Below are 48,699 nucleotides of genomic sequence, written 5' to 3'. Positions count from 1 at the left end.
CAGGCGATGAACACCGGTCACGACGGCTCGATGGGCACCGTCCACGCCAACAATCCGCGCGAATGCCTGAGCCGCATGGAATCGATGATCGCCATGGGCGGCTACACGCTGCCCGCCAAGACGGTGCGCGAAATCATCGCCAGTTCCGTCGATGTCATCATCCAGGCGGCCCGCCTGCGCGACGGCTCGCGCCGCATCACCCATATTTCCGAAGTGATCGGCATGGAAGGCGACGTGATCGTCACCCAGGATCTGATGCGCTACGAATTGGAGGGCGAGGACGCCAATGGCCGCATCATCGGCCGCCACAAGTCCACCGGCATCGGCAAGCCGCATTTCTGGGATCGCGCCCGCTACTACAACGAGGAGCGCCGCCTGGCAGGCGCCCTCGACGCGCTGGAAGAAAAGTCGAGATGAGCGTTTCCCGCAAATGTGCGGCACGCGGTTTTCCGTCCGGAAATGTGCCGCGAACAGAGAGCGGGAGCGGAAACGCTCCCGCAGTGGGGCAAGGGCCATGAACCTGATCGTCATCCTCATCGTCGTCCTGGTCGCGGTCGCCGCCGGCGGCATCGCCTATGGGCTGCTGTTCAGCTCGATCGAAACGCAGAAGAAGGTCGAGGGCCGCGTCAACCGCGTCGTCACCGCCGAGAACGATCGCGGCAAGGCCAAGGCGGCGCGCGAGCGTGTCCAGGACGCCGCCAAGCGTCGAAAGTCGATGCAGGATTCCATCAAGGAGATGGAAAAGCGCAGCGAGCAGAAGAATCGTAGTCTCTCGATCCGCGAAAAGCTCGCCCAGACCGGCCTGCCCTTGACGATGAAGCATTTTTACATCGGCAGCACCGGGCTCGGCATCGTGACATTCGCCATTGCCTTCCTGCTCAGCGGCTCGCTGCCGATCGCCGCTGGCCTCGCCTTCGCCGCCTCGATGGGCCTGCCGCGCTGGGTCGTCGCCTACCTGATCTCGCGCCGCAAGAAGAAATTCCTGGAGGAATTTCCCAACTCGCTCGATGTCATGGTCCGTTCCATCCGGTCCGGCCTGCCGCTCAACGACGCCATGCGCATGATCGCCTCGGACGGGCAGGAGCCGGTGCGCAGCGAATTCCTCCGGGTGGTCGAGGCGCAGCAGATGGGTTTTTCCATTCCCGAGGCCTGCAGCCGCATGACCCAGACCATGCCGCTTCAGGAGCTTTCCTTCTTCGCCATCGTCATTGCCATCCAGAGCCAGGCGGGCGGCAATCTCTCCGAAGCGCTCGGCAATCTTGCCCGCGTGCTGCGCGAGCGCAAGAAGATGAAGGCCAAGGTCGCGGCCCTTTCGATGGAAGCCAAGGCCTCCGCCGCCATCATCGGCGCGCTGCCGTTCATCGTCGCCCTGCTCGTCTACATCACGTCGCCCCATTACATCATGATTCTGTTCACCGATCCGCGCGGTCACCTCATCCTCGGCATTTCCGGGATCTGGATGTCGATCGGCATCTTCGTGATGAAGAACATGGTCAGTTTCGATATCTGACCGGAAGGAATCCCCGCCATGGAGCTTGCCGCCAAACTGACCGACCCGACCTTGATCATCGCGGTGCTTGTCGCCATCGCGGTGTTTGCCTCGTTCTATACGCTGGCCATGCCCTATCTGGAGCGCGGCGATCTCGGCAAGCGCATGAAGACGGTGGCGCTGGAGCGCGACATGATCCGCGCCCGCGAGCGCGCGGCGCTGAATGTCAATGTCGGCAAGGGTTCGCTGCGCCAGCAGAAGAGCCAGCAGGTTCACCAGTTCGTCGAGCGCTTCAACCTGCGCAAGGCGCTGGTCGACGAACAGACGGTCAACAATCTGCGTGCCGCGGGCCTGCGCTCGCAGAACGCGCTGAACGTTTTCCTGCTCTGCCGTTTCCTGCTGCCCTTCCTGTTCCTCGGGCTGGCGATCGTCTGGATCTTCGTGCTCGGCAATCTCGGGCAAAAGCCGATGGGAACCCGCATCCTGGCGACCACCGTCATCGCCTATATCGGCTTCTATGCGCCCAATCTCTATGTGCGCAACCGCAAGCAGAAGCGCCAGCATTCGATCAAGCGCGCCTGGCCGGATGCGCTGGACCTTATCCTGATCTGCGTCGAATCCGGTATCTCCATGGAGGCGGCGATGCGCCGTGTCTCGGAGGAAATGGCCGAACAATCGCCGCCGCTGGCCGAGGAAATGGTGCTGACCATGGCGGAACTGTCCTTCCTGCCCGATCGCCGCCAAGCGCTGGAAAACCTCGCCAACCGCACCCAGCTCGATCAGGTCAAGAATGTGACCCAGGCCCTGATCCAGGCCGACCGCTACGGCACGCCCGTCGCCCAGGCGCTGCGCGTTCTCGCCCAGGAAAGCCGCGACGAGCGTATGAACGAAGCCGAAAAGAAGGCCGCGGCCCTGCCGCCGAAGCTGACCGTGCCGATGATCCTGTTCTTCCTGCCGGTCCTCATCGCCGTCATTCTCGGTCCGGCCGGCATTCAGGTCGCCGACAGTTTCTGAGGCCGGCACCGGAAATGCTCTAGGAACCTGTATCGCAGGGCTCTCACTTTATGCGCGAGTTTTGCTGCGGGATGCTATAACCTCGCTCTCAACTCAAAGAGGGAGTGGATGAGTGCCAACGGCTGATATCCTGCTTGCATTCGTGGTGACGACCGCCGTTTTTGCCTTCATTCCAGGCCCGGCGATGCTCTATGCGGCAGCCCAGACGATGGTGGGAGGGCGCAAGGCCGGGTTGATGGCCGTCCTCGGTATTCATATCGGTGCCTATGGCCACATCGTCGCGGCTGCGGCGGGATTGTCCGTCCTCTTCCATGCCATCCCCGTGGCCTACATGTTGGTCAAGCTGGCAGGTGCCGTTTATCTGATCTGGCTCGGCGTTTCGCTTTTCAGGACGCGGCATACGCGTGTGGACGGGTTGGCCGCCGGAGCGGGCAAGTCGCCGCGCAAAGCATTCCTCGAAAGCATCGCGGTCGAAGTATTGAACCCGAAAACCGCGATCTTTTTCATGGCCTTCCTGCCTCAGTTCGTCGATGGCGCCGCCGGCTTTCCCCTCTGGATCCAGTTCGCCGTCCTCGGGACGATGGTAAATGCCGTCTTCACCTTCGCCGACATTGTCAGCGTCCTGCTTGCGGGGCTGGTCGTCGAGAGGCTGAAGCAATCCAGCATGGCGCAGAGACTGGTGCAGCGGGCCGGCGGCACTATCCTTGTCGGGCTGGGAGCGCATCTCGCCCTGCAGAGAAACTGACTCTGCGAATTGTACGCCCTGGATGAAGGGATCAGTTGGTGCCGTTGTCCAACGCCTTGCCGTCCTTGGCGGCGAGCTTGGCCCAGGCGTTCTGCTGGGAAAGCATGCCGCGCAGATAGGCGACGTTGGCATCGGCCTGCTGTGGCGAAAGTTCGCGACGCGCGATCTGTTCGGCCTCGTCGAAACGGCCCTGCAGGCCGACGACGAGGGCGAGGTTCTGGCGCACGCGGCTGTCGGCGCCCGGCTGCTGCGAGGCCTGGCGCAGATAGGTTTCGGCGGTGCGCAGGTCGCCGGTCAGCACATAGGACATGCCGAGATTGGACAGCACCGAGGGTTCGTTCGGCTGGGTGTCGAGCGCATCGCGGTAGCGGGCGCGCGCCTCGTTGGAGCGGCCGAGCTGGTCGAGGATCGCGCCTTCGGCCGATTTCAGCCGCCAGTCGGGGCGATCAGGCGTTTGCGCCCGCCCGATGGTGCCGAGCGCTTGTTCGAGCTGGCCGGCGGCAGCCTGCGCCTTGCCGTAGGCGGCCAGCACCTCGCGGTCGGTCGGATTGGCGATCGCCACCTGCTGCATCACCGACAGCGCCTGGCCGTTCTTGCCGCTCATGCGCAGGATGTTGGCATAGGTCATGCCGACGGCCTTGTCCTTCGGATTCTTGTCGTATCGCTGGCCGACGCTCTCGGCGGCGCGGGTGAGCTCCGGCGCGCTCATCTGTTCGACCGGCTTGCCGGCGATCGGAACCGAACCCGTGGTCAGCCGGTCCCTGGGCGTGGAATTGCATGCCGTCAGCGCAAACGCCATCAGCGCGGCCGTCGTGGAGCGAAAAAGGATGGTGCGGGTCTTGCCGCCGGTCAAGAAGGGGAGTTCCATGCCGCTTTATCCTGCTGATTTCGCGCCGTCCGGGCGAATCCGGTGACGCAACCTTCGTTCCAGCAATAATCTGTTAACCCTAACAGAGTGTTAATGGACCGATTCCAGCGACTGCCCCGAAGGTGACCATGGCTCCCTATCAATATACCGAAAGACCCTCTCCGTTCGCGGCCAAGGCGGGCAAGACCCTGCCGATCTTCGCGGTCACGCCGGCCCATATCGAGACCGGGACCATCGATCCCGTGGCGCTCGATTGGGCCCACAAGTCTGGCTACAAGGCGGATGCCGGCTCGTTGCTGCTCATTCCCACCAGCGACGGCCATCTCGGCGGCGCGCTGTTCGGACTCGGCAGGAACCCCTCCGAATCACCCTTTCTCACCGGCAAGCTGGCGCGCAGCCTGCCGGCCGGAGAATGGCACATCGAAACCGCGCCGCTGACCGCCAACCGCCTGTCGCTTGGTTTCGGCCTCGGCAGCTATCGCTTCGACCGCTACAAGGCCGAGAAGCCGGCCGGGCCGACCTTGCTGATCCCGCAGGATGCCGACGCCACCGACATCAAGCGGCAGCTCGCCGGCGTCTTCCTCGCCCGCGACCTGATCAATACGCCCACCAACGACATGGGCCCGGCCCAGCTCGAAGCCGCCTTCCGGGCGCTCGCCGCCCATTACGGCGCCGAGACCAGCGTCATCACCGGCGCCGAACTGCTGGAGCGCAATTTCCCGCTGGTGCATACCGTCGGCCGCGCCAGCGCGGATGCGCCGCGCCTCCTAGAGCTGCGCTGGGGCAAGAAGGGCCACAAGCGCATCACGCTGGTCGGCAAGGGCGTCTGCTTCGATACCGGCGGCCTCGACATCAAGCCTGCAGCCTCCATGCTCTTGATGAAGAAGGACATGGGTGGGGCCGCCAACGTCATGGGCCTGGCGTTGATGATCATGGACGCCAAGCTGAAGGTCGATCTGCGCGTCATCATCCCCGTGGTCGAAAACTCGATCTCGGCCAATGCCTTCCGCCCGGGCGACATCTATCGCAGCCGCAAGGGCCTGACGGTGCAGATCGATAATACCGATGCCGAGGGACGCCTCATTCTCGCCGATGCGCTGGCCTATGCCGACGAGGAGGAAAACGATCTGCTGGTCGACATGGCGACATTGACCGGCGCGGCGCGCGTGGCGCTCGGCCCCGACCTGCCGCCCTTCTTCACCGACGACGATCCCCTGGCCGAGGATCTGCACGAGGCAAGCCTGGAGACCGACGATCCGATGTGGCGCATGCCGCTCTACATGGGGTATGACAAGGACGTCTCCGCCCGCATTGCAGATCTGACCAATGCGCCGGCCGGCGGCATGGCGGGATCGATCACGGCGGCGCTGTTCCTCAAGCGTTTCGTGACCCGTACAAAGAGCTGGGTGCATTTCGACATCTTCGGCTGGGCGCAGGCGGAACGGCCGCATTCGCCGGTCGGCGGCGAGGCACAGGCGATCCGCGCGCTCTACCACCACATCCGCCGCAGCCTGCGCTAACAGACGGACGAAGACCATGCTGGACAGACGCCTCTTCGCCTATCGCAACGATCTCGCCGAAGCGGCGCTGGAGGGCCGGGTCGAGGCCGGGCGTTTTACGCTGGGCGAGCCGGCGCGGATTGCCGCGCCAACCGTCCCGCTGCGCCCCCGCCCCGAGGAAAGCGCCGGCATCGATACCGAGCTGTTGTTGGGGGAGGCCGTTAGCGTCTTCGACCGCAAGGAAGGCTGGGCCTGGGTCAAGGCGGCGGCTGATGGTTATGTCGGCTATCTGCCGGAGGCGGTGCTGTCCGCGCCGCTTACCCCCACGCATCACGTCGTGGCCGCCAGGACCTTCATCTATCCCGGCCCCGACCTGCGCCTGCCCGGCGGACGGGCGATTTCGATGGGGAGCCGGCTCACCATCTCCGGCGAGGCGGAAACGCGCGGTACGCGCTATGTTCTGCTCGCCGAAGGCGGCGCCGTTATAGCTTCTCATTGCCTGCCCATAGGACAGTTTCCGTCCAACGATCCGCTGGAGATCGCCGTGCGTTTCCTGGAAACGCCCTATCTCTGGGGCGGCCGTTCCGGCTTCGGCATCGATTGCTCCGGCCTGGTGCAGATGGCCATGGCGATGACCGGCCGGGCGATCCCGCGCGATTCCGACATGCAGCACGCCTTTTTCACGCAGGAAATCGAACGGGCGGCGCTGCGGCGCGGCGATCTCGTCTTCTGGAAGGGCCATGTCGGGCTGATGGAGGATGCGGAAACGCTGCTGCATGCCAACGGCCACACCATGACGGTTGCGCGCGAAAACTTCGACGCAGCCGTCGAGCGTATCGGCTGGCTCTATGCCCAGCCGACCGCCTATCGCCGTCCGCAGCTGTAACCACATGATCACGCGACTGTGCGTTTTGGGTCGCCGGCCGGCATCCTATATACAGGCGACAGACATGATTCCGGACGATGCCCCATGAACCGCCTTGCTTTCCTCGCGCCCCTGATGCTGATGGTCGCTTTCCCGGCGGCGGCGACGGATTTCAGCGCCGGCGCCATCGAGCAGGCCAGCCCCTACCGCGACCTGCCGGGCGTCCACCAGCCCAAGACGACGCTGAAAAGCCCTGGGGACGGTTATGATTGCAGCAGCGAGATCGATGAGCGGCTGATGTGGCGGCGGGATTTTTACGACCGCCGCGCCGGCTCGGCGATCATCTACAGCTGCTCGCGCGACGGCTGGACGGTGGAAAGCGACCGTGCCCCGCGCCGCGGCTGGATTCCCGGCCAGCCGCAATACGGCTGGCCCTGGGGCGAGTGACGTTCAAGCCGTCAGATCGGCCAGAAAACTGCGGCACCAATGCGAGACGTCGTTGGTCAGCATCACGTCCATCATCTGCCGCCAACGGTCGCGGCGCTCCTCGCGTGACATTGTCAGCGCCCGCGCCAGCGCATGCGCCGTGCCGTCCACATCATAAGGGTTGACCAGCAGCGCCCCGTTCAACTCCCGGGCCGCGCCGGCAAAACGCGACAGCACCAGCACGCCCGGATCCTCGCCGTCCTGCGCCGCCACATATTCCTTGGCGACCAGGTTCATGCCGTCGCGAAGCGGCGTGACCAGCCCGACACGGGCGATGCGATAGAGCCCGGCCAGCACCGGCCTGGCGATGGAGCGGTTGATATAGCGGATCGGCACCCAGTCGACCGTGCCGATCGCGCCGTTGACGCGGCCCGCCTGCTCGGCCACCTGCCGCTGCATTGCCTCGTATTCCGGCACCTCCGAGCGGCTTTTCGGAGTGATCTGCAGGAAGGTGACGCGGTTTTGGGCCTGCGGGTTCATCGCCAGGAAACGCTCGAAGGCATCGATGCGCTGGGTCAGGCCCTTGGAATAGTCGAGCCGGTCGACGCCGATGATCAGGTCGCGGTTCTCGACGCTGCGGCGGGTCTTCTGCACCGTCGGGTTGGCCTCGGCATTGCGAGCGAATTCGGCAAACGCCGCTGTCTCGATGCCGATGCCATAGGCCCCGCCGCGAAACGAGCGTCCCTGCGCATGGAATTGAAAACCGTCCGTCGTGTCGCCAAGTCCCATGCGTCGCAGGCAGCCGGCGAAATTCTCCAGGTCGTGATCGGTCTGGAAGCCGAGGAGATCGTATTGCGCAAGCCCGCGCATGATCTGGTCATAGACCGGCATGGTGAAGAGGACGTCGGCAGGCGGCCAGGGGATATGCAGGAAAAATCCGATGCGGTTGGTCAGGCCCATATGCCGCAATTCCGTCGCCAGCGGGATCAGGTGATAGTCATGGATCCAGATGATGTCGTCCGGCCGGACCAGCGGCGCCAGGCGCTCGGCGAAGAAGCGGTTGACGCGGAAATAGCCGGCCATCTCCTTGCGGCCGTATTCGGCGAGATCGAGCCGGTAATGGCAGATCGGCCAGAGCACCCGGTTGGCAAAGCCGAAGTAATATTCATCGACGTCGTTGGCGGTGAGATCCGTCAGCGCATAGGTGACCGGACCGGCGTCGATCACCGTGAGGTCGGACGTCTCGGCTTCCTCGTTCGTCTTGCCGGACCAGCCGAGCCAAAGGCCGCCGCGTTCTTCCAGCGCCGCCTGCAGCGCCACCGCCAGCCCGCCGGCCGGCGCCGCACCGGTGCCGTCGGGCACGGGAACGCGATTGGAAACGACGATCAGTCGGCTCATCAAGAATTCCTTTCAGTCTGAAGCATTTCCAGGAAAAGTGGAAACCGGTTTTCCCTCCGGAGATGCGTAGAAACAAAGAGATATCGTCTTTCGCACGACAGCGGATAGGCCGGCGGGAGCCGGCAGGCATGCGCGAAACGCTAGGGCAGGGCGGCCGGCAAGGGGCCGCCGCCATATGGCTGGGGAACAGGCCATATGGGACAAGATGGGGGAGGCGGCGGCGAAGGCAAGGGCACGGCCGCCGCTTTTCCGCCCGCGTGAAATTAAAGCTAAAGTGTGGGCACGCGATAAAGGGTGACACGGGCGAGCGTGCCGCCGGCATCGGTCAGCAGTTTTCCGACGAATCGCGCCTCGCGCAGGAAGGCATAGGGGCCGTCCGCCACCTCGAATTGCGGCGCCGTCTGGCCCTCGAAATCGCCATGCGCATTGGCGCGGCAGGTGCCGGCATTGATGATCGAGATCAGCACGCCGTCATCGGTGCGCAACGTGTAGCGCGCCCAGACCTCGCTAACGCCGTCCGGCCGCGTCAGGCACCAGTCGGCGCCGCCGGGCAGCACCTCGCCGTTGAGCAAGGGCCCGCGCATCGTGCCGCCGATGATTGGAATGATTTCGCGTATGCCGCCGCCGATCTCCCCGATGACAAGCGGCTCGGCGATGGTCACGGCGATCTCGGTGGCGAATTCGAGGGCGGGGGACTTTTCGTGCATGACGTGTCTTTTCCGTTCGTGTTCACGCTCTGTCATCGAGCGACATGAAAGAGTGAACGCATAAAGCTGGCTTCGCTGCCATGATTTTGTCATTCATGAAACGCAGTTAATCAAGCATTGACCAAATCGGTCAAAACTGACGAGGGGCAATTCGCGCAATCGCCGATGGCGGTCTGGGTGTCGGATTGTGCCGGAACAGGCAAGTCGCCGTATCGATCGGAGTGATTCATGTGCCGTTGGGCCGCCTATCGGGGAGACCCCATCTATCTTGAGGAACTGGTCTCCTCACCTGCGCATTCGCTGATCGAGCAATCACACTGCGCCACGCGCGCCAAGACGGCGACCAATGGCGATGGCTTCGGAGTCGCCTGGTATGGCGACCGGCCCGATCCCGGTCGTTATCGCGATATCCTGCCGGCCTGGTCGGATTGCAATCTGAAAAGCATCGCGCGGCAGATTCGCTCGCCGCTGTTCCTCGCCCATGTCCGTGCCGCCACCAATGGCGGCACGCGCCGCGACAACTGCCATCCCTTCATCCATGAAAACTGGTGCTTCATGCATAACGGCCAGATCGCGGATTTCGACCGCCTGCGCCGGCCAATGGAGACCATGCTCAGCGACGAACTGTTCAATGCCCGCTTCGGCTCGACCGATTCGGAACTGATCTTCCTGCTTGCCATGCAGTTCGGCCTGCGCGACAATCCGCTCGGCGCCATCTCGGAAACGCTGGCTTTCGTCGAGCGCCTGTCGCGCCACCTCACCGGCGATGCGCTGGTGCGCTTCACCGCTGCTTTCTCTGACGGAAAATCGCTCTATGCCGTGCGCTACGCCACGGATTTCAAGGCCCCGACGCTCTATGCCGCGCCAATCGGCCAGGGTGGCGGCTATTGCCTGGTGTCGGAGCCGTTGAACGACGAGGCCGACACCTGGGTCGAGATTCCCGACGGCAGCGCCGTGATCGTCAGCGAAAACGGGCTGGAAACCGCGCTGTTCAAACCCGCCGACCAGATCGAGGCTTCGACGGCGTCCTCGGGTTGATTTAACTGAGCGGCACGATGCCCAGTTCCGTCCGCAGCTTTTTCGTCAGCCCTTCGGCAACGAGATCGTAGGAGCGGTGCAGATAATGCAGCACATCGTCCTCGCCGAGCGGCGAAGCCTTGTCGATGGTCACCCATTTGCGCTTGGCGAAATAGGGCGCCTGGTCGATGCCCGCCATCGCCGTCAGGATCTCGAAGCTTTCCTCGCTGACCTTGACGACGAGGCGCTCGTCCGGCCGCAGCACGGCAAACACCTTTTCGCCGACCTTGGCGACATGCGATTCCCACTGCTCGACGAAGGTGACGCCGGGGATGGGTGCCAGCGTCAAATCAAGGCCTGATTGCGAAAACAGGCTCATGCCTTGCCTCCCGTCGCCTTGAGCTTTTCGGCGATCAGCAACGCCAGCTTTTCCGCCACCTCGTCCTTGCCCATGTCGGGCCAGTCGGACACGCCGTCGCGGGCGATGATCTTCACCCGGTTGCGGGTGCCGCCCATGATGCCGGTTTCCGGCGAGACGTCGTTGGCGACGATCATGTCGGCGCCCTTGCGCGTGAGCTTCGCCCGGCCGTTTTCCTCGACGCTCTGCGTCTCCGCCGCAAAGCCGACGACGAGGCGCGGGCGCTGCCCGTGATGGCCGACGGTTTTCAGGATATCCGGGTTTTCGGTCAGCATCAGCGGCGGCGGCGCTTCGCCGGGCTGCTTCTTGATCTTCTGGCCGGAGGCCGCGGCCACCCGCCAGTCGGCGACGGCGGCGACCATCACGGCGATATCGGCGGGCAGGCGCGAGATCACCGCATCGCGCATCTCCTCAGCCCGCTCCACATGAATGGTGGTGACGCCGGCCGGATCGGGAATGGTCACCGGGCCGGACACGAGAGTGACATCGGCGCCGAGGGCTGCAAGGGCTGCGGCAATCGCATGGCCCTGGCGGCCGGAAGAGCGGTTGGCGATGTAGCGCACCGGGTCGATCGGCTCGTGCGTCGGACCCGAGGTGACGATGGCGGTGCGGCCCGCCAGCGGCTTTGGCCCATTGTCCAGCAGACGTTCCACGGATGCGACGATATCCAGCGGCTCGGCCATTCGACCCACCCCCGCCTCGCCGCTTTCGGCCATCTCGCCGGCAGCAGGGCCGATGAAGCGGATGCCGTCCGCCTTCAGCTGCTCGACATTGCGCCGCGTCGCTGCGGCCGACCACATGACCGGGTTCATGGCAGGTGCCACGAGAACCGGCCGGTCGGTTGCGAGCAGCACCGTGGAGGCGAGGTCGTCGGCCAGCCCGTTGGCCATCTTCGCCATCAGGTCGGCGGTGGCTGGCGCGACGAGCACCAGGTCGCAATCGCGCGCCAGCCTGATATGGCCGACATCCTGCTCATCCTCGCGCGAGAAAATCTCGGTAAACACATGATCGGCCGCCAGCGCCCCGACCGCCAGCGGCGTCACGAACTGCTGCGCCCCCGCCGTCATCACCGGCCGCACGGCCGCACCCCGTTCGCGCAGGCGGCGGATGAGGTCGAGGCTCTTATAGGCGGCTATGCCGCCCGAAATGATCAGCAGGATGCGTTTGCCGGATAGCATGATCTTTCCTCCTCGATAGTACCGGTCGCGAAACTAGGCATTTCAACGTCTTGATGCAATCGTTCGCAAGATGCTTGAACTTTAAAATAACCTGTGATCGGATGGGGCAAACGACAGGGGAGCAATCCAGAATGCGCGACTTTCCCGTTCATGAGATCCGGAAAATGTTTCCGGCGCTGCAAAAGGCCGGCGATTTCATCTTTCTCGACAATGCCGGCGGCGCGCAGGTGCCGCAGGCGGTGGTGGATGCGGTGGCGAACCACCTCGTCGACTACAATGTCCAGCGCATGGCCCATTATGCCCATAGCCAGGGCGTCGACCGCAATCTGGCGGCGGCGCGCGAAACCGTCGCCATGCTGGTCAACGCCTATCGGCCAGAGGAAATCTCCTTCGGGCTGAACGCCACCTCCTTCATCCGCCTCGTCAGCCTCGGCATTGCCAAGATGCTCGGCGAGCGCAACGAGATCGTCATCACCGACATGGATCACGACGCCAACATCGCCACCTGGACGGCGCTGGAGGCGGACGGCGCGAAAATCGTCTGGTGGCGGATGCGCGAGGACGGCACGCTGAATCCTGAGGATCTGAAGCCGCTCGTCAACGATCGCACCCGCCTCGTCGCCTGCACGGTCACCGCCCATTCGATCGGCACCATCGTCGATGTGGCGAGCGTCGGGCGCATTGCGCATGCGGCGGGCGCGGAAGTGTTTCTCGATTGCGTGCATTACGGTCCACATGGGCTGATCGACGTGCAGGCTTGGGATTGCGACTATCTCGTCTGCTCCGGCTACAAGAATTTCTCGCCGCATATGGGTTTTCTCTGGGGGCGCTATGAGGCGCTGGTCAGGCTGCCGACCTTCAAGGAGGATTTCATTCCCGATGTGCCGCCCTACAAGATCGAGGTCGGCACCTTCACCTATGAAAACGTCGCCGGCATGAATGCCGCCGTCAACTACCTCGAAGCGCTCGGCCGGCGTTTCTTGCCCGAAGCCAATTCCCGCCGCGCTGTTCTTGCCGCCGCGATGGGCGCCATTCGCGCATACGAAATGGAATTGTCCAAGGCCCTGCTTTCGGAACTCAGGGCCAACGGCGCCGTGATCTACGGCATTTCCGAGGATGAAAAGGTTTCCGGCCGGGTGCCGACTATCTGTTTTTCTATTCCCGGCCATTCGCCGCAGGTCATTGCCCGCAAGATGGGCGAGGCCGGCATCGGCCTGCGCGACGGCCACATGTTCGCGCCGCGCCTGATGAAGCGGCTCGGCCTGACCATGGAGGAGGGCGCGCTGCGCATCTCCATGGTGCATTACAACACGCCGGAAGAGGCGAAACGCTTCGGGGTGGTTCTCCGCGAGATCATCGCCGGCAAACGCTGAGACTTGCGCTGAGGCTGGCATCCGGCTAGATTTTATCCCGGCCGGATGCAGCCTGCTGTCCCGCGACGTTTCGGCGTCATGGTGAATGCATCCAGATTTTTGCGCCCTGTCATCCTCGCCTTTCGGCCAACGATGGTAAGCGGGTCAGCAATGCGGGCACTGATCGGTTCCGTTTACCGCCAGCGAAGGATGAACCATGCGCGATTTTCGCGATGCCAAACTCATGGCTAGGGTGTTGCGGCAGGCTTTTGCCGCCCGCGACGTGGCGATCAGCCATTCCGAAGCCCTTGAGATCGTCGCCGACCAGTTCGGCTGCGAACAGTGGAATATTCTCTCCGCCCGCATCGATGCGGCGCAAGTGGCCGCGCCGCAGGACGCGGTGACGATCACCCCGCCCATCCCGATCTTCCGCATCTTCTCAGTCGAGAAGGCCATGGAATTCTACCGCGATTTTTTGGGGTTCAGCGTCGATTGGGAACATCGTTTCGGCGATAATTTCCCGCTCTATTGCCAGGTGTCGCGCAGCGGCATGATCCTGCACCTTTCGGAACATGCGGGCGATGCCTCGCCCGGCGCCAAGGCCTTCGTCTGGATGACCGGAGTACGCGCCTTCCGCGAAGAGTTGATCGGCAAAGATTACCGCTACATGAAGCCCGGCGTCGAGGAGGCCCCCTGGGGGCTGGAGATGACGGTGACCGATCCGTTCAACAACCGCATCGCCTTCTGCGAGAAAGTCTGAACTTTTCGCGGGTGTTGCGGCGCTTGCCGCGCGCCCGCGAATCGGCCCATCCTCCGGCAGGAGGAGCCCGCATGATCCGTATCGACCATCTCGACCATCTGGTGCTGACCGTGGCCAGCATCGAGGCGACCTGCGATTTCTATAACGAAGTGCTGGGCATGACGGTGGATGTCTTCGCGCAGGGGCGCAAGGCGCTGAAATTCGGCAACCAGAAGATCAACCTGCATGAGCGCGGCCGCGAATTCGAGCCGAAAGCCCGCCTTGCCACGCCGGGCTCTGCCGACCTTTGCTTCCTCGCGGCAACGCCGCTCTCCGACGTCATCGCCCATCTCGCCCGCATGGGTGTGCCCATCGTCGAAGGTCCCGCGCCACGCACCGGCGCGACGGGAGCGATCCGCTCGGTCTATATCCGCGATCCCGACGGCAATCTCATCGAGATCTCCAACCGGATCGTCGCGTCGAACCAGTAAGCAGACGCTTTCCCGGCCTTGCGGTTGCTCACCCTCATCTGTCCTTGAGCGGAGAAGATGGTTTGGCGCAACGCCGCTTCTTCTCTTCGCCGGAAGAGAATGTAACTGGACAAGCTGCTCCTCTCCCTTATCTCCTCGGGGAGACGATGGCCGACAGACCGGATGAGGGGCTTCGCAAGCATCAGCTTAACGGATGTAGGGAATATCCTTCTTCTCCACCTCGTCCAGTGCCTCCTCATAACCCGCATCGGCATAGCGCATGACGCCGAGCGCGGTGTCGTTGGTCAGCGCATGGTCGAGCCGTTCGTCCGCCGCATCCGTCCCATCGGCGACGACGGTGACGCCGCAGCTGGTCATGAAGCCGGCATAGCCGCCGCCGCCGGAATGGACGACGACGAGATCGGCCATCGACGAGCACAGCATCATCGCATCGATCAGCGGCCAGTCGGCGATGGCGTCGGAGCCGTCCTTCATGCCCTCGGTCATGATGTTGGGATGCGCCATGGCGCCGGCGTCGAGATGGTCGCGGGAAAAGGCGATGGGGCCTTTCAGCGCGCCCTCACCCACCAGCCGGTTGACGGCGCGGGCCAGCGCCGTGCGCTCCCCATGCCCCAGCCAGGCGATGCGCGCCGGCAGGCCCTCGAAGGGGATGTGCTGGCGGGCGAGATGGATCCAGTTGGTGACGATGCGGTTGTCCGGGAACATGTCCAGCAGCAGGTCGTCGATACGGGCGATGTCGCTTTCCTCGCCCGACAGCGCCATCCAGCGGAACGGGCCGATGGCGCGGCAGAACAGCGGGCGCAGATAGGCTTCGGTGAAGATCGGGATGTCGAAGGCATTGGCGACGCCGCCTTCGCGCGCCTGGGTGCGGATCAGGTTGCCGTTGTCGAAGACTTCCGCGCCGCGTTTCTGGAAATCCAGCATCGCCTGCACATGCTCGACGATCGAGGCGCGGCTGGCGGCCATCAGCTGGCCCTGCCCGTCCTCGCGCAGCGAGCGCACTTCGGCAAGGCCCATGCCCTTCGGCACATAGCCATAGACGAGGTCATGCGCCGAAGTCTGGTCGGTGACGATATCCGGCACGATGCCGCGCCGGGCGATCTCGGGATAGATTTCGGCGGCATTGCCGACAAGGCCGACCGAAAGCGCCCGCTTTTCCTGCACTGCCTTGTCGATCATCGCCAGCGCTGCATCGAGATCGGGGGCGATCTCTTCGAGATAGCCGATCTTCTTGCGCGCCTCGGCGCGGGCCGGATCGATATCGACGCAGAGGATCGCCGCGCCCGCCATGCGGCCGGCCAGCGGCTGCGCCCCGCCCATGCCGCCGAGGCCGGCGGTGAGGATGAAGCGCCCGGCAAGCTCGCCGCCGAAGCGTTTTTCGGCGATGCGCATGAAGATCTCGTAGGTGCCCTGGATGACACCCTGGCTGCCGATATATTGCCACGCCCCGGCCGTCAGCCCGCCCCAGCAGATCAGACCCTTGCGCTGCAGCTCATAAAAATATTCGGCCTTCGCCCATTGGCCGACGATATTGCAATTGGCCATGATGACCAGCGGCGCCTTGGCATGGGTCTTGACGAGGCCGATGGGCTTGCCGGACTGGACGATCAGCGTCTGGTCCTCATCCATCTCGATCAGCGCCTTGACGATGCCGCGATGCGCCGGCCAGTTGCGCGCCGCCTTGCCGAGCGCCGCATAGACGACGAGATTGTCCGGGTCTTCGCCGACGCAGAGCACGTTTTCGAGAAGGCGCAGCAGCGCCTCCTGCCGCCACCCCTTGGCCCGCAAGGCCGGCCCGCCGGGAATGGGGAAATTCGGATGACGCGGATTGGGCTTGGGCATGGTGGTGTCCTCTTGGGGGTTGGTGCGTCAGCGATTGCCCCTCATCCGCCTGCCGGCACCTTCTCCCCGTTTTGACGGGGAGGAGGGATCTGCCGCACCGCCCCCGCCCGCGCGCGCGTTGGGTGGGGCAGCTTCATTCTCCCCGCTTGCGGGGAGAATGTCAGGGTGAGGGGCAGAGCCGCGATGCGACGTCAGCGTCTCTTCGTCGGCGATTACGCGCCGAATACGTATTTCGCGATCTCGATGCCCATGGCCTTTTCGACCGCCGGATAGACGCTCGGATCGAGCACGCTGGCCGAGAGCGGGATGATCTCCTTGGGCACATGCAGCACATGCACCTGCATGCCCTCATGCAACTGCCCGACCGACAGCGGCTCGCCTTCGGCCGACAGCGTGGTGATCACGGAGGGGAAGGTGGCGATGCGGGCGCCGCCGGCATCCTCGACCGCCATGTATTCGTTCATCACATGCAGCACGGCGGCCTTGTCGCCGCTGCCGATGGTGACGGTGCCGATATCGAAGGCTTCCTTGGTATAGACCACATCCTTTTTGGTGATCGTGCCTTCGGCGAGGATGACGCCGCCGGTCGTCTTGCAGATGGCGTCGATGATCGCGCTCGCGCCCTTGCTTTCGGCAGCGATGATCGCTTCGCCGAGCGTCAGCGCCATGGAGATGCCGCCAAGCGCGGCATGGGTGCGCACATAGGAGGCTCGCAGCGGATTGCGGCAGGAGGCGATGAAGCCGCCGGACTGGTCGGAAGCGGCGCGCAGCACCGGCGAGACTTTTGCCGTCGCGCCCTTGACCACCAGCTCGATATAGCGGTTCTCGTCGCGGTTTCCGCCGACGGCCGTCTGGATCATCGGATCGGGCGAACCCGCCATGCCGATGGAACCCATGTCGCCGGTCGGATGGGCGCGGATATCGCCCACCGCATCCACCACCTTGGTGCCGAGGATCGCCGAGGGCAGCCAGGCATTGAGGGTAGAGGAACGGCCGTTCTGGCCGATGATCAGGCCGGCGAGCTTTTCGCCCAGCGCCTCCTGCAGAAGCTGCACCGCCTTGACGTAATCGACGCCGCGCATTTCCCAAGGGGTGGTCGAGGCCGGCGCGCCGATGGCAGCGGCGGTGGCGATCCAGTCACTGTCGTCGAGTTCGTCGATGGAGACGAGTTCCGGCTTGCCGATGGCAACGGCGGCATAGCCCAGCATGCGGCCATGATCGGCCCAGCCGCCGCCGCCGGCGGCATAGACGGACCCGCCCTTGACGGCCGCCTCGACATCCTTCTCAACCAGTATGCGTCCCATCGGTCTGTCTCCCTGATCCGTTTCAATCTGCCGTCAGCGGCAGTGCTTCATCCATGGCGAGCGTGGCGTGCAGCAGGACGCCGGCGCCGAGCGCGATATCGTCGTTTTCGGCCCATTCGTCGGCGGAGTGGCTGCGGCCTTGCCTGCAGGGCACGAAGATCATCGCCGCCGGCGCGACCTTGGCGATCCAGGCCGTGTCATGGCCGGCGCCCGAGGCCATGCGCCGATGCGTGGCCCCGACCGCCTCCGCCGCCTTGTCGAGAATGTCGAGCAGGCCGGCATGGCCGGGTGTCGGCATATTGTCGGAAATCGTCACGGGTGCTGCGATGGTCACGCCCTGCGCGCCCGCCAGCTTTTCGGCGGTAGCGGCCAGCCAGCTCTGGAAGGCCAGCATGTCCTGACGCAGTTCGGCGCGGGCATCGATCAGCAGCCGCACCCGTGAGGGCACGACATTGGCGGCATTCGGCTCGATGGAGAATTCGCCGACCGTGGCCGTGAAATGGCCTTTGCTTTGCGCTGACAACTCGCTTGCCGCATGGCGAATGTCGAGCACCAGCTGCGAGGCGGCGACCAGCGCATCGGCGCGGGCACCCATCGGCGTGGTGCCGGCATGGTCGGCGCGGCCTTCGACGATCACCTCGATGCGGGTGATGCCGGCAATGGCGGTGACGACGCCGATATCGCGGCGTTCGTTTTCTAGGATCGGCCCCTGTTCGATATGCAATTCGAGGAAGCCGGCGAGATCGGGACGCGATTGCTGCGCCAGCACGTTGGCATCGCCGCCCATGTCGATAATCGCCTGATGCAGCGTGCGGCCGTCCTGCTGGCGTGCCAGCCAGGCGTCGGGCAATTGCCCGGTCATGCCGCGGCTGCCGATGCAGGAGACGCCGAAGATCGAGACTTCCTCGGCAAGGAAATCGGCGATTTCCAGATCGTGTTCGAGCGTTATTCCCTGATCCGCAAGCGAACGCGCCACTTCCAGCGCTGCGATGACGCCAGCGATTCCGTCGAAACGGCCGCCATCCGGCACGGTGTCGGAATGCGAGCCGAGCATGATCGTGCCGCGCGCCGGGTTTTTACCGGGGCGCCGGCCGATCAGGTTGCCGCCGGCATCGATGCGGGTCTCAAGTCCCGCCGCCTTCATCCGCGCTTCGATGTAAGCGCGACCCTTCAGAAACAACGGCGAAAAGGCGCGGCGTGTATAGGGTCGGCCGGGCTCGGTGATCTCGGCCAGTGCTTCGATATCGGCAGCGATGCGGGCGGCATCGACCGGCAGGTTGCGCGCGGTCATGCCGACAGCACCCGCATCAGCGGCGGGCGCACGAAGGCGCCGGTGCCGGGCTCGGCGACAACGTTCTTGCCGTCGAAGACCGGTTGGCCGCGCAGATAGGTGGCGGCGACGCGCCAGGGCAGGCGGATGCCGTTATAGGGGCTCCAGCCGACGATGTTGTGGCCGCTGGCACTGGCGTCGTAGACCGTTTCCTCCGGGGTCAGCACGGTGATGTCGGCGTCGCGGCCGGGGGTGAGCGCGCCCTTCACATGGTCGAGGCGGAAATGTCTGGCCGGGTTCTCGGCCATCAGCTTCGCCGCCCAGGTCAGCGGCACGCCGCGTTCCAGCGCGCCCTTGACGAACAGCGGCACCATCACTTCCAGCCCCGGCACGCCGGAGGAATTGGCGAGCATGTCCTCCTTGGTCTTGCGCTCCTCGGACCAGCTCACATGGTCGGTGGAAACCAGCCAGACCTTGCCTTCGGTGATCTTGCGCCACAGGCTTTCCACCTCGGCGCGCGGGCGGATCGGCGGGTTGATCTTGGCCTTGCCGCCGAGACGGCGCACGTCATTTTCCTCGTCCAGCGTCAAATAGTGGATGCAGCATTCCACCGTCGCTTCGAAACCGTCGCGGCGATAGGCGGCGGCGATGTCGTAGCCGCGCCCCAGCGAGCAATGCACCACATGCGAGGGGCAACCCGTATCGGCGCCGGTCTCGAAGATGGTGTGCATGGCCAGCAGCTCGGTGATCGGCGGTCGCGACAGGCCATGGGCGCGCCAATCGGAAATGCCGGATGCCTTCACCGCCGCCATGTAGCTCTGCACCGCCTCGTCGTCCTCGTTATGGACGCCGGCCGTCAGCCCGGTCGGGGCAATCGCCGCGAAGCAGGCCTGCAGCAGGGCGGGCGGAATGCGCGGAAAGCGTTTCGGATCGGTGCCGAAGGTCGAGAACTTGAAGGCGGCGACGCCGGCTTCGACCATTTCGGCGATGCGCGCAGGGCCTTCCTCGGGGTCGACAGTGCCGTAAAGGGCGAAATCGACGCGGGCCTGGGCCCTGGCATGGGCGACCTTGCGGGCGACGGCCTCAGCCGAGCAGACGAGATTGCCCTCGTCATAGGGCATGTCGACGATGGTGGTGACGCCGCCGGCCGCCGCCGAGCGCGTCGACCAGATGAAATCTTCCTGGTTCTTCTGCGACAGCGAATGCACCTGCGCATCGATGGCGCCGGGCAGGATCAAGGCTTTTCCCAGATCGTGGCGCTCCTTCGCGGCGGGGGCGGCACCTTGCCCGATCTGCACGACCTTGCCGTCGCGCACCGCCACATGGCCGGCCTCGATCACGCGCTGCGGCGTGACCACGGTTCCCTTGAGCACCAGATCGAAATCAGCCATGGTTTCTGCTTCCCGCTTGTCGGTTGGAATGGATGGCCTCCAGCGCCTGGCCGCTTTGCAGCCGGGCGCGCGGGCCGAAGGCGAAGAAATCGTCGATGGAGGCGATCGGCACCTGCGCGGCGATCTCGCCGATGACGGCCTCGGAGGACAGTTCCTCCTCGATCGCCTCGACCTCGGCCGAAAGCGGCCGGTCGACGGTGTAGAAGGCGGCGTGCTTGCGCACGATGTCGTAGAGCATTTTCGGCACGCCGCCGGGCTCGTCGCCAAGGATGTCGATGGCTTGCGCGGCCAGCAGCGCTTCAAGCGCCGCCAGACGCTTGACCGCTTCCATCTGCCGGTCGAAACGCTCGATGACCAGCGGGAGGAAGGCCGCCTCGTCCTCCATGCCGCCAGCAACCACCAGCGACTGCGCCGAGACCGGATTGGACATCGACAAAACGCGCGAAAAGATTTCGCCGGCAAGCTTGATGATCGGGCCGAAGCCGGTGGCGATGCGCCCTTCCGGCACCAGATTGACCGGCAGGCCGCGCCGCTGGCCGTTACCGAGCAGGACGCAGCGGTTGAAGGAGTTGCGCGCCGCATGCGCCATGCAGATCGCCGCCGCTTCGAGCAGGATGGTGACGTCGAGCGGCAGCGAGCCGCCGGAGGTCAAAACGCGTCCGTCGACCACGACCGGATTGTCGTCCGAGCGGCCGGTGGCGGCGAGGATCTTGTGGCCGGTGGTGAGCAGGCTTTCGAACACCGCGCCAAAAACCTGCGCGATCATGCGCAGGCTCAGGGGATCCTGGATATGGGTGGCAACCGGCCAGTTCCAGTCCTCCGCGGCGCGGCAGAGCCAGGCGCCGATCAACGCTTCGCGCGGCGTGCCGACATGCACGACCGCCGACCAGGGATCGCGCGAGGCGCCGAGCGCGCCGCCGGTCATCAGCGCCGTCGCCAGCATCAGCCTGATGGCGCCGGCGGCGTTGCGGGTCGCTTCGGCTGCGGCGGCGAAGCTGACGGAATTGACGCTGAGCGAGGCAAGGCTGTCACGTGGTGCCATGCGCATCGGGGCAAGGCCTGCGCGGGCGAAGGCTTGCTCCGCCGACATGCGCTCGCCCCTGTAGCGGGCCTCGCCGACGCCGGTCAGCACCGCGCCGATCTGGCCCATCAGCCCGATATCGGCGCATCCGATCGAGCCGGTGCGGCGCACCACGGGAATGACATCGGCGTTGAGAAGGTCGAGATAAGCCTGCACCAGTTCCGGCGTGCAGCCGACATAACCGGTCAGCGCCGTGTTGACGCGGATCGCCATGGCATTGCGCACAACGGAGCAGGGGAAGGGCGAGCCGGTGCCGAAATGATGGGCGCGGACCAGACCGAGATTGAAGGCGTCGAGCTCGTCGGGCGACCAGGCGACATCCTTCATCGCGCCAACGCCGGTCGTCGCGCCATAGACGGGCACGCCTCGGCCGATGGCATCCTCCAGCACACCGCGCGCCAGCTCCACCCGTGCCATGCCGGCAGGGCTGGCGACCGGCTGCAACCGACCTGCGCCGATTTCGGCCAGTTCGGCGAAGCCGAGCGGCTGTCCTGTCAGTTCGAGCGAGGCGCGGGGACCGGTCATGACGCATTCTCCTTAGGTGCCAAGACTATTGGACCATCGCGGATTATGGGATATCCCAATTCATGTACAGACGATGTTTTCGAACGGCGAGGCCATGGATACCGCGACGCTGATCCTCTCGGATGCGGTGCTGCGGCTCGGCAGCATCCGCGCCGCCGCGCGCGCGCTGGAGCGCCCGGCCGCCACGGTCGCCGCAGCCGTCGCGCGGTTGGAGGCGGCGCTGGCGGTGGAACTCGTACGCCGCACCGGCTCGTCGCTGATGCTGACGCTGGAGGGCGCGCGCCTGCTGCCGCGCATCGAGGCGCTCTGTGGCCTGTCGCTTGGCCTTTACCGAGGTGGAGAGCAGCGGTTGTCACCGGCTGCGGTCAGTCTCGAAGCCCTGTCGCGGCTGAACCAAGTGGCCCGCAGCGGCAGCATTCGCGCGGCAGCCCGCGAAATGGGCCTCGGCCAGCCGCAACTGACCCGCCAGATCGCCCATGTCGAGGGAGTGCTCGGCTACGCCATTTTCGAGCGCGGCCGCGATGGCGCCCGGCTGACGCCGGCGGGCGTCGCAGCGGTGGAGCGCATCCGCCAGATCGAAACCCTGTGGCGCGAGATCGCCGATGCCGCCTCGGATCGTTTCCGGCGCACCGAAACGGTGGTGCGTATCGGCTCGGTCGTGCCGCTGGGCCCGGAAAGCCGTATCGCCGACCTGCTGGCGGACCTCGCCGCCAATTGGCGAAGCCGCCATCCGCGCCAGCCGATCTTCATCGGCTCCATGATCGCCGAAGAATTGCTGACCAGCCTCAAGCGCGGCCTGTTCGACGTCGTCTTCCTCGATGTCGAGCGCCTGCCGGAGGATCTGGAGGGGCATCTGATCTCTGTCTCGCCGCTGACGCTGGTCGGGCCTGCAGATCAGTTGAAAGACCTTTCCGGCGACGACCGCGCCGGTCTGGCGACATTGCTGGCGACGCATCCCATCGCGCTGCCGAGCCCGCGCAGCGGCTTGCGCCAGAAGATCGATCCGCTGCTGGAAGCGCTTTTCGGGAGGGATGGGCGGCGTGCGCCCGAAATCGTCGAGGTCGATTCCATCCCGGTGATCCTGAAACTCGTCACCCGTCACCGTTTCGTCTCGGTCCTGCCCGGGGCGTCGCTGGCCGCGCTCGATCCGGCCGTCGCCCGGCTGGAACTGGGGTCTGATTTTTCCCTGCCGCTATGGATCGCCTGGCCGCGTGGCCGCGCCGGCGACAGTATCCAGCGCCAGGTGCTGGCCTTGTTGCGTAAGTAATATCCTACGTTAAATGTATATGGCGATGTAGATCAGCGCCGCCGCGATGACCCAGAGCGCGACGCGTCCGGAACGGCCATGGCGTGCCTCGGACTTGCCGATGGCCTCGGCGGTCGCCGCGTCGAACCGCAGGCCGTTCTCGCTCATCGCAGTGATTTCGCGGGAAAATTTCTCAGTCTTGGCAACGATCTCGGGGGCGGCCTCGGCCAGCTTGAAGGCGGCCTTCAGCCCGTCGCGGACATCGACGAGGATGCGTTGCGGCCCGAGATTGGTGCGGATCCACTCACCGACCACCGGCTCCGACGCCTTCCACATGTTGAAGCGCGGGTTGAGGATGCGCGCGACGCCTTCGACCACCACCATGGTTTTCTGCAGCATGACCAGTTCAGGCCGTGTCTGCATGTCGAAGAGTTCGGTGACTTCGAACAGCAGCGTCAGCAGCTTGCCCATGGAAATGGTTTCGGCCGGCTGGCCGTGGATCGGCTCGCCGATGGCGCGGATCGCCTGGGCGAAGCTCGCCACATCATGATGGGCCGGCACATAGCCCGCCTCGAAATGCACCTCCGCCACCCGCATGTAATCGCGGGTGATGAAACCATAGAGGATCTCGGCCAGGAACCGCCGTTCCTTCTTGCCGAGCCGGCCGACGATGCCCATGTCGACCGCGACGATATCGCCTGCCGCATCGACGAAGAGATTGCCGGGATGCATGTCGGCATGGAAAAAGCCGTCGCGCAAGGTATGGCGCAGGAAGGACTGGATCAGCCGGTCGGCCAGCAGGTTCAGATCGTGGCCGGCAGCACTCAGCGCCTCGACATGCGACATCTTGATGCCGTCGATCCATTCCATGGTGATGACGTCGCGGCCGGTTCTTTCCCAATCCACCTTCGGCACCCGGAAGCCGGGGTCGTCCTTGGTATTTTCCGCGATTTCGGAGAGCGCGGCCGCTTCCAGCCTGAGATCCATCTCCACCTTTGTGGTCTGCTCCAGCGTGCGCGTCACCTCCACGGGGCGGAGGCGTCGCGCGGAAGGCATAAGCCGCTCCTGGAGATGCGCGACGAGATACATCGCCTGCAGGTCATGGGCGAAGCGCTGGCGCACGCCAGGACGCACCACTTTGATCGCCACCTTCCGCGGCCCCGACGGCGTCATCACCTCGCCCGGATGCACCTGGGCGATCGAGGCGGCGGCGATCGGATCGTCGAAACGGCTGTAGAGTTCCTCGATGGGACGACCGAGCGAACCCTGCACCGAGGCTTTCGCGGACGAGACGGGGAAGAAATCCATCCGGTCCTGCAACTGCGCCAGGTCGTCTGCGAATTCCGTGCCGACGACGTCAGGCCGGGTGGCGAGGAACTGCCCCATCTTGACATAGGACGGGCCGAGCCGCGCCACGGCGCGCGCCAGCCGGTCGGAGCGATCGTCCGAGGCGCGCCTGCGGGCGAACAGCCCGAGCAGCGACTTGGCCATGGCCGCCCCCGGCGGCAGGCCTTCGGAGGGCAGGGCTTCGACGACGCCCTCGCGCACCAGGACCCAGCCGACGCGGGCAAGCTGGAAATAAGCTCCAAGCGTGCTCATGCCTGTCAGAGCTTCCAGCCGGAATGCAGCGCGGCGATGCCGCCGGTATAATTGGTGAAGGTGACGCGCGAAAAGCCGGCATCGCGGATCATCGCGGCGAAATCCGACTGGTTGGGGAATTTGCGGATCGATTCGACCAGATATTGATAGGGCTCGGCATCGCCGGTGATCATCTTGCCGAATTGCGGGATCGCCTTGAACGACCATTCGTCATAGATGCGGTCCAGAAGGGGCATGTCGACTTCGGAGAATTCCAGCACCAGGAGACGCCCGCCGCGCTTCAGCACGCGGTAGGCCTCCTTCAGCGCCACGTCGATGTGCGGCACGTTGCGGATGCCGAAGGCGATGGTATAGGCATCGAAGGTGCCGGGCTCGAACGGCAGTTCCTCGGCATTGGCCTCGACGAAGGTCAGGTTGTCGGAAAGCTTGCGCTTGGCGGCGCGCTCGGCGCCGACTGATAGCATCGAGCCGTTGATGTCGAGCACGGTGGCATGGGCTTGCCGGCCCGAGGCCTCGATGATGCGGAAGGCGATGTCGCCGGTGCCGCCGGCGACGTCCAGAACCTTGTAATCGGGATCCTTGCGCGGATTGAGCGCCGCGATCATCGCATCCTTCCAGGCGCGGTGCAGCCCGGCCGACATCACGTCGTTCATGATGTCGTAGCGCTTGGCGACCTTGTGGAAGACCTCGTTGACCATGCCCTGCTTTTCGCCTTCCGCGACCTCGCGGAAACCATAGGAGGTCGACATGCCTCCTTCGGCGGTGGTGCGGCTATCGGCCATGGGGTCACTCCATCGACTGCGGACAGGAAATCCTTGGAAAACCGCCGTTTCCGACCTATCTGCGACAGGAACGGGAGGACGGCGATCCGGCGCCGGTCTATATCGCACATTCCCGGCGCTTGAAACAGGAAGTTGGACACCTATGCCCGAATTGCCAGAGGTGGAGACAGTTCGTCGCGGGCTATCGCCTGTCATGGAAGGCGCGCGCATCGCAAGACTGGAACTGCGTCGCCCGGATCTGCGCTTTCCCTTCCCCGAAGATTTTGCGGCTAAAGTCGAGGGCCGGACGATCTCGTCCTTGTCGCGCCGGGCCAAATATCTGCTGATCGAACTGGATGACGGCGCCGTCATCGTCGCCCATCTCGGCATGTCCGGCTCCTTCCGCATCGAGGAGGGGGCGGGCGAGGCGCAGACGCCGGGCGATTTCCACCATCCGCGCGGCAAGGATGAAAAGCACGACCATGCCGTCTTCCATCTCGACGGCGCCGCTGGCCGTGTGCGCGTCGTCTATAACGACCCACGCCGCTTCGGTTTCCTGCAACTGACGGCGCGCGCCGATCTCGACCGCTATCCCGGCATTGCCGGCCTTGGGCCGGAGCCGACCGGCAACAGCCTCGACGCGGCCCATCTTGCCGGACGTTTCGCGAAAAAGAGCCAGCCGCTGAAAAGCGCGCTTCTCGACCAGCGCAACATTGCCGGACTCGGCAATATCTATGTCTGCGAAGCCCTTTGGCGCGCCCATCTCGATCCGCGTCGCGCCGCCGGCAGCATCGTGCTTGGCGACGGCAAACCGTCCGCCGAGTTGGTTTTGCTGAACGAGGCGATCCGGGCGGTGATATCGGATGCGATCGCCGCAGGCGGCTCGTCCTTGCGCGACCATATTCAGACGGATGGTTCTCTTGGCTATTTCCAGCATTCCTTCTCGGTCTACGACCGTGAGGGGAGCGCCTGCGCCACGCCCGGCTGCGCCGGTCACGTCGAGCGCATCGTGCAGGCGGGGCGGTCCACCTTCTTCTGCGCTGCCTGCCAGCATTAAGCGGGAAGGCCGAGCGATTGAAAAGGAATCGGAATCCGGGAAAATGCGCGTTGACGCCGCCCGGCATTCGCGTTATATGCCCGGCCACAGTTCGGAAAGCTTATGACGGTTTTCCAAAAATGCTCCCGCATGGCTGAAACGATAGGTCGCAACGACCGGGCGGCAATGGCGGAGTTTGGTTCGAATTCGAAGAGAGGCATCTATGGCCAATACAACTTCGGCGAAGAAGGCGACCCGCAAGATCGCTCGCCGCACCGAGATCAACAAGTCGCGCCGCTCGCGGGTCCGCAACTTCATCCGCAAGGTCGAGGAAGCCATCGCTTCCGGCGACGCCGCCCAGGCCCAGGCCGCTCTCCAGGCCGCCCAGCCGGAACTGCAGCGCGCCGCGACCAAGGGCGTGTTGCACCGCAACACCGCATCGCGCAAGGTCTCGCGTCTGGCGAACCGCGTGAAGGCTCTGAACGCCTGATAAAAGCCGAAATTTGACGGTTATGAGAAGCCCGGCCTATGGCCGGGCTTTTCGGATTCTGGATATTCGTCCAGACACCCTCAAGCGAGCGCACGGCATCAAGATGTCAGTGGGGTGACAGGATGGTGACAGAAAAATTTGTTTAATTTCAAATGGTTACACGAGGTCTTTGCGCCTTTGTGAGACTCTTGCCGCGCCGCCCGGCCCCCTTGACGAGTCAAGAACTTTTTTATTTTTTTTGTTTTTCGGCCACCGGCAAAAACGGCTTTTTTGAATCCCCTTGATTCAAAAGCGATTCTTTATGACGGGCTTTGTGACGGTCAAAATGCGCCTCCGGAGTCAATGGCCCCGTCTTCTTTTCGTGCAAAATTCATCATTGATCTTGCCATTTGATCCTGACTAAATGCCTTTCAACAGGGGGCGCGGACACCACCTTTCCAGTATGGCGACATTGCAACGCCCGACCGGCGAGAGGATGGTATTGTCTCCTGCTGCGGATCGGTTCCGTTCCGTATTTTCAAAGATCGGCAGACAGGCCCATGCGGAAAAATCCTGATTTCGCAGATGGCTTTCTGCGCGCTCTGGTTGTTGGGCGGCGCGTGGCTGCGGCGCCCGGCATCGGGTGACAAGGAGACGGCAGGAGAGGGAAAGAGGTTCGATCGCCAGGAACGAGGATGGGGATCGGATGACGCGGCTTCGGCCGCAGGCGAAGTCGGATGAACCGACTTCGTGGAGACGCGGTTCGCTTTCTTGCGGCCCGGCGCTCCGAAGCCTGAGCTGTCCCGGCCACCTTGCGCCGGGGCATGACAGAACAAGAATAGTGACCGGGCGATGATCGCAATCGCCCGATGGGACTCTGGAAGGCGGCGAAATGCAAATGAATATGATGGCGACCGGTGCTTTGGAAAACGGGGACAAGGCATCGGAGGCGTTCGGGGCTGCCTGCGATACTGCGAATGAAAGGCGGGACATGAAGCCGGACGCATTGTTTGAACGATTCAGCGCACGTTTGAAGGCCCAGGTGGGGCAGGACGTCTATGCGAGCTGGTTTGCTCGCCTCAAGCTCCATTCGGTATCGAAAAGCGTGGTGCGGCTGACGGTGCCGACGACGTTCCTCAAATCCTGGATCAACAACCGCTATATCGACCTGATCACCGGCATCTTCCAGGCGGAAGACGCCGAGATCCTCAAGGTGGAAATTCTGGTCCGCACCGCGACCCGCAGCGTCCGCCCGGCCGCCGCCGAGGAAGCAACGCCGGCCGGCGATCCGCCCGCGCCGCAGGCTGTGACGCCCTTGCGCCGCAGCGCGCCGCAATCGGTCGGCCAGGCCGTTTCGGCCAGCGTGCCGCAGCGCCCGCAGCCGCCGGTCAGCAGCAACAGTCCGCTGTTTGGCTCGCCGCTCGATTCCCGCTACACCTTCGCGACCTTCGTCGAGGGCTCGTCGAACCGCGTGGCGCTCGCCGCCGCCAAGACGATTGCGGAAGCCGGCCCGGGCGCGGTGCGCTTCAATCCGCTGTTCATCCATTCGACGGTGGGACTGGGCAAGACGCACCTGCTGCAGGCCGTCGCCAATGCGGCGATCCAGAGCCAGCGCACGCCGCGCGTCGTCTATCTGACGGCCGAATATTTCATGTGGCGTTTCGCCACCGCCATCCGCGACAACGACGCGCTGACGCTGAAGGATTCGCTGCGCAACATCGACCTTCTGATCATCGACGACATGCAGTTCCTGCAGGGCAAGATGATCCAGCACGAATTCTGCCATCTTCTCAACATGTTGCTCGATAGCGCCAAGCAGGTGGTGGTGGCCGCCGACCGCGCGCCGTGGGAACTGGAATCGCTCGATCCGCGGGTGCGTTCGCGCCTGCAGGGCGGCGTCGCCATCGAACTCGACGCGCCGGACTTCGATATGCGCCTGGAAATGCTGCGCCAGCGCCTCACCGTGCTGCGCCAGGACGACCCGTCCGTCGATATCTCCGAGGAGATCATGACGCATGTGGCGCGCACCGTCACCGCCAGCGGCCGCGAGCTGGAAGGCGCCTTCAACCAGCTGATCTTCCGCCGCTCCTTCGAGCCGAACCTGTCCATGGAGCGGGTGGACGAGCTTTTGGCGCATCTGGTCGGCTCCGAGCCGAAGCGCGTGCGCATCGAGGATATCCAGCGCGTCGTCGCTCGCCACTACAACGTCTCGCGCCAGGAGCTGGTCTCCAACCGTCGCACCCGCGTCATCGTCAAGCCGCGCCAGATCGCCATGTATCTGTCGAAGACGCTGACGCCGCGCTCCTTCCCGGAAATCGGCCGTCGTTTTGGCGGGCGCGATCATACGACCGTGCTGCATGCCGTGCGCAAGATCGAGGATCTCATTTCCGGCGACACAAAACTCAGCCATGAGATCGAACTGCTCAAGCGGCTGATCAACGAGTAAGCGGACAAACGCGAAAAAGCCCGCCTTTCCGAGAGGGGAGGCGGGCTTTTTGCGTTTGTTTTCAGGACGATTTCGTAAGCGGCAAGAAACTCAGCAGGCGAGATCGGCAACGACGGCGTCGAGGATCAGCATGCCCTGGGGCGTGCAGCGCAGCCGCGAATTGCCGAGCCGCTCGATGAAGCCGTGCTCCAGCAAGGCCTGTTCGCGGTCGGGATCGGGATCGCGCCCGGACAATTGCTGCCAGCGGGCGAGATCGACGCCCTCGCGCAATCTCAGCCCCATCAGCAGCAACTCGTCGGCCTGCTCGTCGCGGCTCAGGCGTTCCTCGTCGACAATGCCGTGGCCGTGCTTTTCCACGAGATCCAGCCAGCCTTCCGGCCGGCGCATGGTGGCGGTCGCCAGCTTTTCCGATCCGCGCGTCAGCCGTCCATGCGCGCCGGGCCCGATGCCGGCATAATCGCCGTAGCGCCAATAGGTGAGGTTGTGGCGGCTTTCGGCGCCCGGCTTCGCATGGTTCGAGACCTCATAGGCCGGCAGTCCCTCCGAGGCGGTGATCTCCTGCGTCGCCTCGTAGAGCAGGGCGGACTGGTCGCCATCCGGCACGATGAACTTGCCGGCCTTGTGCAGGTTGAAGAAGGGCGTCTCTTCCTCGATGGTCAACTGGTAGAGCGATAGGTGGTCGACGGCGTAGGAAATTGCCTGCCGCAATTCCTTCTCCCATGCCTCCACCGTCTGGTGCGGCCTTGCATAAATCAGGTCGAAGGACATGCGCGGAAAGATGTCGCGCGCCAGCCCGATGGCCTTCAGCGCATCGGCGACGTCATGCAGCCGACCGAGGAATTTGAGATCCGTATCGTTGAGCGCCTGCACCCCGAGCGAAACGCGGTTGACGCCGGCAGCCCGGTAACCGCGAAACCGCGTCGCCTCGACGCTGGAGGGATTGGCCTCCATGGTGATCTCGATGCCGTCGGGCACATGCCACTGCCGTGCGATACCGTTGAGAATGGTCTCGACCGTCGCCGGCTCCATCAGCGACGGCGTGCCGCCGCCGAGGAAGATGCTGGTGACCGTCTTCGGGCCGCTGAGGCGGCGCATCCATTCCGTTTCCTTGAGGAAAGCGGCGGCAAAGCGTTCCTGGTCGACCGGCTGGTGGCGGACATGGCTGTTGAAATCGCAATAGGGGCATTTGGCCGCGCAGAACGGCCAATGCACGTAAACGCCAAAACCCGGCTCGCCGGTATCCGGCAGCAGCGGGCTTTGGCCGATATTGGGAAGATCAGGCGTCAAGGCAGGTCTCGACAAACAGCTTGAAGGCACGAGCCCGGTGCGACAGGGCCTGCGCATCGCCCGGCTTCCAGCCATGCTTCTGCTCGGCGCTCATCTCGCCGAAGGTTTCGGCATAGCCTTCCGGCTGGAAGACCGGATCGTAGCCGAAGCCTTGCGTGCCACGCGGCGGCCAGACCACATGGCCCTCGACCTCGCCGCGAAACAGCTCGGTATGCCCGTCCGGCCAGGCAAGGCAGAGCACGCTGACGAAGCGGGCGCTGCGCTGTTCACGCGCTGCGGCACCTTTCTCCTCCAGCGCCTTCTCGACCTTTTCCATGGCCCAGGCAAAATCGCGGCTGCCGTCCTCGCGCTCGGCCCAGTTGGCGGTGTAGACGCCGGGGGCTCCATCCAGCGCATCGATGACCAGCCCGGAATCGTCCGACAGCGCCGGCAGGCCGGAGGCCTTGGCCGAGGCCAGCGCCTTGATCGCGGCGTTTTCCTCGAAGGTCGTGCCGGTTTCGTCCGGCTCCTCGAAGTTCAGGTCGGCCGCCGATTTCGCCGAAAAGCCGAAGGGGCCGATCAGATCGGCGATCTCGCGGATCTTGCCGGCATTGTGGCTGGCGACGACGATGGTGCGGGTATCGAGCTTGCGCATGTCCAAAAGTCCTATTCGATGCCCCAGATGCGGGGCTCGGCACATTCGAGGCTGTTGCCGGCCGGATCGCGGAAATAGATCGAGCGGCCGCCCATCGGCCATTCGAAATCGGCTTCGATGGCGATGCCGGCTGCGGTCAGCCGCGTGATCACGCCGTCGAATTTTTCCCGCGCCAGGCGAAAGCAGGCATGGCCGGCGCCGGTCGTTCCGTGGGCAGGCACCGGCAGCGCGCCGGGCGCGGCCGGTTTCACCGTCTCATCCGGATTGAAGACCAGCAGCACGCCAGCCCCGCAGCGGAAGAAGACGTGCCGGTCCTTGGCGCGGGTGATGATGTCGAGGCCGAGGATATCATGATAGAAGCGCTCGGCCGCGTCGAGGTCGCGCGCATAAAGCGCGGTTTCCAGAATGCCCTCGACGGCGGCGGCGCTCATCGTGTCACGTCCTCAGGCGATGGCCTGCTTCTGCAGCGTCACCAGCTCGCCGATGCCGGCGCGGGCAAGCTGCATCAGGCTTGCGAATTCCTGTTCGGAGAAAGGCTTGCCTTCGGCCGTGCCCTGGATCTCGACGATGCCGCCGGTGCCGGTCATGACGAAATTGGCGTCGGTCTCGGCGGCGCTGTCTTCGAGATAATCGAGATCGATCACCGGCTGGTTGGCGAAGATGCCGCAGGAGATCGCCGCGATGTGATCCTTGAGCACGCGCTCGACCTTGACCATGTTGCGGCTTTCCATCCACTTCAGGCAATCGTGAAGTGCCACCCAGCCGCCGGTGATCGAGGCGGTGCGGGTGCCGCCGTCGGCCTGCAGAACGTCGCAGTCAATGGTGATCTGGCGTTCGCCGAGCGCCTCGAGGTCGACGACGGCGCGCAGCGAGCGGCCGATCAGGCGCTGGATTTCCTGCGTGCGGCCGCCCTGCTTGCCGGTGGCGGCCTCGCGGCGGGTGCGCTCGCCAGTGGCGCGCGGCAGCATGCCGTATTCGGCGGTCACCCAGCCCTTGCCGCTGTTGCGCAGCCATGGCGGCGTCTTGTCCTCAAGGCTGGCGGTCACCAGCACATGTGTATCGCCGAACTTGACGAGGCAGGAACCCTCGGCATGTTTGGAAAAGCCGCGCTCGAAGGAAACCTTGCGCATCTGGTCTGTTTTTCTGCCTGAGGGCCGCATTCGAAACTCCTGCCGTTACATGACGCCTTCTAAGGCCGGCGGCCATGATTTGCAAAGGAAAAGGCGGTGGGACGCAAGACGCTTTCCCGCATATTCCCTTTTGATATCGGCCGCGACATGACTATATTTGCAGGGAACGCAACAATCGGGTGACCGCAGACCACGATGCCATTACGCAAGCCGCCTGGACAGGACGCGATTGCAGCGCTGGACGAGCGCTCCAGGGAAGTCTTTCGGCGGATCGTCGAGGGCTATATCGACAATGGCGAGCCGCTCGGCTCGCGCAACCTGTCGCGGCTGCTGCCGATGTCGCTGTCGCCAGCCTCGGTGCGCAACGTCATGGGCGATCTGGAAGAGCTCGGCCTTATCTATTCGCCGCATGTCAGCGCCGGCCGCCTGCCGACGCAGATGGGGCTGCGCTTTTTCGTCGATGCCTTCATGCAGGTCGGCGACCTCTCGGCCGAGGAGCGTCAGACGATGGAGCGCCAGATCGGGCTTCCGCAGCGCGACAAGCCGGTTGAAAGCCTGATGACCGAGGCGAGCCGGGTGCTGTCCGGCATGTCGCGCGGCGCCGGCCTGGTCATCACCGCGAAATCCGATCCGCTGCTCAAGCATGTCGAGTTTATCCGCTTGGAGCTGACCAAGGCGCTGGTCGTGCTGGTCGGCGAGCACGACCAGGTGGAAAACCGCATCATCGACCTGCCGGCCGGCATCACCTCGTCGCAGCTGACGGAGGCGGCGAATTTCCTCAATGCCCATATGATCGGCCATACGCTGCCGGAGCTGCGCGGCCAGTTGCAGAAGCTCAGGATCGCGGTGTCGAACGAGCTTGATGCGCTGTCGCAGGATCTGGTCGAGCGCGGGCTGGCGGTCTGGTCGGGCGGCAGCGACGAGGATATGCCGGCGCGGCTCATCGTGCGCGGCCGGGCAAACCTGCTCGAAGGGCTGGCCGGCGCCGAGGATGTCGACCGCCTGCGGCTGCTGTTCGACGACCTCGAAAAGAAGGACAGTCTGATCGAACTCCTGAACCTCGCCGAGACCGGCTCGGGCGTGCGTATCTTCATCGGCTCGGAAAACAAGCTGTTCTCGCTGTCGGGTTCGTCGCTGATCGTCGCGCCCTATCGCGACGAGGACGACCGCATCGTCGGCGCCGTGGGCGTCATCGGGCCGACACGGCTGAATTATGCGCGTATCGTGCCGATGGTCGATTATACCGCGCAGATCATGGGGCGGCTGTCGCGGCAGCGTCCCTAGAGCAGGTGGCGCAAAAGTGCGCGGTGGATTTGCGAGAACGACATGCGAATAACAAGCGCAAAGCGCGAAGAGCGAAGAGCGAATCCGAAAGATTGCGACGCGCTTTAGGGCGGAAAACCGGTTCGGCGTATCGCGAAAACGCTCCGACCCTTGATTTTTTCCCTTCGAACCTCGATATCGGGCTCAAAATTCAATCATCGATCTGGAGATACATCATGACCGACGAGAACACGACGAGCGGAGCCGAAGCTGCGGACAAAGCCGCTGCCGAGACCGCGGCCGTAAACGAGGCGGACGTCGCCGCCGTCGATCCGGTGGAAACACTCAAGGCCGAGAACGCCGACCTGCGTGACAAGTTCCTGCGTCTTGCCGCCGAGATGGACAATCTGCGCCGCCGCACCGAGCGCGACGTCAAGGACGCCAAGGCCTATGCCGTCACCGGTTTTGCGCGCGATATGCTGGCGGTTTCCGACAACCTGCGCCGCGCGCTGGATTCGGTCACCGCGGAGCAGCGCGCCGGCGCCGAAGCCGGTCTCACCGCGCTGATCGAAGGCGTGGAAATGACCGAACGCCTGATGCTGTCGACGCTGGAGCGCCACGGCGTGCGCCAGATCGATGCCGAAGGCCAGAAGTTCGATCCCAACTTCCATCAGGCGATGTTCGAGATCCCCAACCCCGCCGTGCCGAACAACACCGTCGTGCAGGTCGTGCAGGCCGGTTATTCGATCGGCGATCGCGTCCTGCGTCCGGCCATGGTCGGCGTCGCCAAGGGTGGCGCCAAGACGGAAGCCCCAGCCGAGAACGAAAAGGACGTCTGATCGCGTCCTGAATGTCCAGAAACGAAAAAAGCGCTTTCACGGTCTCCGCGAAAGCGCTTTTTCTTTGGGAGTTGTTGGCGACAACGCCTCAGGCGGCGTTGGAGGCTTCTTCCTGGTTCAGGAAGGCATAGATGGCCGAGGCGGAATCGGTCGCGCGCAGCTTGCTGACCAGATCCTGGTCGCGCAGCACGCGGGCGATGCGCGACAGCGCCTTGAGATGGTCGGCGCCGGCGCCTTCGGGCGCCAGAAGCAGGAAAACGAGATCGACCGGCTGGTCGTCCAGCGCTTCGAAATCGATCGGCGAATCGAGCCGCGCGAACAGGCCGGTGATGGCCGGCAGGCGCGCAAGCTTGCCATGCGGGATGGCGATGCCGTTGCCGACGCCGGTGGAGCCGAGCCGCTCGCGCTGGAGGATGACGTCGAAGATTTCCCGCTCCGGCAGCCCCAGTTGCTTGGAGGCTTTCGCGGCCAGTTCCTGAAGAAGCTGTTTCTTGGAATTCACCTTCAGGGCAGGGATGATCGCATCTTGCTGCAGCAGGTCTGCCAATGCCATTTTTGTCTTTTCCTTCAGTAGCCGGCAGAAGGCCGGCGCGCCGGGCGTGTGTCTGCCCGGCGCGCCGTTGTCACCTTTCAGCCCTTGATGCTGGCCGCATCGATCCAGCCGATATTGCCGTCGCGACGACGGTAGACGATGTTCAACTGTTCCTGGCCGGGGCTGCGGAACAGAAAGACCGGCTCATCGGTCATATCGAGAGCCATCACCGCGCTCGCCACCGACATCACCTGCAGCGGTCTGCTGCTTTCGGCGACGATGGTCGGTGCGAAATCCTCGGCGATCTCTTCGTCTTCTTCAGGGACGGCATCCATCACGGTATAGGCGACGGAACCATTGCCGTTTGCGCCGTTGTGATGGTCCTTCAGTTTCCTCTTGTAACGGCGCAGGCGCTTTTCGATACGCTCGGCCGCTCCATCGAATGCCGCTTGCGGATCGTTTGCATCTCCCGTGGCATGCAGGTTCACCCCGCTGTCCAGGTGAATCTTGCAATCTGCAGAAAAACGCGAACCGGACTTTTCAACCGTGACCAGGCTCGAATATCCCCCGTCGAAATACTTGGTCACTGCCTCCCCGATGTGGCCTTCGATCCGCTGACGGAACGCTTCGCCAATCTCCATATGTTTCCCGGATACACGGACACTCATGGAATTTTCCTTCTTGTAGTGATTTGCGAGTACCAGTCTACGCCAAGGCCCTGTTTCATCCAAGCATTTCGCGCGGCGAACATCCTAAAGAGAGTGCGTGCCCTTCGAGCGGGGGGCTTATCGGTCCAAAATCCATCCTGTCGATGTGCGGCGGGCTTCTATCCGCGGTGCGGGGCGGAGTCAAGCCCGTTAACGGTTTTTTGAGGTTTCAACCATCCGGGGCTTCAGCCTTGGCCGGCCTTGGACAGCGCCCGTTTTTCCCGCCGCCGCTGCACGGAGGAGGGAATGTTCATCGCCTCGCGATATTTGGCGACCGTGCGGCGCGCCAGATCGACGCCGGCCGCTTTCAGGCTATCGACGATATCGTCGTCGGAAAGCACCGCATCGGCCGCCTCCTGGGCGATCATGGCGCGGATGCGGTGGCGCACCGCCTCCGCCGAATGGCTCTCGCCGCCCTCGGCGGACCCGATGGAGACGGTGAAGAAATATTTGAGTTCGAACAGCCCGCGCGGCGTCAGCATGTATTTGTTGGAGGTGACGCGGCTGACGGTCGATTCGTGCATCTTGATCGCCTCCGCCACCGTCTTCAGGTTGAGCGGCCTGAGATGATCGACGCCGTGGACGAGGAAGGCGTCCTGCTGGCGCACGATTTCGCTCGCCACCTTGACGATGGTCTTCGCCCGCTGGTCGAGGCTGCGCGTCAGCCAGTTGGCGGTCTGCAGACATTCGGAGAGGAAGGCCTGGTCTTCACCCGGCCGGTGTTTGTGGCGGCTGACCTCGGCGTAGTAGGACTGGTTGACCAGCACGCGCGGTAGCGTGTCGGGGTTCAGCTCGACGGCCCAGCCGCCGCTGGGCGAGGGGCGCACCACCACGTCCGGCACGATCGCCTCGCTCGGCGCCTCGTCGAAGCCGCTGCCCGGCTTGGGGTTGAGCTTGCGGATTTCGGCAAGCATGTCGAGGAGATCTTCCTCATCGACGCCGCACAGCTTCTTCAGCGTCGGAAAATCGCGCCGCGCCAGGAGGTCGAGATTGCCGATCAGCGCGGCCATCGCCGGGTCGAAACGGTCCTTCTGGCGCAGCTGGATCGCCAGGCATTCGCTGAGCGAGCGGGCGAAGATGCCGGGCGGGTCAAGGCCTTGCAGCGTCTCCAGCACCGTATCCACCTCGCAGGCGGCCCGGCCGAGCCGCGCGGCGATCTCGCCGATATCGGCCTGCAGGTAGCCGGCCTCGTCGAGATGGTCGATCAGCACCTGTGCGGTCAGTCGGTCGGCCGGCAAAGGCAGCGCCAACACGACCTGCCCCTCGAGATGCTCGCGCAGCGTCGTGTGGCCGGCGACGAAGTCGTCGAGATCGTAGCTCTCGCCGCCCGCGCTGCCCGGCATGGATTTCCATTGGCTGAGAAGCTCAGGCGCATCGGCGCGCGTGGGCATCGCCTCGTCGGAAAGGCCGGCCTCGAAATTGGTGTCGAGCTGGTTGCTCAACCGGGCGGCGGCGCCGGTGTTCTCGCTCTCGTACCAGTCGGCCGTGAGGTCGCGGGCGGCCGGCTCCGGCGCGTCGGTTCCCGGTTCCTCGGCGCCGAAGGCCATGTCGGCCTCGTCGGCGCCATGGTTGCCGGGCGTGCCGTCGCCTGCCGAAAATTCGAGCAACGGGTTCTTCTCGACTTCCTGGGCGATGAATTGCGTCAGCTCGAAATGCGTCATCTGAAGCAGCTGGATCGACTGCATCAGTTGCGGCGTCATCACCAGAGACTGGCTCTGGCGCAAGAAAAGACTGGCCGACAATGCCATGGCGGACGCGAAACTCCCTTCGACCCGCCGGAAACCATCCGGCCCGGCATGCGTGGCGAAGACTTGAACCTGAACTGGCCCAAAAATTGCTTTTTTGAGAGGTTTGGTCAAGCCGGGCGAGGAGGGCGGCCGAACGAATTTCCATCCGTCCGGCCCTGGAACGCACCTTACAGGCTGAACTTGTCGCCGAGATAGAGGCGCCGCACCTCCGGATTGTTGACGATGTCGTTCGCCCGCCCGTGGGTCAGCACTTCGCCGGCATGGATGATATAGGCGCGGTCGATCAGACCAAGCGTTTCGCGCACGTTATGGTCGGTGATCAGCACGCCGATGCCGCGCGCCGTGAGATGCCGCACCAGGTTCTGGATATCGGAGACCGAGATCGGATCGACGCCGGCAAAGGGTTCGTCGAGCAGCATGAAGGTCGGGTCGGTGGCGAGCGCCCGGGCGATTTCCAGGCGTCGCCGCTCGCCCCCCGACAGCGCCACCGCCATCGACTTGCGCAGCCGGTCGATGTGGAACTCCTCCAAGAGCGAATCGAGCTTCTGTTCGCGGCGCTTGACGTTCTTGTCGTGGATTTCGAGCACGGCACGGATGTTTTCCTCGACCGTCAGCCCGCGAAAGATCGAGGCTTCCTGCGGCAGGTAACCGACGCCAAGCCGGGCGCGACGATACATCGGCAGGCCGGTGACGACATTGCCGTTGATCTCGATCGAGCCCTCGTCGACCGGTACCAGCCCGGTGATCATGTAGAAGCAGGTCGTCTTGCCGGCGCCGTTCGGCCCCAGCAGGCCGACGGCCTCGCCGCGGCGCACCACCAGCGAGGCGCCGTTGACGACGCGGCGCGTGCCATAGGTCTTGGTCAGGCCACGCGCGATCAGCGTGCCTTCATAGCGGGATTTGTCCGCGCCCGGTTCCACCGCCTGGGGGGCGTTGGCGGGCGCGCCATTCTGGGTAAGAAAGGGGATCTTCACGGGCGCCCGGCGTTCAGTTCTTCTTCTGGGACTTCGGGTCGAGCTGGATCTGCACGCGCTGTCCACAGCTTTCCAGCGTCGCCTTGCCGGTGGCCATCAGCACGGTGAGCTTGCAGCCGGTGAAGACGTTGGCGCCTTCCGACAGCACCACGCGCTTGCCGGTCAGCGTGAAGGTCTGCGAGGCCATGTCGAAGGTGCCGGCATCCGCCGTCGCCTGCTGCTCGCCGGAGCTCAGGAACACCTTTTTGTCGACGAGGATGCGGTCGATGTCGGCATTGCCGCTGGCGACCGAGCTTTTGTCGTCGCCCTTCTTTTTGTAATAGACGGTCATATTGCCCGCCTGCATGGTCGTCGCGCCCTGGACCACTTTCACGTTGCCGGTGAAATAGGCGACGCTTTCCTGCTCCTTGATCTCCAGCTTGTCGCTTTCGATCTGGATCGGCTGGTCGTTGGAGAGCTTGAGATTGTTCATGCTGCCGGTGGTGGTCGACTGGGCGAACGCGACCGGGCCGGAAAGCGTGCCGGCCGCGAGAAGAGCAGCGGCGGACAGGCGGAAAAAAGGGCGAGGTGCTGACATCGGGTGCTGTTCTCATTGAGCCTTGTTGCGAAGCTGCGCCGGCGTGATGTTCATCCGCACGTTGCCTTCGAAAGTAATGGTGCGTCCCTTATCCGTCATCTTGAGTGTCTGCGCAAGAATGGAAGCCTGGTCCGACGCGATGGAAACCGGTTCGTCCGTGCTCATCTGCCCGGACTTGATGTCGAGGAAGGCCGACTGGAACTTTGCCTCCAGCCCGGTGTTCAGCGTCACGGTGAACGGCCGGGTCATGTTGAGCTTGTCGCTGGCGCGATCGTAGATGCCTTCCGAGGCGTCGACGCGGGCGATCACCTTGTCGCTGACCGGCACCGCCGCCTTGATGGTCTCGAGCGTGATCATGTTGGGATCGCGGATATCCTGCAGCGCCCGCTCGGCGAGCATGGAATAATTGATGCCGTCGGCGTTGCGGCCGGAAATGGCCGGCTTTTCCATCACCACCTTGCCGTTTTCGATGCGGGCGGATTCGAGCTGGATGTTTTCAGGCAGATAGGCGCGCACGATGGAGACGGCGATGAAGGCGAAGGTGATCGCCACGGCCGCTGCCGGCAGCAGCACCTTCAGCCGCCGCACCCGTGCCGAATGCCGCAGCGCCACGCGATAAGCGTCCTGCGGTGAAGGCCCGCCGGCAAGTTCGAGCCCAGGTGTGTGTACGCTGTTCAGCATGAGTGTCCGATCTGTTCGACGTGCGAAGCCGCGCGCGAAACCGCACGCTGCGGTCGCACCGGGCGGCCGATCGCAATCGCGTCATCGTCCGCCAATATGGACATTTTTTTGCAACAAACAATAAATGGCTGAAAAAATCCGTGACAGGGCAGTTGATTGCCGGTCCGGGCGGCCTATGAATGGCCCTGACGAAACGAGAGGACTGACCCATGGACGCATCGGCGATCGCCGACCGCCGCCGCCTGCGGCGAAAGCTGGCCTTCTGGCGGATCGGGGCGGCGCTGCTGCTGGTTGCCGCCGGCCTGCTTCTCTATCGCCTCCTTGCGCCCGAAGCGGCGCTGGACAGAAGCGTGCCGCATATCGCCCGCGTCGAGATCACCGGCCTGATCCAGGATGACAAGGAACTGCTCGACCGGCTGAAGTCCATCGCCGAAGCCGACCGGGTCAAGGCGCTCGTCGTGTCGATCTCCTCGCCCGGCGGCACCACCTATGGCGGCGAGCGCATCTTCAAGGCGATCCGGGCGGTGGCCGAGAAGAAGCCGGTCGTTTCCGACGTGCGCACGCTCGCGGCCTCCGCCGGCTACATGATCGCGTCGGCCGGCGACACCATCATCGCCGGCGAAACCTCGATCACCGGCTCCATCGGCGTCATCTTCCAGTATCCGCAGGCCAAGGATCTGCTCGACAAGATCGGCGTATCGCTGGAGGAGATCAAGTCGGCGCCGCTGAAGGCCGAGCCTTCGCCCTTCCATCCCGCCAGCGAAGAAGCCAAGGCGATGATCCGCGCCATGGTGATGGACAGCTACGACTGGTTCGTCGACATCGTCGCCGAGCGCCGCAAGCTGCCGCGCGACGAGGTGCTGAAACTTGCCAACGGCGCCATCTTCACCGGCCGCCAGGCGCGCGATGCCAAGCTGGTCGATACGCTCGGCGGCGAGGAGGCGATCCGTGCCTATCTCACCAGTCGCGGCATCGATGGCAAGCTTGCCGTCGTCGACTGGGAGGCGCCGCGCAGCGGCTCGCCCTTCGGTATTCCCGGCGCTGTTTCGACCGTCCTGAGGCTGCTCGGCTATGAAAACCTGCTGCCTTCCGGCGATCTCGGACGCGGTGTCACGGAAAAGTTGTTCCTTGACGGCCTGATCTCAGTTTGGCAGGTTGGACATGAATGAAAAGATCAATCATTTGAGGGGGCTATCGTGATAAAGTCGGAGCTGGTACAGATCGTTGCAGCGCGTAACCCGCATCTCTATCACCGCGACGTGGAAAACATCGTCAATGCCGTCCTTGATGAAATCACCGACGCGCTGGCGGCGGGAAATCGCGTCGAATTGCGCGGTTTCGGCGCTTTTTCGGTGAAGAACCGCCCGTCACGCTCGGGTCGCAACCCCCGCACCGGCGACACCGTCTTCGTCGAGGAAAAGTGGGTGCCGTTCTTCAAGACCGGCAAGGAACTGCGCGAACGCCTCAATCCGAACATGGAAGATGAGGACGATTGATCCTCCTGTCGGCAGACCGCCCGCTGTGGCGCCGGCAAGGCAGGGATGCCGTATCTTTATCGCGGTCGCCCTGCAAACGTTTGAAGTCATGGGCTTTTTCCGTTTCGGGAGAAGTGCGTGAACAATACCGGGAGAAAACGCCCCATGGTCAAGAAGATCGTCAACCTCGTCATTTTCCTGCCGCTGGCCGTGGTGCTGGTGCTGCTGTGCGTGGCCAACCGCCAGTCGGTGACGCTGGCGCTCAATCCGTTCCGGCCGGAAGACCAGGTGCTGGGCCTCAGCGCCCCCTTCTTCGTCTTCCTGTTCCTCGCCCTCATTCTCGGGCTGGTGATCGGCGCTTCCGTCACCTGGGCGACGCAAGGCCAGCATCGCCGCCGCGCCCGCACAGAGGCGAAGACGGCGGTGCGCTTGCAGGCCGAGGCAGACAAGCACAAGGCGCGCGCCGAGGAACTGGCCGCCCAGCAGACGGTCGCCTATGGCCGCCTGCCGGCGAAATAATCTTGCTTTAGGCGCTCGCGCTGCGCGCCTGTGCGGCGGCGGTGAAATCCGCGAAAAATTGCTGGGCGAGCTTTTTCGAGGTCGAATCGATCAGCCGGGCGCCGAGCTGGGCGATCTTGCCGCCGACCTGCGCCTTGACCTCATAGGACAGGATCGTCTCATCGCCGTCCTCCGTCAGCGTTACGTCGGCGCCGCCCTTGGCAAAGCCGGCAATGCCGCCCTTGCCTTCGCCGGAAATCGTGTAGCTCTCGGGGGCATTGATGTTCGAGAGCACGACATCGCCGGCAAAGGAGGCCGAGACCGGGCCGACTTTCAGCTTCACCACCGCCGAAAGCTCGGTCGGCGACTTCATTTCCAGGCTTTGACAGCCCGGAATGCATTGCTTCAGGATCTCCGGATCGTTGAGCGCGGCCCAGACCGCGTCTCTCGGCGCTGCGATCCGCTCTTCTCCCGTCATGTCCATGATCGTTCCTCCTCCGTCATCGGTGGCAACTATTGCAGATGGGAAAGCGCTTTGCCAAGACGGGCGGCGAATGCTATCTGCACCAGGATCCGAACAATGGAACGAGCCTCGTGAAGAACAGGAACGGCCGTCCGCCGCGCAGCGGCGCCCCGGCGGCAAAAAGAGGACCGGGCGGCGGCGATTTTGCCCGCAAGTCCGAACGGCCCCGCGACGGCGCACCCCGCAAGCCGGAGCGCAGCGCCGCGCCTGCCCGCGACAAGGTCGTCGCCAAGCCGGAAGCCGCCGCGACCGAACCGGCCCGCAGCCTGATCGACCGAAAAGGGGAATTGCCGGCCGAGCGCGTACCGGTCATTCTCGAATCGCGCGGCCGCGACAGGTCCGATTTCCGCCTGATAGACAGCGGCAAGGGCGAGAAGCTGGAGCAATACGGACCGTACCGCATCGTGCGCCCGGAAGCGCAGGCCTTGTGGCCGCGCAGCCTGCCCGACCATGTCTGGGAGCGCGCCGACGCCGTCTTCACCGGCGATACCGACGAGGATGGCATGGGCCGCTGGCGGTTTCCGCGCGAAGCCTTGGGAGAGACCTGGCCGATGCACCTGGCCGGGGTCGATTTCCTCGGCCGCTTCACCGCCTTCCGCCATGTCGGCGTCTTTCCCGAGCAGCTCGTTCACTGGAACTGGATGCGCGAGGCCGTCGAAAATGCCGGCCGGCCGCTGAAGGTGCTGAACCTGTTCGGCTATACCGGCGTCGCCTCGCTGGTCGCGGCCTCCGCCGGCGCGGAAGTCACCCATGTCGACGCCTCGAAAAAGGCCATCGGCTGGGCGCGCGAAAACCAGACGCTCGCCCGCATGGACCGCCTGCCGATCCGCTGGATCTGCGAGGATGCGATGAAATTCATCCTGCGCGAGGAGCGCCGAGGCAGCCGCTACGACATCATCCTCACCGATCCGCCGAAATTCGGCCGCGGGCCGAACGGCGAGGTCTGGCACCTGTTCGACCATCTGCCGATGATGCTCGACATCTGCCGCGAGATTCTCTCGCCCAAGGCGCTCGGCCTGGTGCTGACCGCCTATTCGATCCGGGCCAGCTTCTATTCGATCCACGAGCTGATGCGCGAAACCATGCGCGGCGCCGGCGGCGTGGTCGAATCGGGCGAGCTGGTCATTCGCGAAACCGGGCAGGACGGCGACCACGATGGCCGCGTCCTCTCCACATCGCTGTTCAGCCGTTGGGTGCCGAAATGACCAAGGAAATGCGAGAAGGCGGTCCCGGCCGCGTGGGCCAGGTCAAGGAAGTCACCAGCCTTGCCAACCCCATCGTCAAGGACATCAAGGCGCTCACCCAGAAGAAGACGCGCGACGAGACGCATTCCTTCATGGCCGAGGGCCTGAAGCTGGTCATCGACGCGCTGGAACTCGGCTGGGCGATCCGCACGCTGGTCTATGCCAAGGCCGCCAAGGGCAAGCCGGCGGTCGAGCAGGCCGCCGCCCGCACCGTCGCCAAGGGCGGTCTGGTGCTGGAGGTCAGCGAGAAGGTGATTTCCTCGATCACCCGCCGCGACAATCCGCAGATGGTGGTCGGCATCTTCGAGCAGCACTGGACGCGGCTTTCCGACCTGTATCCGGTCGACGGCCAGACCTATGTGGCGCTGGACCGCGTGCGCGATCCCGGCAATCTCGGCACCATCATCCGCACCGCCGATGCATCGGGCGCTTCCGGCGTCATCCTGGTCGGCGAATGCACCGATCCCTTCTCGCTGGAAACCGTGCGCGCCACCATGGGCTCGGTCTTCGCCATGCCGCTGATCCGCGCCAGCGCCGAAGAATTTTTAGCCTGGAAGAAGAAGGCCGGCGTACGCGTCGTCGCCACCCATCTGGCTGGCTCCGTCGATTACCGCACCATCGATTACAGGAAGAAGCCCGTCGTGCTGCTGATGGGCAACGAGCAATCCGGCCTGCCGGATGCGCTCGCCCGCGAGGCCGACGCTCTCGCCCGCATCCCGCAGGCGGGCCGTGCCGATTCGCTGAACCTTGCGGTCGCCACCGGCGTCATGCTGTTTGAGGCCCGCCGGCACCTGCTGTCGCTGGAGGCGCGGGCGTGAGCGGGCCGAAACCCTTCCTGTTTTCCCGGCCGCTGCCGATCGTCCTTTTCGTCCTCGTCGCCCTGATCGCCGATCAGGCGATCAAGATCGCCGTCGACCGCACGCTGCCCTTCCAGGAAGCGGTGCCGGTGCTGCCGTTCTTTTATCTTTACCGCACCTATAATCTCGGCGTCGCCTTCTCGATGCTCTCGGGCATGGATGGCTGGTTCATCGTCGGCATGCGCATCTGCATCGTGCTGTTCGTCTTGTGGATGTGGCGGCGCACGCCTGCCGATCATCGTTTCGCCCATACGGGCTTCGCCATGATCATCGCGGGCGCGCTCGGCAATATTCTCGACCGGTTCCTGTACGGCCATGTGGTGGATTATGTGCTGTTCCACACTGGCTCCTGGTCGTTTGCCGTGTTCAACCTCGCCGACAGTTTCATCACCGTCGGGGCGTGCCTCGTGGTGCTCGACGAGATCCTGCGCTCCCGGAAAGCGAAAATGCGCTAAAAATTTACCAAGTTTCTGAAGTCTCTCTGAACGACCCCTGTGTTAGTGCGGTTGCATGAGCAACGTCGCAAATCTTCAGGACCGTCTTTCCCAAGCTTTTGGCGCGGGCGAAACGCCGACGCCGGAGGAACTGCCTGAGCAGTCGGAGCTGGCGCGCGCCTTTTTGCGGTTCGACGAATACCATGCCGGCGACGAAGAGCCGGCGCCGGCGGCGACGCAAGGCGACGAGGATCGCGACGGTATCCTGCGTCTGTGGCTCGGCGGCGGCGGCATGCTTGCCTCGGCGATCATCCTCGGGCTCGGCCTGCAGACCGGCGTCTATGCGCTCACCGGCGCGCTCGGCGCCGTCATGTGCGGCTCCGCCCTGATTTACCTGATGCAGAAGCGTACGCCCGCGCGCCCGAAACGGGCCCGGGCCCGGCCCACCGCCGCTCCCGAACCGCCGCCCTCGCGCGAAATCTTCGAGGACCGGAACTGGGAGGAGAACGAGCGCGCCAGCCTGCTCGGCAGCGTCCATGATGTGCTCGGCGATATCGCCCTGGTGCGCGATATGGAGCGCCGCATCCTCTACACCAACGACACCTTCCGCAAGGTCACCGGCTGCGCCCGGCCGGAAGGGCGAAGCTGCGAGGAAATCGGCCTCGCCTTCCGCCCGCATGCCGAGCCCGATCGCTTCGACGTCGAGATCGCCACCGCCGGCGGCCAGCGCATCTTCGTCTGGTACGATATCGTCGCCCGCGACAGCGTCAGCGGCAGGCTGGTGATCCGCAGCGTCGCCCGCGATGTCACCGAGGAGCGCACCGCCGCTATCGGCAATGAGCTGGCGCGCATCCGCGCCGAAACCACGTCGGCTGCGAAATCGCGCCTGCTCGCCACCGTCAGCCACGAGATCCGCACGCCGCTCAGCGGCATCCTCGGCATGGCCCAGCTTCTCGACCAGACCAGCCTGACGCCGGAACAGGCGAATTACCTGACCGGCATCCGCCAGTCCGGCCAGGCGCTCGCCCAGCTCGTCGAGGATTTGCTGGACTTCTCCACCATCGAGGTCGGCCGCTTCAGCCTGCATCCGCAGGCTGCTCCCTTGCGGCCGCTGATCGAAGGCGTGGTCGAGATGCTGTCGCACCGCGCCCATGAGAAGGGCATCGAGATTGCCTCCATCGTCGCGCCGGAAATTCCCGAAACGCTGGATTTCGATCCGGCCCGCCTGCGGCAGGTGCTGTTCAACGTCATCGGCAATGCCGTCAAGTTCACCCATCAGGGTGGCATCCTGATCGCGGCAGCCATCGACGTGCAGGATGTGATCGTCACCGTCACCGATACCGGCAGCGGTATGACGCCGCAGGAGCAGGCGCGTATTTTCGGCGAATTCGAGCAGGCCGGCAATCTCGCCGAGCGCAGTGTCGGCACCGGCCTTGGGCTGGCGATCTCGGCGCGCATCTGCCACGAATTCGGCGGCAGCCTGACGGCCTCGAGCGAAAAGGATCGCGGCAGCGTCTTCACCATCCGCATGCCGCATCGCCTGACCGGGCCGCTCGCCCGCCGCCAGCGCGAGGGCGAATTGCGGGCTTGCAACGTGTTGCTGATGGCGCCGGCCGGCCCCGCCAGCAATGCGGTGCTCGGCACCGTCCATGCGCTTGGCGGCCATTGCGTGCGTGCCAGCGACGCCGCAAGCGTCGAGACCGAGGTCGACGGCCTGCGTCTGTCGCATGCCGCCTTCACCGACATCATCGTCGATCACCGGCTGGCCGCCGAATTCTCGCGCATTGTCGCGGCACGGCCGGATTTCGCCGCCGGCATGCGCAAGATTTTCCTCGTCAGCCCGGAGCAGCGCAATTCCCAGCCGGTCGGCGTCTTCGATGCCTGGCTTATCCGCCCCTTGCGCGAGCGCTCGCTGGTCGATGTCTTATGCGGGCGCATGCGTGGCATGGAAACGCGCGACGCCATCAACGACAACCAGCCGGGGTTCGGCGCGGCGCTTACGCCGCAGGCCTGCCCCGGCCTGGACATCGTGCTGGCCGAGGACGAGCCGGTCAATGCCCTGCTGGTGCGCACCGCGCTTGAAAAAGGTGGCCATACCGTCCGCCTCGTCAGCGATTTCGAGCGCCTGCGCGCCGCTCTCTCGGGTGATTCGCTGCCCGATCTCGTCGTCACCGACCTCAACATGCCCGGCGGCGGCGGACTGGAGTTCCTCTCCTGGTTGCGCGGTGAAGAAAAGCGGCGGGGGAGCGCAGCATTGCCGGTGGTCGTGCTCTCGGCCGACAATCGCGAGGACGTGCGCCGTCAGGCGTTGCTGCAGGGCGCCAACCGGGTTTTCGTCAAGCCCGTCGATCCGGTGCGGCTGCTCGCGGAGATCGGCGCACTGGCGCCGATGCGGCAAGTCCGGGTTGAGGTGCGCTGACGCACCTGTCACTATCCTGTCGTATAGAAGTGGTTTATCCCGTTCGATCCTGATATCAGCGGATGGAACGCCATGACCGTCGAGCTTATGAATCGCCCCATGTCAACCGAGCTGCCCGACAAAGCCGGCGTCGAACCGGTCGCCGCCGACGTCTTCGGCCGGATCGGCACGCTGGAAACCCGTCTTGCCCGCAGCGATCGCGAGATCGAAGCCGCGCAGGCCATCCGTTACCGTGTCTTCGTCGAGGAGATGCAGGCGCAATTGCCGCCGGACGCCATGCGCGCCCGGCGCGATGTCGATTCCTGGGATGCGATCTGCGACCACCTGCTGGTGATCGACAATACCATTGACGGCGATGCCGATGACAGGATCGTCGGAACCTATCGCCTGCTGCGGCAGGAGGTGGCCGAAGCCCATGGCGGTTTCTATTCGGCCAGCGAATTCGATATCGCGCCGCTGCTCGCCCGCCATCCCGAAACCCGCTTCATGGAACTCGGCCGCTCCTGCGTGCTGCCGCAATACCGCACCAAGCGCACCGTCGAGCTTCTGTGGCAGGGCAACTGGGCCTATGCGCTCAAGCATGGCATGGGCGCGATGTTCGGCTGCGCCTCCTTCCATGGCACCGTGCCGGAATCGCATGCGGTCGCTCTGTCCTTCCTCCATCACAATGCCGGCGCCAAGGATGAATGGGCGGTGCGCGCCCGCCCGGAATTGTATCACGGCATGGATCTGATGCCGGCCGAAGGCATCAATGCCCGCAAGGCGCTGGCCCTGATGCCGCCGTTGATCAAGGGCTATCTGCGTCTCGGCGCCATGGTCGGCGACGGCGCGGTCATCGACCACGCATTCAACACGACGGACGTGCTCATCGTCCTGCCGATCGCCTCGATCTCGGATCGCTATCTCAACCATTACGGCACCGACGCCGGCCGCTTCGCCGGCTGAGCCGCAAGAGCACAAAAAAGCCCCGCGTGAAGATGTTTCACGCGGGGCTTTTTCGTTCGGTATCGCTTAGCTGTTATAGGCGGCGATGGCGGCCATGTTGACGATGTCGGAATCCTTGGCGCCCATGCCGACGATCTGCACCGACTTGTCGAGGCCGACGAGCAGCGGGCCGATGACGGTCGAGCCGCCGAGTTCCTGCAGCATCTTGGTCGAGATCGAGGCCGAGTGGAAGGCCGGCATGACCAGCACATTGGCAGGACCCGAGAGGCGGCAGAACGGATATTGCTCCATCACCTTGGGATTCAGCGCCACGTCGGCGGCCATTTCGCCGTCATATTCGAAATCGACGCGGCGGCGGTCGAGGATTTTCACCGCCTCGCGCACCCGCTCCGAGCGTTCGCCGGTCGGATGGCCGAAGGTGGAATAGGCGAGCATCGCAACGCGCGGCTCATACCCCATGCGCCTTGCGATGCCGGCGGCTTCCTCGGCGATGTCGGCCAGTTCCTCCGCCGTCGGCATGTCATGGACGGCGGTGTCGGCGACGAAGACCGTGCGCCCGCGCGTCAGCGCCATGGAGACGCCGATGACCCGATGCCCCGGCCGCGCGTCGATGCAGCGGCGCACCTCTTCCAGCGCGGTCGAATAGTTGCGGGTCGTGCCGGTGACCATGGCGTCGGCGTCGCCCAGCGCCACCATGCAGGCGGCGAAATGGTTGCGGTCGGTCTTGATCAGCCGCTGCGCGTCGCGCAGCAGGAA

Annotated in this window: 49 protein-coding genes (1 of these 49 cut by a window edge); 25 read left to right on the top strand and 24 right to left on the bottom strand. The window is 64.4% G+C overall.

The window, feature by feature from the left end:
* The 4 genes from P7F60_RS03445 to P7F60_RS03430 form a co-directional block, all read left to right on the top strand.
* Positions 1-417: ATPase, T2SS/T4P/T4SS family (locus P7F60_RS03445; RefSeq protein ID WP_277916291.1), on the top strand; the 417-nt coding region annotated here is incomplete at its 5' end.
* Positions 418-514: 97 nt separating this feature from the next.
* Positions 515-1,510, top strand: a complete 996-nt coding sequence (locus P7F60_RS03440; RefSeq protein WP_277916290.1) for a type II secretion system F family protein — start codon at positions 515-517, stop codon at positions 1,508-1,510.
* Between the two features lie 18 nt (positions 1,511-1,528).
* The gene (locus P7F60_RS03435) at positions 1,529-2,503 is read left to right on the top strand and encodes a type II secretion system F family protein (RefSeq protein WP_277916289.1); all 975 of its coding nucleotides are present in this window, start codon (positions 1,529-1,531) and stop codon (positions 2,501-2,503) included.
* A gap of 112 nt (positions 2,504-2,615) precedes the next feature.
* Entirely contained in the window at positions 2,616-3,248 is a 633-nt protein-coding gene (locus P7F60_RS03430) for a LysE family translocator (protein ID WP_277916288.1), read from the top strand.
* 31 nt (positions 3,249-3,279) lie between these two features.
* On the opposite strand, the gene P7F60_RS03425 is transcribed toward P7F60_RS03430, so the two are convergent.
* Positions 3,280-4,116: a tetratricopeptide repeat protein gene (locus tag P7F60_RS03425; protein WP_277916287.1), complete on the bottom strand. Its 837-nt coding sequence runs from the start codon at positions 4,114-4,116 to the stop codon at positions 3,280-3,282.
* A gap of 128 nt (positions 4,117-4,244) precedes the next feature.
* Here P7F60_RS03425 and P7F60_RS03420 point away from each other — a divergent pair, with 128 nt between their 5' ends.
* From P7F60_RS03420 to P7F60_RS03410, 3 genes are all read left to right on the top strand, one after another.
* Positions 4,245-5,636, top strand: coding sequence for a M17 family metallopeptidase (locus P7F60_RS03420; protein ID WP_277916286.1), 1,392 nt, complete (start codon positions 4,245-4,247; stop codon positions 5,634-5,636).
* A 16-nt stretch (positions 5,637-5,652) separates the two neighbouring features.
* The gene (locus P7F60_RS03415) at positions 5,653-6,501 is read left to right on the top strand and encodes an NlpC/P60 family protein (RefSeq protein ID WP_277916285.1); all 849 of its coding nucleotides are present in this window, start codon (positions 5,653-5,655) and stop codon (positions 6,499-6,501) included.
* Positions 6,502-6,585: 84 nt separating this feature from the next.
* On the top strand, positions 6,586-6,927 hold the full coding sequence (locus P7F60_RS03410; RefSeq protein ID WP_277916284.1) for a hypothetical protein: 342 nt from the start codon (positions 6,586-6,588) through the stop codon (positions 6,925-6,927).
* Positions 6,928-6,930: 3 nt separating this feature from the next.
* Here P7F60_RS03410 and otsA read toward each other — a convergent pair whose 3' ends face one another.
* Positions 6,931-8,304, bottom strand: a complete 1,374-nt coding sequence (otsA, locus tag P7F60_RS03405) for an alpha,alpha-trehalose-phosphate synthase (UDP-forming) (RefSeq protein ID WP_277916283.1) — start codon at positions 8,302-8,304, stop codon at positions 6,931-6,933.
* Positions 8,305-8,573: 269 nt separating this feature from the next.
* Complete coding sequence (locus tag P7F60_RS03400) at positions 8,574-9,011, bottom strand: DUF3237 domain-containing protein (protein WP_277916282.1); 438 nt, start codon at positions 9,009-9,011, stop codon at positions 8,574-8,576.
* Positions 9,012-9,239: 228 nt separating this feature from the next.
* Here P7F60_RS03400 and P7F60_RS03395 point away from each other — a divergent pair, with 228 nt between their 5' ends.
* Positions 9,240-10,049, top strand: a complete 810-nt coding sequence (locus P7F60_RS03395; RefSeq protein WP_277916281.1) for a class II glutamine amidotransferase — start codon at positions 9,240-9,242, stop codon at positions 10,047-10,049.
* Between the two features lies 1 nt (position 10,050).
* On the opposite strand, the gene P7F60_RS03390 is transcribed toward P7F60_RS03395, so the two are convergent.
* On the bottom strand, positions 10,051-10,407 hold the full coding sequence (locus tag P7F60_RS03390) for an MmcQ/YjbR family DNA-binding protein (protein WP_277916280.1): 357 nt from the start codon (positions 10,405-10,407) through the stop codon (positions 10,051-10,053).
* Positions 10,404-11,627, bottom strand: coding sequence for a bifunctional phosphopantothenoylcysteine decarboxylase/phosphopantothenate--cysteine ligase CoaBC (coaBC, locus tag P7F60_RS03385; protein ID WP_277916506.1), 1,224 nt, complete (start codon positions 11,625-11,627; stop codon positions 10,404-10,406). The genes P7F60_RS03390 and coaBC overlap by 4 nt, the downstream gene beginning before the upstream one ends.
* Before the next feature lie 128 nt (positions 11,628-11,755).
* Here coaBC and P7F60_RS03380 point away from each other — a divergent pair, with 128 nt between their 5' ends.
* From P7F60_RS03380 to P7F60_RS03370, 3 genes are all read left to right on the top strand, one after another.
* Positions 11,756-12,997 (top strand): cysteine desulfurase-like protein, encoded by a 1,242-nt coding sequence (locus P7F60_RS03380; RefSeq protein WP_277916279.1) that lies wholly within the window; start codon positions 11,756-11,758, stop codon positions 12,995-12,997.
* A 196-nt stretch (positions 12,998-13,193) separates the two neighbouring features.
* Positions 13,194-13,736, top strand: a complete 543-nt coding sequence (locus P7F60_RS03375; protein ID WP_277916278.1) for a glyoxalase superfamily protein — start codon at positions 13,194-13,196, stop codon at positions 13,734-13,736.
* A gap of 71 nt (positions 13,737-13,807) precedes the next feature.
* The gene (locus P7F60_RS03370; RefSeq protein ID WP_277916277.1) at positions 13,808-14,206 is read left to right on the top strand and encodes a VOC family protein; all 399 of its coding nucleotides are present in this window, start codon (positions 13,808-13,810) and stop codon (positions 14,204-14,206) included.
* Between the two features lie 186 nt (positions 14,207-14,392).
* Here P7F60_RS03370 and P7F60_RS03365 read toward each other — a convergent pair whose 3' ends face one another.
* The 5 genes from P7F60_RS03365 to P7F60_RS03345 all read right to left on the bottom strand — a co-directional run bounded on the left by P7F60_RS03365 (position 14,393) and on the right by P7F60_RS03345 (position 21,619).
* The gene (locus P7F60_RS03365) at positions 14,393-16,048 is read right to left on the bottom strand and encodes a urocanate hydratase (protein ID WP_277916276.1); all 1,656 of its coding nucleotides are present in this window, start codon (positions 16,046-16,048) and stop codon (positions 14,393-14,395) included.
* Between the two features lie 212 nt (positions 16,049-16,260).
* Positions 16,261-17,352, bottom strand: a complete 1,092-nt coding sequence (locus P7F60_RS03360; protein ID WP_277916275.1) for a DUF917 domain-containing protein — start codon at positions 17,350-17,352, stop codon at positions 16,261-16,263.
* A gap of 22 nt (positions 17,353-17,374) precedes the next feature.
* Complete coding sequence (locus P7F60_RS03355) at positions 17,375-18,643, bottom strand: Zn-dependent hydrolase (protein WP_277916274.1); 1,269 nt, start codon at positions 18,641-18,643, stop codon at positions 17,375-17,377.
* Positions 18,640-20,013 (bottom strand): dihydroorotase family protein, encoded by a 1,374-nt coding sequence (locus P7F60_RS03350; RefSeq protein ID WP_277916273.1) that lies wholly within the window; start codon positions 20,011-20,013, stop codon positions 18,640-18,642. The genes P7F60_RS03355 and P7F60_RS03350 overlap by 4 nt, the downstream gene beginning before the upstream one ends.
* Positions 20,006-21,619, bottom strand: coding sequence for an aromatic amino acid lyase (locus P7F60_RS03345; protein ID WP_277916272.1), 1,614 nt, complete (start codon positions 21,617-21,619; stop codon positions 20,006-20,008). The genes P7F60_RS03350 and P7F60_RS03345 overlap by 8 nt, the downstream gene beginning before the upstream one ends.
* Before the next feature lie 94 nt (positions 21,620-21,713).
* On the opposite strand from P7F60_RS03345, the gene P7F60_RS03340 reads away from it, so the two are divergent.
* Positions 21,714-22,886 (top strand): LysR family transcriptional regulator, encoded by a 1,173-nt coding sequence (locus P7F60_RS03340; protein WP_277916271.1) that lies wholly within the window; start codon positions 21,714-21,716, stop codon positions 22,884-22,886.
* Between the two features lie 9 nt (positions 22,887-22,895).
* Here P7F60_RS03340 and ubiB read toward each other — a convergent pair whose 3' ends face one another.
* On the bottom strand, positions 22,896-24,464 hold the full coding sequence (gene ubiB / locus P7F60_RS03335; RefSeq protein WP_277916270.1) for a 2-polyprenylphenol 6-hydroxylase: 1,569 nt from the start codon (positions 24,462-24,464) through the stop codon (positions 22,896-22,898).
* A gap of 5 nt (positions 24,465-24,469) precedes the next feature.
* Positions 24,470-25,246 (bottom strand): bifunctional demethylmenaquinone methyltransferase/2-methoxy-6-polyprenyl-1,4-benzoquinol methylase UbiE, encoded by a 777-nt coding sequence (gene ubiE, locus P7F60_RS03330; RefSeq protein ID WP_277916269.1) that lies wholly within the window; start codon positions 25,244-25,246, stop codon positions 24,470-24,472.
* A 142-nt stretch (positions 25,247-25,388) separates the two neighbouring features.
* Between ubiE and mutM the strand changes: the two genes are divergently transcribed.
* The 3 genes from mutM to dnaA all read left to right on the top strand — a co-directional run bounded on the left by mutM (position 25,389) and on the right by dnaA (position 29,176).
* On the top strand, positions 25,389-26,282 hold the full coding sequence (gene mutM, locus P7F60_RS03325) for a bifunctional DNA-formamidopyrimidine glycosylase/DNA-(apurinic or apyrimidinic site) lyase (protein WP_277916268.1): 894 nt from the start codon (positions 25,389-25,391) through the stop codon (positions 26,280-26,282).
* A gap of 202 nt (positions 26,283-26,484) precedes the next feature.
* On the top strand, positions 26,485-26,751 hold the full coding sequence (gene rpsT / locus P7F60_RS03320; protein WP_277916267.1) for a 30S ribosomal protein S20: 267 nt from the start codon (positions 26,485-26,487) through the stop codon (positions 26,749-26,751).
* A gap of 871 nt (positions 26,752-27,622) precedes the next feature.
* Complete coding sequence (gene dnaA / locus P7F60_RS03315; RefSeq protein WP_277916266.1) at positions 27,623-29,176, top strand: chromosomal replication initiator protein DnaA; 1,554 nt, start codon at positions 27,623-27,625, stop codon at positions 29,174-29,176.
* A gap of 90 nt (positions 29,177-29,266) precedes the next feature.
* On the opposite strand, the gene hemW is transcribed toward dnaA, so the two are convergent.
* The 4 genes from hemW to rph are packed head-to-tail and all read right to left on the bottom strand — an operon-like array spanning position 29,267 to position 32,257.
* Positions 29,267-30,463, bottom strand: coding sequence for a radical SAM family heme chaperone HemW (gene hemW / locus P7F60_RS03310; RefSeq protein ID WP_277916265.1), 1,197 nt, complete (start codon positions 30,461-30,463; stop codon positions 29,267-29,269).
* Complete coding sequence (gene rdgB / locus P7F60_RS03305; RefSeq protein ID WP_277916264.1) at positions 30,453-31,097, bottom strand: RdgB/HAM1 family non-canonical purine NTP pyrophosphatase; 645 nt, start codon at positions 31,095-31,097, stop codon at positions 30,453-30,455. Before rdgB ends, hemW begins: the two co-directional genes overlap by 11 nt.
* An 11-nt stretch (positions 31,098-31,108) precedes the next feature.
* The gene (locus tag P7F60_RS03300) at positions 31,109-31,528 is read right to left on the bottom strand and encodes a VOC family protein (protein ID WP_277916263.1); all 420 of its coding nucleotides are present in this window, start codon (positions 31,526-31,528) and stop codon (positions 31,109-31,111) included.
* A gap of 12 nt (positions 31,529-31,540) precedes the next feature.
* Complete coding sequence (gene rph, locus P7F60_RS03295) at positions 31,541-32,257, bottom strand: ribonuclease PH (RefSeq protein ID WP_277916262.1); 717 nt, start codon at positions 32,255-32,257, stop codon at positions 31,541-31,543.
* A 165-nt stretch (positions 32,258-32,422) separates the two neighbouring features.
* Here rph and hrcA point away from each other — a divergent pair, with 165 nt between their 5' ends.
* Both hrcA and grpE read left to right on the top strand, forming a co-directional pair.
* Positions 32,423-33,511 carry a heat-inducible transcriptional repressor HrcA gene (gene hrcA, locus P7F60_RS03290; protein WP_277916261.1) on the top strand — a complete coding sequence of 363 codons (1,089 nt, stop codon included), beginning with the start codon at positions 32,423-32,425 and terminating at the stop codon, positions 33,509-33,511.
* 215 nt (positions 33,512-33,726) lie between these two features.
* Entirely contained in the window at positions 33,727-34,329 is a 603-nt protein-coding gene (gene grpE, locus P7F60_RS03285) for a nucleotide exchange factor GrpE (RefSeq protein ID WP_277916260.1), read from the top strand.
* An 88-nt stretch (positions 34,330-34,417) separates the two neighbouring features.
* Here the strand turns inward: grpE and ptsN are convergent, their stop codons facing one another.
* The 6 genes from ptsN to lptC form a co-directional block, all read right to left on the bottom strand.
* On the bottom strand, positions 34,418-34,882 hold the full coding sequence (gene ptsN / locus P7F60_RS03280) for a PTS IIA-like nitrogen regulatory protein PtsN (RefSeq protein ID WP_277916259.1): 465 nt from the start codon (positions 34,880-34,882) through the stop codon (positions 34,418-34,420).
* Between the two features lie 77 nt (positions 34,883-34,959).
* Positions 34,960-35,529: a ribosome-associated translation inhibitor RaiA gene (gene raiA, locus P7F60_RS03275; protein ID WP_277916258.1), complete on the bottom strand. Its 570-nt coding sequence runs from the start codon at positions 35,527-35,529 to the stop codon at positions 34,960-34,962.
* 224 nt (positions 35,530-35,753) lie between these two features.
* Positions 35,754-37,316 carry an RNA polymerase factor sigma-54 gene (rpoN, locus tag P7F60_RS03270; RefSeq protein WP_277916257.1) on the bottom strand — a complete coding sequence of 521 codons (1,563 nt, stop codon included), beginning with the start codon at positions 37,314-37,316 and terminating at the stop codon, positions 35,754-35,756.
* 167 nt (positions 37,317-37,483) lie between these two features.
* Positions 37,484-38,236: an LPS export ABC transporter ATP-binding protein gene (gene lptB / locus P7F60_RS03265; protein ID WP_277916505.1), complete on the bottom strand. Its 753-nt coding sequence runs from the start codon at positions 38,234-38,236 to the stop codon at positions 37,484-37,486.
* Positions 38,237-38,303: 67 nt separating this feature from the next.
* Positions 38,304-38,867, bottom strand: a complete 564-nt coding sequence (locus tag P7F60_RS03260) for an LptA/OstA family protein (protein WP_277916256.1) — start codon at positions 38,865-38,867, stop codon at positions 38,304-38,306.
* Between the two features lie 12 nt (positions 38,868-38,879).
* The gene (gene lptC, locus P7F60_RS03255) at positions 38,880-39,548 is read right to left on the bottom strand and encodes an LPS export ABC transporter periplasmic protein LptC (RefSeq protein WP_277916255.1); all 669 of its coding nucleotides are present in this window, start codon (positions 39,546-39,548) and stop codon (positions 38,880-38,882) included.
* 209 nt (positions 39,549-39,757) lie between these two features.
* On the opposite strand from lptC, the gene sppA reads away from it, so the two are divergent.
* The 3 genes from sppA to P7F60_RS03240 all read left to right on the top strand — a co-directional run bounded on the left by sppA (position 39,758) and on the right by P7F60_RS03240 (position 41,542).
* Positions 39,758-40,717, top strand: a complete 960-nt coding sequence (gene sppA, locus P7F60_RS03250) for a signal peptide peptidase SppA (protein WP_277916254.1) — start codon at positions 39,758-39,760, stop codon at positions 40,715-40,717.
* A gap of 27 nt (positions 40,718-40,744) precedes the next feature.
* The gene (locus tag P7F60_RS03245; RefSeq protein ID WP_277916253.1) at positions 40,745-41,044 is read left to right on the top strand and encodes an integration host factor subunit beta; all 300 of its coding nucleotides are present in this window, start codon (positions 40,745-40,747) and stop codon (positions 41,042-41,044) included.
* Between the two features lie 144 nt (positions 41,045-41,188).
* On the top strand, positions 41,189-41,542 hold the full coding sequence (locus P7F60_RS03240; protein ID WP_277916252.1) for a LapA family protein: 354 nt from the start codon (positions 41,189-41,191) through the stop codon (positions 41,540-41,542).
* Positions 41,543-41,549: 7 nt separating this feature from the next.
* Here the strand turns inward: P7F60_RS03240 and P7F60_RS03235 are convergent, their stop codons facing one another.
* Positions 41,550-42,005 (bottom strand): carbon monoxide dehydrogenase subunit G, encoded by a 456-nt coding sequence (locus P7F60_RS03235; protein WP_277916251.1) that lies wholly within the window; start codon positions 42,003-42,005, stop codon positions 41,550-41,552.
* Positions 42,006-42,043: 38 nt separating this feature from the next.
* Here P7F60_RS03235 and P7F60_RS03230 point away from each other — a divergent pair, with 38 nt between their 5' ends.
* From P7F60_RS03230 to P7F60_RS03210, 5 genes are all read left to right on the top strand, one after another.
* Entirely contained in the window at positions 42,044-43,249 is a 1,206-nt protein-coding gene (locus P7F60_RS03230; protein WP_277916250.1) for a class I SAM-dependent methyltransferase, read from the top strand.
* The gene (locus P7F60_RS03225) at positions 43,246-44,106 is read left to right on the top strand and encodes an RNA methyltransferase (RefSeq protein WP_277916249.1); all 861 of its coding nucleotides are present in this window, start codon (positions 43,246-43,248) and stop codon (positions 44,104-44,106) included. Before P7F60_RS03230 ends, P7F60_RS03225 begins: the two co-directional genes overlap by 4 nt.
* Positions 44,103-44,600, top strand: coding sequence for a signal peptidase II (gene lspA, locus P7F60_RS03220; RefSeq protein ID WP_277916248.1), 498 nt, complete (start codon positions 44,103-44,105; stop codon positions 44,598-44,600). The genes P7F60_RS03225 and lspA overlap by 4 nt, the downstream gene beginning before the upstream one ends.
* Before the next feature lie 55 nt (positions 44,601-44,655).
* Positions 44,656-46,998, top strand: a complete 2,343-nt coding sequence (locus P7F60_RS03215; RefSeq protein ID WP_277916247.1) for an ATP-binding protein — start codon at positions 44,656-44,658, stop codon at positions 46,996-46,998.
* Positions 46,999-47,097: 99 nt separating this feature from the next.
* A complete protein-coding gene (locus P7F60_RS03210) occupies positions 47,098-47,943 on the top strand; it encodes a GNAT family N-acetyltransferase (protein WP_277916246.1) in 846 nt (281 codons plus the stop codon).
* A gap of 66 nt (positions 47,944-48,009) precedes the next feature.
* Here the strand turns inward: P7F60_RS03210 and P7F60_RS03205 are convergent, their stop codons facing one another.
* Positions 48,010-48,699, bottom strand: partial view of an NADP-dependent malic enzyme gene (locus tag P7F60_RS03205; protein ID WP_277916245.1) — the end only. 1,590 nt of this gene lie beyond the right edge of the window; only the last 690 of its 2,280 coding nucleotides appear in the window; its start codon lies off the right edge, out of view; the stop codon is at positions 48,010-48,012.

It is taken from the genome of Rhizobium sp. YJ-22 (assembly GCF_029601685.1).
Taxonomy (GTDB): domain Bacteria; phylum Pseudomonadota; class Alphaproteobacteria; order Rhizobiales; family Rhizobiaceae; genus Metarhizobium.
The sequence above is the reverse complement of the archived record's forward strand: the minus strand, read 5'-3'. Positions and strand labels throughout refer to the sequence as shown.

Excerpts from the sequence above, each read along its gene's own strand:
- P7F60_RS03440 (WP_277916290.1), top strand. The coding sequence starts at position 515 with ATGAACCTGATCGTCATCCTCATCGTCGTCCTGGTCGCGGTCGCCGCC.
- P7F60_RS03435 (WP_277916289.1), top strand. The coding sequence starts at position 1,529 with ATGGAGCTTGCCGCCAAACTGACCGACCCGACCTTGATCATCGCGGTG.
- P7F60_RS03425 (WP_277916287.1), bottom strand. The coding sequence starts at position 4,116 with ATGGAACTCCCCTTCTTGACCGGCGGCAAGACCCGCACCATCCTTTTT.
- P7F60_RS03420 (WP_277916286.1), top strand. The coding sequence starts at position 4,245 with ATGGCTCCCTATCAATATACCGAAAGACCCTCTCCGTTCGCGGCCAAG.
- P7F60_RS03415 (WP_277916285.1), top strand. The coding sequence starts at position 5,653 with ATGCTGGACAGACGCCTCTTCGCCTATCGCAACGATCTCGCCGAAGCG.
- P7F60_RS03410 (WP_277916284.1), top strand. The coding sequence starts at position 6,586 with ATGAACCGCCTTGCTTTCCTCGCGCCCCTGATGCTGATGGTCGCTTTC.
- otsA (WP_277916283.1), bottom strand. The coding sequence starts at position 8,304 with ATGAGCCGACTGATCGTCGTTTCCAATCGCGTTCCCGTGCCCGACGGC.
- P7F60_RS03400 (WP_277916282.1), bottom strand. The coding sequence starts at position 9,011 with ATGCACGAAAAGTCCCCCGCCCTCGAATTCGCCACCGAGATCGCCGTG.
- P7F60_RS03395 (WP_277916281.1), top strand. The coding sequence starts at position 9,240 with ATGTGCCGTTGGGCCGCCTATCGGGGAGACCCCATCTATCTTGAGGAA.
- P7F60_RS03390 (WP_277916280.1), bottom strand. The coding sequence starts at position 10,407 with ATGAGCCTGTTTTCGCAATCAGGCCTTGATTTGACGCTGGCACCCATC.
- P7F60_RS03380 (WP_277916279.1), top strand. The coding sequence starts at position 11,756 with ATGCGCGACTTTCCCGTTCATGAGATCCGGAAAATGTTTCCGGCGCTG.
- P7F60_RS03375 (WP_277916278.1), top strand. The coding sequence starts at position 13,194 with ATGCGCGATTTTCGCGATGCCAAACTCATGGCTAGGGTGTTGCGGCAG.
- P7F60_RS03370 (WP_277916277.1), top strand. The coding sequence starts at position 13,808 with ATGATCCGTATCGACCATCTCGACCATCTGGTGCTGACCGTGGCCAGC.
- P7F60_RS03365 (WP_277916276.1), bottom strand. The coding sequence starts at position 16,048 with ATGCCCAAGCCCAATCCGCGTCATCCGAATTTCCCCATTCCCGGCGGG.
- P7F60_RS03360 (WP_277916275.1), bottom strand. The coding sequence starts at position 17,352 with ATGGGACGCATACTGGTTGAGAAGGATGTCGAGGCGGCCGTCAAGGGC.
- P7F60_RS03355 (WP_277916274.1), bottom strand. The coding sequence starts at position 18,643 with ATGACCGCGCGCAACCTGCCGGTCGATGCCGCCCGCATCGCTGCCGAT.
- P7F60_RS03350 (WP_277916273.1), bottom strand. The coding sequence starts at position 20,013 with ATGGCTGATTTCGATCTGGTGCTCAAGGGAACCGTGGTCACGCCGCAG.
- P7F60_RS03345 (WP_277916272.1), bottom strand. The coding sequence starts at position 21,619 with ATGACCGGTCCCCGCGCCTCGCTCGAACTGACAGGACAGCCGCTCGGC.
- P7F60_RS03340 (WP_277916271.1), top strand. The coding sequence starts at position 21,714 with ATGGATACCGCGACGCTGATCCTCTCGGATGCGGTGCTGCGGCTCGGC.
- ubiB (WP_277916270.1), bottom strand. The coding sequence starts at position 24,464 with ATGAGCACGCTTGGAGCTTATTTCCAGCTTGCCCGCGTCGGCTGGGTC.
- ubiE (WP_277916269.1), bottom strand. The coding sequence starts at position 25,246 with ATGGCCGATAGCCGCACCACCGCCGAAGGAGGCATGTCGACCTCCTAT.
- mutM (WP_277916268.1), top strand. The coding sequence starts at position 25,389 with ATGCCCGAATTGCCAGAGGTGGAGACAGTTCGTCGCGGGCTATCGCCT.
- rpsT (WP_277916267.1), top strand. The coding sequence starts at position 26,485 with ATGGCCAATACAACTTCGGCGAAGAAGGCGACCCGCAAGATCGCTCGC.
- dnaA (WP_277916266.1), top strand. The coding sequence starts at position 27,623 with ATGCAAATGAATATGATGGCGACCGGTGCTTTGGAAAACGGGGACAAG.
- rdgB (WP_277916264.1), bottom strand. The coding sequence starts at position 31,097 with ATGCGCAAGCTCGATACCCGCACCATCGTCGTCGCCAGCCACAATGCC.
- P7F60_RS03300 (WP_277916263.1), bottom strand. The coding sequence starts at position 31,528 with ATGAGCGCCGCCGCCGTCGAGGGCATTCTGGAAACCGCGCTTTATGCG.
- rph (WP_277916262.1), bottom strand. The coding sequence starts at position 32,257 with ATGCGGCCCTCAGGCAGAAAAACAGACCAGATGCGCAAGGTTTCCTTC.
- hrcA (WP_277916261.1), top strand. The coding sequence starts at position 32,423 with ATGCCATTACGCAAGCCGCCTGGACAGGACGCGATTGCAGCGCTGGAC.
- grpE (WP_277916260.1), top strand. The coding sequence starts at position 33,727 with ATGACCGACGAGAACACGACGAGCGGAGCCGAAGCTGCGGACAAAGCC.
- ptsN (WP_277916259.1), bottom strand. The coding sequence starts at position 34,882 with ATGGCATTGGCAGACCTGCTGCAGCAAGATGCGATCATCCCTGCCCTG.
- raiA (WP_277916258.1), bottom strand. The coding sequence starts at position 35,529 with ATGAGTGTCCGTGTATCCGGGAAACATATGGAGATTGGCGAAGCGTTC.
- rpoN (WP_277916257.1), bottom strand. The coding sequence starts at position 37,316 with ATGGCATTGTCGGCCAGTCTTTTCTTGCGCCAGAGCCAGTCTCTGGTG.
- P7F60_RS03260 (WP_277916256.1), bottom strand. The coding sequence starts at position 38,867 with ATGTCAGCACCTCGCCCTTTTTTCCGCCTGTCCGCCGCTGCTCTTCTC.
- lptC (WP_277916255.1), bottom strand. The coding sequence starts at position 39,548 with ATGCTGAACAGCGTACACACACCTGGGCTCGAACTTGCCGGCGGGCCT.
- sppA (WP_277916254.1), top strand. The coding sequence starts at position 39,758 with ATGGACGCATCGGCGATCGCCGACCGCCGCCGCCTGCGGCGAAAGCTG.
- P7F60_RS03240 (WP_277916252.1), top strand. The coding sequence starts at position 41,189 with ATGGTCAAGAAGATCGTCAACCTCGTCATTTTCCTGCCGCTGGCCGTG.
- P7F60_RS03235 (WP_277916251.1), bottom strand. The coding sequence starts at position 42,005 with ATGGACATGACGGGAGAAGAGCGGATCGCAGCGCCGAGAGACGCGGTC.
- P7F60_RS03230 (WP_277916250.1), top strand. The coding sequence starts at position 42,044 with ATGGGAAAGCGCTTTGCCAAGACGGGCGGCGAATGCTATCTGCACCAG.
- P7F60_RS03225 (WP_277916249.1), top strand. The coding sequence starts at position 43,246 with ATGACCAAGGAAATGCGAGAAGGCGGTCCCGGCCGCGTGGGCCAGGTC.
- P7F60_RS03215 (WP_277916247.1), top strand. The coding sequence starts at position 44,656 with ATGAGCAACGTCGCAAATCTTCAGGACCGTCTTTCCCAAGCTTTTGGC.
- P7F60_RS03210 (WP_277916246.1), top strand. The coding sequence starts at position 47,098 with ATGTCAACCGAGCTGCCCGACAAAGCCGGCGTCGAACCGGTCGCCGCC.